General features: G+C 72.3%; 53 protein-coding genes and 1 pseudogene. 47 read left to right on the forward strand and 7 right to left on the reverse strand.

Annotation, left to right across the window (positions count from 1 at the left end):
- The 5 genes and pseudogenes from HDR73_RS13845 to HDR73_RS13865 all read left to right on the forward strand — a co-directional run.
- A pseudogene (locus HDR73_RS13845) lies at nucleotides 1-225 on the forward strand (hypothetical protein); the annotation flags it as partial.
- A gap of 63 nt (nucleotides 226-288) precedes the next feature.
- Nucleotides 289-1,644 carry a M16 family metallopeptidase gene (locus HDR73_RS13850; RefSeq protein ID WP_041464463.1) on the forward strand — a complete coding sequence of 452 codons (1,356 nt, stop codon included), beginning with the start codon at nucleotides 289-291 and terminating at the stop codon, nucleotides 1,642-1,644.
- Nucleotides 1,645-1,652: 8 nt separating this feature from the next.
- Complete coding sequence (locus HDR73_RS13855; protein ID WP_012298587.1) at nucleotides 1,653-2,255, forward strand: histidine phosphatase family protein; 603 nt, start codon at nucleotides 1,653-1,655, stop codon at nucleotides 2,253-2,255.
- A gap of 58 nt (nucleotides 2,256-2,313) precedes the next feature.
- A complete protein-coding gene (gene dapB, locus HDR73_RS13860) occupies nucleotides 2,314-3,147 on the forward strand; it encodes a 4-hydroxy-tetrahydrodipicolinate reductase (RefSeq protein WP_012298588.1) in 834 nt (277 codons plus the stop codon).
- A complete protein-coding gene (locus tag HDR73_RS13865) occupies nucleotides 3,147-3,596 on the forward strand; it encodes a hypothetical protein (RefSeq protein WP_012298589.1) in 450 nt (149 codons plus the stop codon). The genes dapB and HDR73_RS13865 overlap by 1 nt, the downstream gene beginning before the upstream one ends.
- A 49-nt stretch (nucleotides 3,597-3,645) precedes the next feature.
- On the opposite strand, the gene HDR73_RS13870 is transcribed toward HDR73_RS13865, so the two are convergent.
- Entirely contained in the window at nucleotides 3,646-4,566 is a 921-nt protein-coding gene (locus HDR73_RS13870) for a TIGR01777 family oxidoreductase (protein WP_012298590.1), read from the reverse strand.
- 96 nt (nucleotides 4,567-4,662) lie between these two features.
- Between HDR73_RS13870 and thyX the strand changes: the two genes are divergently transcribed.
- From thyX to HDR73_RS13885, 3 genes are read left to right on the forward strand one after another with little or no spacing between them, the layout of a single operon-like run.
- The gene (thyX, locus tag HDR73_RS13875; protein ID WP_012298591.1) at nucleotides 4,663-5,454 is read left to right on the forward strand and encodes an FAD-dependent thymidylate synthase; all 792 of its coding nucleotides are present in this window, start codon (nucleotides 4,663-4,665) and stop codon (nucleotides 5,452-5,454) included.
- A gap of 34 nt (nucleotides 5,455-5,488) precedes the next feature.
- Entirely contained in the window at nucleotides 5,489-6,472 is a 984-nt protein-coding gene (dapA, locus tag HDR73_RS13880) for a 4-hydroxy-tetrahydrodipicolinate synthase (protein WP_012298592.1), read from the forward strand.
- Between the two features lie 59 nt (nucleotides 6,473-6,531).
- The gene (locus HDR73_RS13885; protein WP_012298593.1) at nucleotides 6,532-8,214 is read left to right on the forward strand and encodes a ribonuclease J; all 1,683 of its coding nucleotides are present in this window, start codon (nucleotides 6,532-6,534) and stop codon (nucleotides 8,212-8,214) included.
- Between the two features lie 148 nt (nucleotides 8,215-8,362).
- Here HDR73_RS13885 and HDR73_RS13890 read toward each other — a convergent pair whose 3' ends face one another.
- Entirely contained in the window at nucleotides 8,363-8,812 is a 450-nt protein-coding gene (locus HDR73_RS13890; protein ID WP_246865596.1) for a hypothetical protein, read from the reverse strand.
- 102 nt (nucleotides 8,813-8,914) lie between these two features.
- Between HDR73_RS13890 and HDR73_RS13895 the strand changes: the two genes are divergently transcribed.
- The 13 genes from HDR73_RS13895 (at nucleotide 8,915) to dapF (ending at nucleotide 22,187) form a co-directional block, all read left to right on the forward strand.
- Complete coding sequence (locus HDR73_RS13895; protein WP_223842739.1) at nucleotides 8,915-9,454, forward strand: permuted SH3 domain-containing protein; 540 nt, start codon at nucleotides 8,915-8,917, stop codon at nucleotides 9,452-9,454.
- Complete coding sequence (locus tag HDR73_RS13900) at nucleotides 9,451-10,158, forward strand: ABC transporter ATP-binding protein (protein WP_012298594.1); 708 nt, start codon at nucleotides 9,451-9,453, stop codon at nucleotides 10,156-10,158. Before HDR73_RS13895 ends, HDR73_RS13900 begins: the two co-directional genes overlap by 4 nt.
- Entirely contained in the window at nucleotides 10,155-11,387 is a 1,233-nt protein-coding gene (locus HDR73_RS13905) for an ABC transporter permease (protein WP_012298595.1), read from the forward strand. Before HDR73_RS13900 ends, HDR73_RS13905 begins: the two co-directional genes overlap by 4 nt.
- 77 nt (nucleotides 11,388-11,464) lie before the next feature.
- Nucleotides 11,465-14,302, forward strand: coding sequence for an FtsK/SpoIIIE family DNA translocase (locus HDR73_RS13910; RefSeq protein ID WP_094169892.1), 2,838 nt, complete (start codon nucleotides 11,465-11,467; stop codon nucleotides 14,300-14,302).
- A 3-nt stretch (nucleotides 14,303-14,305) separates the two neighbouring features.
- Nucleotides 14,306-14,935, forward strand: a complete 630-nt coding sequence (gene pgsA / locus HDR73_RS13915; protein WP_012298597.1) for a CDP-diacylglycerol--glycerol-3-phosphate 3-phosphatidyltransferase — start codon at nucleotides 14,306-14,308, stop codon at nucleotides 14,933-14,935.
- Nucleotides 14,932-15,453, forward strand: coding sequence for a CinA family protein (locus tag HDR73_RS13920; protein WP_012298598.1), 522 nt, complete (start codon nucleotides 14,932-14,934; stop codon nucleotides 15,451-15,453). Before pgsA ends, HDR73_RS13920 begins: the two co-directional genes overlap by 4 nt.
- A gap of 139 nt (nucleotides 15,454-15,592) precedes the next feature.
- A complete protein-coding gene (locus HDR73_RS13925; RefSeq protein ID WP_012298599.1) occupies nucleotides 15,593-15,901 on the forward strand; it encodes a helix-turn-helix domain-containing protein in 309 nt (102 codons plus the stop codon).
- An 85-nt stretch (nucleotides 15,902-15,986) separates the two neighbouring features.
- Nucleotides 15,987-16,211, forward strand: coding sequence for a DUF3046 domain-containing protein (locus HDR73_RS13930; RefSeq protein ID WP_041464906.1), 225 nt, complete (start codon nucleotides 15,987-15,989; stop codon nucleotides 16,209-16,211).
- 266 nt (nucleotides 16,212-16,477) lie between these two features.
- The gene (gene recA, locus HDR73_RS13935; protein ID WP_041464465.1) at nucleotides 16,478-17,566 is read left to right on the forward strand and encodes a recombinase RecA; all 1,089 of its coding nucleotides are present in this window, start codon (nucleotides 16,478-16,480) and stop codon (nucleotides 17,564-17,566) included.
- Between the two features lie 120 nt (nucleotides 17,567-17,686).
- Nucleotides 17,687-18,736 carry a regulatory protein RecX gene (locus HDR73_RS13940; protein ID WP_223842740.1) on the forward strand — a complete coding sequence of 350 codons (1,050 nt, stop codon included), beginning with the start codon at nucleotides 17,687-17,689 and terminating at the stop codon, nucleotides 18,734-18,736.
- A gap of 50 nt (nucleotides 18,737-18,786) precedes the next feature.
- Nucleotides 18,787-20,379, forward strand: a complete 1,593-nt coding sequence (miaB, locus tag HDR73_RS13945) for a tRNA (N6-isopentenyl adenosine(37)-C2)-methylthiotransferase MiaB (RefSeq protein ID WP_012298603.1) — start codon at nucleotides 18,787-18,789, stop codon at nucleotides 20,377-20,379.
- The gene (gene miaA, locus HDR73_RS13950) at nucleotides 20,376-21,299 is read left to right on the forward strand and encodes a tRNA (adenosine(37)-N6)-dimethylallyltransferase MiaA (RefSeq protein WP_012298604.1); all 924 of its coding nucleotides are present in this window, start codon (nucleotides 20,376-20,378) and stop codon (nucleotides 21,297-21,299) included. Before miaB ends, miaA begins: the two co-directional genes overlap by 4 nt.
- Nucleotides 21,300-21,308: 9 nt before the next feature.
- The gene (gene dapF / locus HDR73_RS13955; RefSeq protein ID WP_012298605.1) at nucleotides 21,309-22,187 is read left to right on the forward strand and encodes a diaminopimelate epimerase; all 879 of its coding nucleotides are present in this window, start codon (nucleotides 21,309-21,311) and stop codon (nucleotides 22,185-22,187) included.
- Nucleotides 22,188-22,260: 73 nt separating this feature from the next.
- Here the strand turns inward: dapF and HDR73_RS13960 are convergent, their stop codons facing one another.
- On the reverse strand, nucleotides 22,261-22,878 hold the full coding sequence (locus tag HDR73_RS13960) for a class I SAM-dependent methyltransferase (protein ID WP_012298606.1): 618 nt from the start codon (nucleotides 22,876-22,878) through the stop codon (nucleotides 22,261-22,263).
- Nucleotides 22,879-22,919: 41 nt separating this feature from the next.
- On the opposite strand from HDR73_RS13960, the gene hflX reads away from it, so the two are divergent.
- Nucleotides 22,920-24,485, forward strand: a complete 1,566-nt coding sequence (hflX, locus tag HDR73_RS13965; protein ID WP_012298607.1) for a GTPase HflX — start codon at nucleotides 22,920-22,922, stop codon at nucleotides 24,483-24,485.
- Nucleotides 24,486-24,558: 73 nt separating this feature from the next.
- Here hflX and lexA read toward each other — a convergent pair whose 3' ends face one another.
- Complete coding sequence (lexA, locus tag HDR73_RS13970; RefSeq protein ID WP_012298608.1) at nucleotides 24,559-25,239, reverse strand: transcriptional repressor LexA; 681 nt, start codon at nucleotides 25,237-25,239, stop codon at nucleotides 24,559-24,561.
- 360 nt (nucleotides 25,240-25,599) lie between these two features.
- On the opposite strand from lexA, the gene HDR73_RS13975 reads away from it, so the two are divergent.
- From HDR73_RS13975 to HDR73_RS13995, 5 genes are all read left to right on the forward strand, one after another.
- Nucleotides 25,600-26,004 (forward strand): hypothetical protein, encoded by a 405-nt coding sequence (locus HDR73_RS13975; protein ID WP_041464466.1) that lies wholly within the window; start codon nucleotides 25,600-25,602, stop codon nucleotides 26,002-26,004.
- A 101-nt stretch (nucleotides 26,005-26,105) separates the two neighbouring features.
- Nucleotides 26,106-26,714, forward strand: coding sequence for an imidazoleglycerol-phosphate dehydratase HisB (hisB, locus tag HDR73_RS13980; protein ID WP_012298610.1), 609 nt, complete (start codon nucleotides 26,106-26,108; stop codon nucleotides 26,712-26,714).
- Nucleotides 26,711-27,352 (forward strand): imidazole glycerol phosphate synthase subunit HisH, encoded by a 642-nt coding sequence (gene hisH / locus HDR73_RS13985; RefSeq protein WP_012298611.1) that lies wholly within the window; start codon nucleotides 26,711-26,713, stop codon nucleotides 27,350-27,352. The genes hisB and hisH overlap by 4 nt, the downstream gene beginning before the upstream one ends.
- 64 nt (nucleotides 27,353-27,416) lie before the next feature.
- Entirely contained in the window at nucleotides 27,417-28,166 is a 750-nt protein-coding gene (gene priA / locus HDR73_RS13990; protein ID WP_012298612.1) for a bifunctional 1-(5-phosphoribosyl)-5-((5-phosphoribosylamino)methylideneamino)imidazole-4-carboxamide isomerase/phosphoribosylanthranilate isomerase PriA, read from the forward strand.
- Nucleotides 28,163-28,930 carry an SseB family protein gene (locus HDR73_RS13995; protein WP_012298613.1) on the forward strand — a complete coding sequence of 256 codons (768 nt, stop codon included), beginning with the start codon at nucleotides 28,163-28,165 and terminating at the stop codon, nucleotides 28,928-28,930. The genes priA and HDR73_RS13995 overlap by 4 nt, the downstream gene beginning before the upstream one ends.
- A 93-nt stretch (nucleotides 28,931-29,023) precedes the next feature.
- Here the strand turns inward: HDR73_RS13995 and HDR73_RS14000 are convergent, their stop codons facing one another.
- Nucleotides 29,024-29,482, reverse strand: a complete 459-nt coding sequence (locus HDR73_RS14000; protein WP_012298614.1) for a DUF1844 domain-containing protein — start codon at nucleotides 29,480-29,482, stop codon at nucleotides 29,024-29,026.
- 393 nt (nucleotides 29,483-29,875) lie between these two features.
- Here HDR73_RS14000 and infC point away from each other — a divergent pair, with 393 nt between their 5' ends.
- The 19 genes from infC to HDR73_RS14095 all read left to right on the forward strand — a co-directional run bounded on the left by infC (nucleotide 29,876) and on the right by HDR73_RS14095 (nucleotide 48,306).
- On the forward strand, nucleotides 29,876-30,469 hold the full coding sequence (gene infC, locus HDR73_RS14005) for a translation initiation factor IF-3 (RefSeq protein ID WP_015490649.1): 594 nt from the start codon (nucleotides 29,876-29,878) through the stop codon (nucleotides 30,467-30,469).
- The gene (rpmI, locus tag HDR73_RS14010) at nucleotides 30,462-30,656 is read left to right on the forward strand and encodes a 50S ribosomal protein L35 (RefSeq protein ID WP_012298616.1); all 195 of its coding nucleotides are present in this window, start codon (nucleotides 30,462-30,464) and stop codon (nucleotides 30,654-30,656) included. Before infC ends, rpmI begins: the two co-directional genes overlap by 8 nt.
- A gap of 46 nt (nucleotides 30,657-30,702) precedes the next feature.
- Entirely contained in the window at nucleotides 30,703-31,095 is a 393-nt protein-coding gene (gene rplT / locus HDR73_RS14015) for a 50S ribosomal protein L20 (protein WP_012298617.1), read from the forward strand.
- Nucleotides 31,096-31,158: 63 nt separating this feature from the next.
- The gene (locus HDR73_RS14020) at nucleotides 31,159-31,959 is read left to right on the forward strand and encodes a TrmH family RNA methyltransferase (RefSeq protein ID WP_012298618.1); all 801 of its coding nucleotides are present in this window, start codon (nucleotides 31,159-31,161) and stop codon (nucleotides 31,957-31,959) included.
- A 151-nt stretch (nucleotides 31,960-32,110) separates the two neighbouring features.
- On the forward strand, nucleotides 32,111-32,899 hold the full coding sequence (locus tag HDR73_RS14025) for an amino acid ABC transporter ATP-binding protein (protein ID WP_012298619.1): 789 nt from the start codon (nucleotides 32,111-32,113) through the stop codon (nucleotides 32,897-32,899).
- A 160-nt stretch (nucleotides 32,900-33,059) separates the two neighbouring features.
- A complete protein-coding gene (locus tag HDR73_RS14030; RefSeq protein ID WP_041464468.1) occupies nucleotides 33,060-33,983 on the forward strand; it encodes a glutamate ABC transporter substrate-binding protein in 924 nt (307 codons plus the stop codon).
- 115 nt (nucleotides 33,984-34,098) lie between these two features.
- Nucleotides 34,099-34,746, forward strand: coding sequence for an amino acid ABC transporter permease (locus tag HDR73_RS14035; RefSeq protein ID WP_012298621.1), 648 nt, complete (start codon nucleotides 34,099-34,101; stop codon nucleotides 34,744-34,746).
- Nucleotides 34,743-35,567, forward strand: coding sequence for an amino acid ABC transporter permease (locus tag HDR73_RS14040; protein WP_012298622.1), 825 nt, complete (start codon nucleotides 34,743-34,745; stop codon nucleotides 35,565-35,567). The genes HDR73_RS14035 and HDR73_RS14040 overlap by 4 nt, the downstream gene beginning before the upstream one ends.
- A gap of 74 nt (nucleotides 35,568-35,641) precedes the next feature.
- Nucleotides 35,642-36,679 carry a phenylalanine--tRNA ligase subunit alpha gene (gene pheS, locus HDR73_RS14045; protein WP_012298623.1) on the forward strand — a complete coding sequence of 346 codons (1,038 nt, stop codon included), beginning with the start codon at nucleotides 35,642-35,644 and terminating at the stop codon, nucleotides 36,677-36,679.
- 2 nt (nucleotides 36,680-36,681) lie between these two features.
- Nucleotides 36,682-39,225 carry a phenylalanine--tRNA ligase subunit beta gene (gene pheT / locus HDR73_RS14050; RefSeq protein WP_012298624.1) on the forward strand — a complete coding sequence of 848 codons (2,544 nt, stop codon included), beginning with the start codon at nucleotides 36,682-36,684 and terminating at the stop codon, nucleotides 39,223-39,225.
- A 116-nt stretch (nucleotides 39,226-39,341) separates the two neighbouring features.
- Nucleotides 39,342-40,391, forward strand: a complete 1,050-nt coding sequence (gene argC, locus HDR73_RS14055; RefSeq protein WP_012298625.1) for an N-acetyl-gamma-glutamyl-phosphate reductase — start codon at nucleotides 39,342-39,344, stop codon at nucleotides 40,389-40,391.
- On the forward strand, nucleotides 40,388-41,542 hold the full coding sequence (gene argJ / locus HDR73_RS14060) for a bifunctional glutamate N-acetyltransferase/amino-acid acetyltransferase ArgJ (RefSeq protein WP_012298626.1): 1,155 nt from the start codon (nucleotides 40,388-40,390) through the stop codon (nucleotides 41,540-41,542). Before argC ends, argJ begins: the two co-directional genes overlap by 4 nt.
- A 23-nt stretch (nucleotides 41,543-41,565) precedes the next feature.
- Nucleotides 41,566-42,477: an acetylglutamate kinase gene (gene argB / locus HDR73_RS14065; protein ID WP_041464908.1), complete on the forward strand. Its 912-nt coding sequence runs from the start codon at nucleotides 41,566-41,568 to the stop codon at nucleotides 42,475-42,477.
- Nucleotides 42,474-43,691 carry an acetylornithine transaminase gene (locus tag HDR73_RS14070; RefSeq protein WP_012298628.1) on the forward strand — a complete coding sequence of 406 codons (1,218 nt, stop codon included), beginning with the start codon at nucleotides 42,474-42,476 and terminating at the stop codon, nucleotides 43,689-43,691. Before argB ends, HDR73_RS14070 begins: the two co-directional genes overlap by 4 nt.
- A gap of 147 nt (nucleotides 43,692-43,838) precedes the next feature.
- Nucleotides 43,839-44,762, forward strand: a complete 924-nt coding sequence (argF, locus tag HDR73_RS14075) for an ornithine carbamoyltransferase (RefSeq protein ID WP_012298629.1) — start codon at nucleotides 43,839-43,841, stop codon at nucleotides 44,760-44,762.
- Nucleotides 44,763-44,810: 48 nt separating this feature from the next.
- On the forward strand, nucleotides 44,811-46,064 hold the full coding sequence (locus HDR73_RS14080; RefSeq protein WP_012298630.1) for an argininosuccinate synthase: 1,254 nt from the start codon (nucleotides 44,811-44,813) through the stop codon (nucleotides 46,062-46,064).
- A gap of 4 nt (nucleotides 46,065-46,068) precedes the next feature.
- Nucleotides 46,069-47,550 carry an argininosuccinate lyase gene (gene argH / locus HDR73_RS14085; RefSeq protein WP_012298631.1) on the forward strand — a complete coding sequence of 494 codons (1,482 nt, stop codon included), beginning with the start codon at nucleotides 46,069-46,071 and terminating at the stop codon, nucleotides 47,548-47,550.
- On the forward strand, nucleotides 47,547-47,684 hold the full coding sequence (locus HDR73_RS14090; RefSeq protein ID WP_012038681.1) for a hypothetical protein: 138 nt from the start codon (nucleotides 47,547-47,549) through the stop codon (nucleotides 47,682-47,684). Before argH ends, HDR73_RS14090 begins: the two co-directional genes overlap by 4 nt.
- Before the next feature lie 7 nt (nucleotides 47,685-47,691).
- Nucleotides 47,692-48,306 (forward strand): DNA-3-methyladenine glycosylase, encoded by a 615-nt coding sequence (locus HDR73_RS14095; protein WP_012298632.1) that lies wholly within the window; start codon nucleotides 47,692-47,694, stop codon nucleotides 48,304-48,306.
- An 18-nt stretch (nucleotides 48,307-48,324) separates the two neighbouring features.
- On the opposite strand, the gene HDR73_RS14100 is transcribed toward HDR73_RS14095, so the two are convergent.
- Both HDR73_RS14100 and HDR73_RS14105 read right to left on the reverse strand, forming a co-directional pair.
- Nucleotides 48,325-48,924, reverse strand: coding sequence for a hypothetical protein (locus tag HDR73_RS14100; protein ID WP_012298633.1), 600 nt, complete (start codon nucleotides 48,922-48,924; stop codon nucleotides 48,325-48,327).
- A complete protein-coding gene (locus HDR73_RS14105; RefSeq protein WP_012298634.1) occupies nucleotides 48,921-49,592 on the reverse strand; it encodes a hypothetical protein in 672 nt (223 codons plus the stop codon). The genes HDR73_RS14100 and HDR73_RS14105 overlap by 4 nt, the downstream gene beginning before the upstream one ends.
- 218 nt (nucleotides 49,593-49,810) lie before the next feature.
- Between HDR73_RS14105 and tyrS the strand changes: the two genes are divergently transcribed.
- Nucleotides 49,811-51,139 carry a tyrosine--tRNA ligase gene (gene tyrS / locus HDR73_RS14110; protein WP_012298635.1) on the forward strand — a complete coding sequence of 443 codons (1,329 nt, stop codon included), beginning with the start codon at nucleotides 49,811-49,813 and terminating at the stop codon, nucleotides 51,137-51,139.
- The last annotated feature ends 347 nt before the right edge of the window (nucleotides 51,140-51,486 follow it).

Raw genomic sequence — 51,486 nt, forward strand, 5'->3', positions numbered from 1 at the left:
ACGGCGACGGACACGAGTCACGTGTATCCGAGCGTCGGTGTCCGGCAGGTGACGTTGACGATCGCGTACTCGCCCAGCTACCGCTTCGACGGCGGTGGGTGGCAGCAGATCCCGGGCACCCTCCCGGTCCAGGTCGGTCCGGTCACCATCCGTGTCCTCCAGGGGTCGACGGTGCTGGTCGGGGGCGCGTGCGGGACCCGCGACGCCGGACCCGGATGTCCGTGAGCGGCCCCTCGCCGTACGGCAGCGCCCGGGCTCGCGCCGGGCCCGTGGCGTAGGGTGACGCTGATGTCCCGCGCCGTAGAACTCCCTCTCGACCTCCCTGAGCTCACCGTGCAGTCGACGGGCGGCGCCCGTGTCCGGCGCTCCGTGCTCCCGTCCGGCGTGCGCATCCTCAGCGAGGACGTGCCCGGCAGCCGCAGCGCCACGATCGGCATGTGGGTCGCGGTCGGCTCGCGCGACGAGCAGCCGGGCGACCTGGGATCCACGCACTTCCTCGAGCACCTCCTCTTCAAGGGCACTCCGTCGCGCACGGCGCTCGACATCGCCGTGTCCTTCGACGCGGTCGGCGGCGAGCACAACGCCGTCACCGCCAAGGAGTACACCTGCTACTACGCCAAGGTGCAGGATCGCGATCTCAGCATGGCCGTCGACGTGCTGGCCGACATGGTCACCTCCAGCCTCATCGACGCCGAGGAGTTCGAGACCGAGCGCGGGGTCATCCTCGAGGAGCTCGCCATGGCGGACGATGACCCGGGCGACATCGTCAGCGAGCGCTTCTTCGAGGCCGTGCTGGGGGATCACCCTCTCGGCCGCCCCATCGGCGGCAGCCCCGCGGACATCGAGGCCGCCGAGCGTGACGCCGTCGTCGCGCACTACCGCCGCAACTACCGCCCGCAGGACCTCGTCATCACCGCGGCGGGCGCCGTCGATCACGACGCCCTCGTCGCGCGCGTCACCGCCGGGCTCGAGCGCGCCGGCTGGGACCTCTCGATCGCGGCGGTCCCGGTCGCGCGTCGCACGGGTGCCGCGCCGATGATCACGCGCCGCAGCGACCTCGTCGTCGTCGACCGCCCCATCGAGCAGACCAACATCCTGCTCGGCGTGCCGGGCCTCGCCGCATCCGACGACCGTCGGCCCGCCCTCGCGATGCTCAACTCGGTGCTCGGCGGCGGCATGTCCTCGCGCCTGTTCCAGGAGGTGCGCGAGAAGCGCGGCCTCGCGTACTCCGTCTACTCGTTCAGCGCCTCCTACTCGGACGCGGGCGTCTTCGGCCTCTACGCCGGATGCACGGCCGCGAAGACCGCCCAGGTGTCGCGCCTCATGGTCGACGAGTTCCAGAAGCTCGCCGAGCAGCACGTCACCGAGGAGGAGCTGTCGCGCGCGTTCGGCCAGCTCTCCGGCCAGTCCGCCCTCGCTCTCGAGGATTCGGACACGCGCATGTCGCGGCTCGGCCGGTCGGAGATCACCACCGGCGAGTACGTCGACCTGGACGAGACGCTCGTGCGCCTGTCCCGCGTCACCGCCGAGGACGTCCGCGCCCTCGCATCCGACCTGATCTCACGACCGCTGTCGATCGCCGCCGTGGGGACCGTCGGAGCCGACGCGTTCGCCCCGCTGCTCGACACCCCCGCGCTCCTGTAGGAGGAACCGTGTCCCACTACATCTACCTCGTGCGCCACGGCGAGCAGCAGGACGCCGAGCACGGCCTGCCCGACGGTCCGCTGTCGGGTCGCGGCAAGCGCCAGGCCCACTGCATCGCCGACCGGCTGAGCGGCGTCCCGTTCACCTCCGTGCGGCACTCGCCGCTCGCGCGGGCGGAGGAGACGGCCGCGATCATGGCGGAGCACATGCCGGCCATCGAGCCGGAGCCGTCGTCGCTGCTGTTCGACTGCATCCCCTCGGGACCGGTGCCGGACATGCCGCACGCGTTCATGTCGTTCTTCGGCGGCGTCACCGAGGAGGAGATCGACGCGGGGAGCGCCCAGATGGCGGACGCGGTGAGCGAGTTCCTCGCACCCGCCCGCGAGGACCGGCACGACCTCCTCATCACCCACAACTTCGTCATCGCGTGGTTCGTGCGGCACGTGTTCGACGCGCCGGAATGGCGGTGGATGGGCATCAACCAGGCCAACTGCGGCCTCACCATCATCCGCGTTCGCTCCGCGAAGCCGCCTGTCCTCGTGGTGCACAACGACCTCGGCCACCTGCCGGTCGAGCTGCGCACCGGCCTCCCGGAGCAGCAGCCCTACTAGCGGCTCCGGCGCGCCTGCCGCCCAGTGTCCTGGCCACGCGCGCCGGTACGTTGGGCGGATGACAACCACGGTCGCCGTCGTCGGCGCAACGGGACGCATGGGCCAGCTCATCTCGCAGATCGTCGAGGCGAGCGACGAGTTCGAGCTCGTCGCCAGCCTCGACTCCAAGGGTGAGCTGTCGGACATGCTCGGCGCCGACATCGCGGTCGACGTGACGCTGCCGGCGGTCAGCCAGGGCGTCGTCGAGTACGCGGTCGCGCACGGCATGAACGTGCTCGTGGGCACGAGCGGCTGGACGGGCGAGCGGATCACCGAGCTCGAGCGGCGCATCACCGGCAACCTCGCCGTGGGCGTCGTCATCATCCCGAACTTCTCCGTCGGCAGCGTGCTCGCGACCTCGTTCGCGCAGATGGCGGCCCGCTTCTACGACTCCATCGAGATCGTCGAGGCGCACGGCGCGTCCAAGATCGACTCGCCGTCGGGCACGGCCGTCCGCACCGCCGAGCTGATGTCCCAGGCGCGCGGCTCGCGGGGGCCCGTGCAGGCGCCGCACACGGACCAGCGGGCGCGCGGCCAGCAGGTGGCGAGCATCCCGGTGCACAGCCTCCGCATGCAGGGGGTCGTCGCCAAGCAGGACGTCGTCTTCGGCGGCAACGGCGAGGTGCTCACCATCAGCCACGACACGCTCGCGCCGAGCGCCTACGAGGCCGGGATCCTGCTCGCCCTCCGGGCCACCCGCACCGCGCGCGGCGTCGTCGTCGGGCTCGACCGCCTCATCGACATGGACGGCTCGCGCGAGCGCGCGACGCAGACGGCGCCCACCGGCGCCGCGTCGGGACCCGTGGACGACGGCGGGCCGAGCGGCCAGGCCGCCACCGTCACGAGCGCCTGATGGGGACGCGCATCGGCGTCGCCGTCATGGCGGTGCTCATGGTGCTGTACCTCACGCTGGCCGGCCAGATCGCCGTGCTGCTGCTGATCTCGGGCGAGCCCGTCGGCGTCGTGTTCGGGCTCGCGCTCCTGATCCTCCCGCTCGTCGGCGTGTGGGCGCTCGTGCGCGAGCTGTCCTTCGGCGTGCGGAGCGCGCGCCTGGCGCGGATCCTCGACGGGGAGGGCGGCCTGCCCGTCGCCGACCTGCCCACCCGCGCGAGCGGTCGTCCGATCCGGGACGCCGCCGACGAGGCGTTCCCCGCGTACCAGGCCGAGGTGGAGCAGGATCCCGCCAGCTGGCGCGCGTGGTTCCGTCTCGGCCTCGCGTACGACGCGAGCGGCGACCGTCGCCGGGCGCGCGGCGCGATCCGCCGCGCCATCGCGCTGCATCGCGCCGAGCCTGCCGCCTGACCGACCGGGCTTGCGGCGACGAGCCGCGCCGCAGGTCGCCCGGCCCTGCTCAGCTCTTCGCGAGCAGCCGGTCGATGGCGAGCTCCACCGTGGGGTCGCGGAAGGCGAATCTGTCGGCGAGCAGCTTCTCGGGTCGTGCCGGCTGGCTGGAGAGCAGCAGCTCCTGCCCCGCCTCCTGCAGCGCGAGGCGGATGAGGAACTCGGGCGCCGGCACCAGGTAGGGGCGGTGCATGCGCTTCGCCAGGTACCGCATGAGCCGGTCGGCCATGACGGGCTCGGGGCCGGTGAGGTTCACGGGTCCGGAGACGGACGACGTCAGCAGGTGCACGATGGCGGCGGCCTCGTCGCGGAGGCTGATCCACGGCCAGACCTGGCCGCCGGTGCCGAGCCTGCCGGCGAGCCCGATGTTGGTGAGCAGGCGCAACGGCGCGAGCGCTCCCGCCTGCGCGAGCACGAGCCCGGTGCGCAGGGTGGCGGCGCGGACGTCGGCTGGCGCGTGGAAGGCCTCGGCCTCCCACGCCTCCACGACCTCCGCGAGGAACCCCGCACCGCGCGGCGAGTCCTCCGTGAGGCGCTCGGCAGGGCGGTCGCCGTAGAAGCCCACGGCGGATCCGTTCAGCAGCACCCGGGGCGGGTTCGACGAGGACGCGATCGCGTCGACGATCGTCCGCGTGGCGGAGACGCGCGACGCGCGGATCTCCTCCTGGTACGCCTTCGTCCAGGGCAGCCGGCTGATGGAGGCGCCCGAGAGGTTCACGACGGCGTCCACGTCGTCGAGCACCGCGGGATCCAGGCGCCCATCGGCGGGCTGCCACTCGTGCTCGTCGGGCGAGGACGGTGCGTGGCGCACGAGCGTCTGCACGCGATGGCCGGCGGCGTGCAGCTGGGCCTGCAGCTCGGTGCCGATCGTGCCACCGGCACCCGAGATGAGGACGGTGAGCGGAGCGGGGGATGCGGTGCTGTCGGACATGGTCGAGCCCTTCGTCGGTGCCCACCAGCCTAGGACGCGGCCCCGCGCGGCAGCCGGGAGGAGCCGCGCGCGGGCGCGGTCGGGCCGTCGCGTACAGTGACGGTCGTGCCCCACGATGACATCGCCTTCCGCTCAGACATGACCGTGGAGCTCGTCCGCTCCAGCGCCCACGACTCCGACGTGATCTTCGCCGCGCGCGTCTCCACCGCCGGCGAGAAGACGCTCGAACGCGCGCTCGACGAGCCCGACGGCCTGGACCGCGCCCTCGAGGGCGACGTCGACACCGAGGCCGAGGAGAAGCGGGTCAAGCGCGACCGCGGCCTCATCAACTACCTCATGCGCGACCGCCACGGATCGCCCTTCGAGCACAACTCCATGACCTTCTACGTGCAGGCGCCGATCTTCGTGTTCCGCGAGTTCATGCGGCACCGCATGGCCTCCTACAACGAGGAGTCGGGCCGCTACAAGGAGCTCGACGCCGTGTTCTACGTGCCCGGTCCCGAGCGCAACCTCGTGCAGGTCGGCAAGCCCGGCGCCTACGAGTTCCACGCGGGCACCCCCGAGCAGACCGCGCTCGTGCAGGAGGAGACCCGCCGCACGTCCGCCGAGGCGTACGCCTCCTACCAGCGGATGCTCGAGCAGGGCGTGGCACGCGAGGTCGCCCGCATCGTGCTGCCGCTCAACATCTACTCGTCGATGTACGTCACGCTCAACGCCCGCGCGCTGATGAACTTCCTGTCGCTGCGCACCAAGCACGAGGACTCGACGTTCCCGAGCTTCCCGCAGCGGGAGATCGAGATGTGCGCCGAGAAGATGGAGACCGAGTTCGAGCGGCTCATGCCCCTGACGCACGCCGCCTTCCAGAAGAACGGCCGCGTCGCCCCGTAGCGAAGCCGGGATTGGGCGTCCGTCGCCCGTTACGATGGTGCCCGTGTCCACAGAGAACCCGTTCGGCCAGGTCCTGGTGGCGCTCGTCACCCCGTTCACCGCCGATGGCGAGGTCGACTGGGCGGGCGTCGAGAAGCACATGGACGACGTCATCGTCGCGGGCGCCGACGGCATCGTCGTCACCGGCACCACGGGCGAGACCAGCACCCTCACCGACCCCGAGAAGATCAAGCTCGTCGAGGTCGGCCGGTCCGTGAGCGCGGGCCGCGCGAAGATCATCACGGGCGGCGGATCCAACGAGACCGCCCACGCCATGCAGCTCGCGCGCCAGAGCGAGAAGGCGGGCGCCGACGGCAACATGATCGTCACGCCGTACTACAACAAGCCCACGCAGGCCGGCGTGCTCACGCACTTCCGCATGATCGCCGACGCGACCGACCTCCCCGTCATCCTCTACGACATCCCCGGCCGCACGGGCATCCCGATCCAGTACGAGACGATCCTCCGCGCCGCCAAGCACCCGAACATCCTCGCCGTGAAGGACGCCAAGGGCGACCTCGCGCAGGCCAGTCGCGTGCTCAACCAGACCGGCCTCATGTACTTCGCGGGCGACGACGCGAACGCGCTGCCGACCCTCGCCATCGGCGGCACGGGCCTCATCGGCGTCACCGCCAACATCACCGCGACCCCGTACCGCACCATGGTCGACGCCGTGAACGCGGGCGACCTGGCCGCCGCCACCCACGCGCACCAGCAGCTCGAGCCGCTCGTCCGCGCCGTCATGACGCACGTGCCCGGCACGGTCGCGGCGAAGTACATCCTCCACGGACTCGGCCGCATCGGCAGCCCGCGCGTGCGCCTGCCTCTGGTGGGCCCCGAGGAGTGGGAGGCGGCGCAGATCGAGGACGAGATCGATCCTCTGCGCGACGTCCCCGGCGTCGATTTCCGCAACTTCCGCCCCGACCGCAATGCCGCGGCGGGTGGAGCGCTGCCGCAGGTCGCTGGCACCACGCGCTGACGCGCCCCGAGCATCCCATCGCCGGTCCCCTCGGGCCGCACCGTCACCAGAGGAGCCCCATGCCCCAGGCCGTCTACGATCCGCCGGAGCTCAAGCCCGGCATCCTGCGCATCACGCCGATCGGCGGTCTCGGCGAGATCGGCCGCAACATGACGACGTTCGAGATCGACGGCAAGATCCTCGTCGTCGACTGCGGCGTGCTCTTCCCCGAGGAGCACCAGCCGGGCGTCGACCTGATCCTCCCGGACTTCTCCTCCATCGCGGACCGCCTCGACGACGTCGTCGGCATCGTCCTCACGCACGGCCACGAGGACCACATCGGCGCCGTCCCGTACCTCCTCAAGCTGAAGCAGGACATCCCGCTGATCGGCTCCGGCCTCACGCTCGCCCTCATCGAGGCGAAGCTCAAGGAGCACCGGATCACGCCGTACACGTTCCAGGTGAAGGAGGGCGACCGCGAGCGCCTCGGCCCGTTCGAGCTCGAGTTCGTCGCCGTCAACCACTCCATCCCGGACGCGCTGGCCGTCGCCATCACGACCGAGGCGGGCAGCGTGCTGCACACCGGCGACTTCAAGATGGACCAGCTCCCGCTCGACGACCGGATCACCGACCTCCGCGCCTTCGCGCGCCTCGGCGAGGCCGGCATCGACCTCTTCATGTCGGACTCCACCAACGCGGACGTCCCCGGCTTCACGCCCACCGAGCGGTCCATCGGCCCCGTGCTCGAGGCCGTCATCTCGAAGGCGCCGCGACGCGTCATCGTCGCGAGCTTCTCCAGCCACGTGCACCGCGTGCAGCAGGTGCTCGACGCCGCGCACGCGAACGGCCGGCGCGTCGCGTTCATCGGCCGCTCGATGATCCGCAACATGACCATCGCAGCCGAGCTCGGCTACCTGAAGGTGCCGGAGGGGGTCCTCATCGACTCCAAGAAGGCCGTCAACCTGCCCGACGACCAGATCGTCTACATGAGCACGGGATCGCAGGGCGAGCCGATGGCCGTGCTGAGCCGCATGGCGAACCTCGAGCACCAGATCGAGATCGGGCAGGACGACACCGTCATCCTCGCGTCGAGCCTCATCCCGGGCAACGAGAACGCCGTCTACCGCGTGATCAACGGGCTCACGAAGCTCGGCGCGAACGTGGTGCACAAGGCCAACGCGAAGGTCCACGTCTCGGGCCACGCGGCCGCCGGCGAGCTGCTCTACTGCTACAACATCCTCAAGCCGCGCAACGTCCTGCCGGTGCACGGCGAGTACCGCCACCTGGTCGCGAACCAGCAGCTGGCCATCCAGACCGGCGTGCCGGAGCGCAACACGTTCCTCGCGGAGCACGGCACCGTCCTCGACATGAAGGACGGGCACGTGCGCGTCACGGGCCAGCTCGACGTCGGCTACGTCTACGTCTACGTCGACGGCTCGACGGTGGGAGAGATCACCGACGCCGACCTCAAGGACCGCCGCATCCTCTCGGAAGAGGGGTTCGTCACGATCTTCGTGGTGGTCGAGCCGCAGACGGGCAAGGCCATCATCGGCCCCGAGATCGAGGCCCGCGGGTTCGCCGAGGACTCCAAGGTCTTCGACAGCGTCAAGCCGCTCGTCGTCAAGGCGCTCGCGGAGGCCGCGGCCAACGGCACGCGCGACACGCACGCGTACTCGCAGGTCGTGCGGCGCACGGTCGGGCGCTGGGTCAACTCGTCGCACCGCCGCCGCCCGATGATCATCCCGGTGGTCATCGAGGCGTAGGCCGCACGCCGGGAGGCCGGAGCGGATCCAGGAGGGGGCGGGGGAGACCCCGCCCCCTCCTGACGTACCGGCGGGACGGTCCGCGCGGCCCCCGCTCGGGGGTGGGCATGTCATCCCCGTAGGCGAAGCGCCGCGCACGGCGCCGCCCCTAGCGTCGGAGGTGACCGGACGGGCCGCTGGGGACCGCCGGGGAAGGAGCGGCCGTGGGCATCTGGCGGAGATGGATCCTCCCGATCACGAGGCTCGTCGTGCTGGCCGCCATCGCGGTGGCCCTCGTGCGCATGGCGTTCTTCGGGACGACGACCGAGGAGGTCGCCCAGGCGCCGACGGGCTCGGTCGTGGAGTCGCAGGTGCCGGCGTCGATCGCGACCGTGGTCAACGACGTCACGGTGAAGGGCAGCATCCAGCCGGATCCCGACGTGGCCGTGAAGGCGACGCTGCAGGGGAAGGTCTCGAAGCTCGTCGCCGGCCGGGGCGCGACGCTCGCGGCCGGCGACCCGATCCTCGTCATCCGCCAGGAGACGCCGGTGGATCCGGTGATCGCCGCCGACGGCACTGTCACGCAGCCGAAGCCCAAGGTCGTCACCGAGACCGTCACCGCATCCGCCGCCGGGTCGCTCGCGGAGCTCGGCGTGCTCGTCGGCCAGGAGGTCGCCGTGGGCGACGCGGTCGGCCGGATCGCACCCCCACCTTCCGTGCGATGGCCCCGCTCACCGCGGAGGAGCAGTACCGGCTCGTCATGCAGCCGACGACGGCACGGGTCGCGATCACGTCGGGCCCCGCGCCCTTCGAGTGCGCGGACCTGCGCATCGGGCAGCAGGCGGCGGGCGGCGCCGGAGGTGCCGGCTCGACGGGCGACGCGGGTGGCGCGGGTGGCACCGGATCCACCGGTGGCACCGAGTCGGCCTCCACCGGCGCGACCGTCTCCTGCGCCGTGCCGGCCGGCACGCGCGTCTTCCCGGGGCTCGCGGCCGACATCACGATCCCCGCGGGCGAGGCGCCCGACGTGCTGACGCTCCCGACGACCGCGGTCGAGGGCCTCGCCGACACCGGCAACGTCTGGCTCGCCTCGGACACCGGCGAGCCGGAGGAGCGCGCCGTCGGCCTGGGCATCAGCGACGGCGAGATGGTGCAGATCACCTCGGGCCTCGCGGAGGGCGACATGGTGCTCGAGTTCGTGCCCGGCGCGCCCGTCCCCGAGGACGAGGCGATGATGATGCAGGGCGGGTACGGCGGATGAGCCTGATCCGCCTGGAGCAGGTGACCCGAACGGTCGAGCGGCCGGACGACGAGCCGCTGACGATCCTGCACGGCGTCGACCTCGACGTGTCCGTCGGCGACCACGTCTCGATCGTGGGCCGGTCGGGATCGGGCAAGTCGACGCTGCTGAACATCCTGGGTCTGCTCGACACCCCCACCACCGGCGAGGTCTTCCTCGACGACGTGCCCATGGCCCGCGTCTCCGGATCCCGGCGTGACCGGGCCCGCGGCGGCGACATCGGCTTCATCTTCCAGCAGTTCAACCTGCTGCAGGGACGCACGGCCCGCGAGAACGTGATGACACCGCTGCTCTACTCGACCGGCCGCACGTTCTGGCGGCGCGCGTCGATCGCGGCCGACATGCTCGAGCGGGTCGGCCTCGGCCACCGCATCGACTCCATGCCGGAGACCATGTCCGGCGGCGAGCAGCAGCGCGTCGCCATCGCCCGTGCCCTCGTGCGCTCGCCGCGGCTGATCCTCGCGGACGAGCCGACCGGCGCCCTCGACATCGAGACCGGCGCCACCGTGATGACCCTGCTCGCCGAGGTCGCGCACGCGTCCGGCGCGGCGCTGGTGACCATCACGCACGACCCGACCGTCGCGGCCCGCGCGGATCGGCACCACCGCCTCGAGGCGGGTGTCCTCGCGCCCGCCGAGGCCCTCACCCGCGGGGTGCTCGCATGAGTGGCTGGCTGTCGCGCACGGCGACCGGTCTCGTGGGCGCGGTCGTGGAGGCATGGGCCGAGCTGCGGATCCACCGCACGCGCGTGATGCTGTCGCTCATCGGCGTCGCGGTCGCGGTGGCGGCGATCACCTCGGTCGTCGGCCTCGGCGCGGTGGTGCAGCAGTCGCAGACCGAGCAGATGGAGCGCCAGTCGGGCCGACCCGCCGCGCTGTCGGTGTCCGCGTACTCCGCGACCGGGTCAGGCCTGTCCTACGCCGAGCAGCGCACGCTCCTCGCGGACGTCGCCGACCGGTACGGCATCACCTGGTCGACGATCATCGGCTCCACGACGGTGCCGGTCGACTTCGCGCGCGGCCGGGTGCAGGTCCAGACGGTCGTGGTCGACCGGGACTACGGCCAGATGCGTCGCGTCGACGTGACGGATGGCCGTTGGTTCGTCGAGCGTGACGGCGAGCGCCTCGCGCCCGCGCTCGTGGTCAACCCGGCGTTCCTGGCGGAGCTCGGGTCGCCCGAGATCGCCGCGCACCCCTCCGCCGTGCTGCACGGCGAGCGGTCCGACCTCGTGGGCGTCGTCGTGGGCACCGTGCCCGCGCTGTACGCGGAGGAGCCGCCGACCGTGTACCTGCAGGCGTCCGACGCCGAGCGCCTGATGTCCGACGACGCGCTCGACGCGATGGCGCCGCAGTCCGAGTTCTGGGTGCCCGAGGCGGAGGCCGACGCGCTGACCGCGGCCATCACCTCTCAGGTGGCGGCGACCGCGCCCGAGGGGTGGGAGGTCAGCGTCGGCCGCAGCGACTGGGGGACCTACGACTACGACCCGCTGCTGGCCGTCAAGATCCTCGTCGGGGGAGTGGCGGGCCTCGTGCTCCTCCTCGGCGCGCTCGGCCTCGTGAACATCTCGCTCGTGACCGTGAAGCAGCGGATCCGCGAGATCGGCGTCCGCCGCAGCTTCGGCGCGAGCGCGGGGCGCGTGTTCTTCGCGGTGATGATGGAGAGCGTCGTGGCGACCGTGGCGGCCGGGGTCGTCGGGGTCATGGCCGCGGTGGCGATCGTGAAGAACCCGTGGATCCTCTCGTTCGTCGCCTCGGGTGTCACCGAGTTCCCGCCGTTCCCGCTCTCGGCGGCGCTCCTCGGGCTCGGCGCGTCCCTGGTCGTGGGCGCGATCGCGGGTCTGCTGCCCGCGCTCGTGGCGGTGCGCGTGTCCGTCATCGATGCGATCCGCTACTGATGCCGCGGCCGGGCGGGGAGCGTCGCGCCCGGCCAGGCGTCCCGTCGGCGACGGCGGTGCGGGATAACGTGGGTCGCATGGCTACGAGCACCAGGTCGACCAGCCGCGCCGGGAAGACTTCCTCGGGCGCGCCGCGCGCAACGCCCCCGCGCAAGGGCCGTGCCGCCGAGACGAAGCAGCAGACCGTCGCCTACCCCGTGCAGTCGGAGCGGCGCGGCCCGCTCGTCGCCGCGTGGATGGGCCTCGCCCACGCCACAGGCGCCCTCTTCCGCGCCCTCGGTCCCGAGAAGCTCGCGAAGGAGGAGCGCCGCGACGGCATCCCCTTCCTCCTGGTGGTGCTCGCGATCGCGGGCGTCGTCGTCGAGTGGTTCAACCCGCTCAACGACGTGGCCATGGCCTTCGACGCGTACACGTTCGGGGGGCTCTTCGGCCGGGTGGCCTTCGCGTTGCCCATCGTCATGGTGCTCCTCGCCCTCTGGCTCTTCCGCCACCCGTCGTCCGTGAGCGACAACGGCCGGATCGGCGTGGGCGTCTCGCTCTTCCTGGTCTCCATCGCCGCGCTCTGCCACATCTTCAACGGGGCGCCGGATCCGCGCGACGGCATGCTCGCTCTGGCCCGCGCCGGCGGCGTCCTCGGCTGGGTGCTCGCCGCGCCGCTGTCCCTGCTCATCACGTCGATCGGCGCGGGCGTCGTGGCGGGGATCCTCCTGGTGCTCTCCCTCTTCATCATCACCCGCACGCCGCCGAACCGCGTCGGCATGCGGCTGCGCGAGCTGTACTCGTACCTCTTCGGCGCGCCGCCGGTGGACGAGGAGCAGCGCGCCGCCGACCGCGCGGCCCGCAAGGCGCAGGCGACCGAGCAGGTCGAGCTCGAGGGGCTGGACGACGACGGCCCGGTCGACACCGACAGCCTCCCGTGGTGGCGCCGCAACCGCAGCCAGCGCGAGGACGCGCCCGCGTTCGACAGCCCGGTGCTCGCGCCGCACGCCGGATCCGACGACGAGGTCGTCCGGGGTGCCGCCGCCGAGGCGCCCACGACCGTGATCGACCGCACCGTGGATCCCGACGCCTCCCGCCCGGAGCCCGGCGCCTTCGCGGGAGACGACGCCGCGACCCGCCGCATCGACCTCGACGCACCCGTCGACGCCACGGCCACCGCGATCCTGCCCTCCGTCCCCGTGCACCCCACCGGCATCCGCGACGACGACGAGCCCGCCGTCCTCCCCGGCTTCGAGGACGACGGATCCGACGCCCCGATCGTGTCGGGGGAGTCCGACACCCCGCAGGCGCCCTACCGCCTGCCCGCCGCGAGCACCCTCGCGCCCGGCACGCCCGCGAAGTCGCGCTCGTCCGTCAACGACGAGGTGGTGCGTGCGCTCACCGAGGTGCTCACGAACTTCCAGGTCGACGCGACGGTCACGGGCTTCTCGCGCGGCCCGACGGTCACGCGCTACGAGCTGGAGCTCGCGCCCGGCGTCAAGGTGGAGCGCGTCACGGCGCTCGCGAAGAACATCAGCTACGCGGTCGCCTCCAACGAGGTCCGCATCCTCTCGCCCATCCCGGGCCGCAGCGCCATCGGCGTGGAGATCCCGAACACCGACCGCGAGATCGTCTCGCTCGGCGACGTGCTCCGCTCGTCCGCCGCGACGAACAGCGCGCATCCGATGACCATCGGCGTCGGCAAGGACGTCGAGGGCGGCTACGTCATCGCCAACCTCGCGAAGATGCCCCACCTCCTGGTGGCGGGATCCACGGGCTCCGGCAAGTCGAGCTTCGTCAACTCCATGATCACGTCGCTCCTCATGCGCGCGAAGCCGAGCGATGTGCGCATGGTGCTCATCGACCCGAAGCGCGTGGAGCTCACCATCTACGCGGGCGTGCCGCACCTCATCACCCCCATCATCACCAACCCGAAGAAGGCGGCCGAGGCGCTGCAGTGGGTGGTGAAGGAGATGGACATGAGGTACGACGACCTCGCCAGCTTCGGGTTCCGCCACATCGACGACTTCAACAAGGCCGTCACGAGCGGATCCATCGTGCTGCCGGAGGGCAGCGAGCGGACGCTCCGTCCCTACCCGTACCTCCTCGTGGTGGTCGACGAGCTGGCGGACCTCATGATGGTCGCGCCCCGCGACGTCGAGGACTCCATCGTCCGCATCACGCAGCTCGCACGCGCCGCCGGCATCCACCTCGTGCTCGCCACGCAGCGCCCGTCGGTCGACGTCGTCACCGGCCTCATCAAGGCCAACGTGCCCTCGCGCCTCGCGTTCGCGGTGTCGAGCATGACCGACTCCCGCGTGATCCTCGACCAGCCCGGCGCCGACAAGCTCATCGGCCAGGGCGACGGCCTCTTCCTCCCCATGGGCGCCAACAAGGCCGTCCGCGTGCAGGGCGCGTGGGTGCAGGAGGCGGAGATCGCCAAGGTCGTCGAGCACGTGACGCGCCAGGCGCGACCCGAGTACCGGCAGGACGTCGCGGTCGCCGCGGAGCGCAAGGAGATCGACGCGGACATCGGCGACGACCTCGAAGTGCTGCTCGCGGCCGCCGAGCTCGTCGTCAGCACGCAGTTCGGATCCACGTCGATGCTGCAGCGGAAGCTCCGCGTCGGGTTCGCCAAGGCCGGACGCCTCATGGACCTGCTCGAGGCGCGCGAGATCGTCGGCCCGTCCGAGGGATCGAAGGCGCGCGACGTGCTCGTCTCGGCCGAGCAGCTCCCGGGCGTGCTCGCGACGCTCCGCTGGGAGACGCCCGCGGCCGCACCGGCGCCCGCGGCTGCCCCGGCTCCGGCGCCCGTCCCGGACGCGGACGACGGGAACCGCTACCCGTCGGATCCGCTGCACAAGGACCTGGACGCGTACGAGCAGGTGGAGGCCGAGGGCGACGACGACGCCTGGGGCCTCACGGGGAGGGACTGACCCGTGGCCGATCGGAGCGCATCGAGCGTGCCGGGCACCGGGGCACCGCGCGTGTGGCGCGCGGGCGACTCGCCGGCGAGCCCGTGGAACGTCGCCAACGTCCTCACGATCGTCCGGATCCTGCTGGCCCCCGTCTTCGTCGTCCTGCTCGCGGCCGACGACGGTGCCGACGGCCCGCTCCGCTACGCGGCGGCCACGCTCTTCATCCTCGCGATCGCGACCGACGGGGTCGACGGGCACATCGCCCGCAGCCGCAACCTCGTGACCGACCTCGGCAAGCTGCTCGACCCCATCGCCGACAAGGTGCTCACGGGTGCCGCGCTCGTGATGCTCTCGGTGCTCGGCGAGTTGCCCTGGTGGGTGACCATCGTGATCCTCGTGCGCGAGCTCGGGATCACGGCGTACCGCTTCGCCGTGCTCCGCGATCGCGTCGTCGCGGCGTCGCGCGGCGGCAAGCTGAAGACGGTCGCGCAGGCCGTGGCGATCAGCGTCGCGCTGCTGCCGCTCTGGGATGTCGTCGGGGACGGCATGCACGTCGTGAACACGGTGCTCATGTCGATCGCGTTCGTCCTCACGGTCCTCTCCGGCCTCGACTACATGCGCCAGGCGCTGCGGGCGGAGCGCGCCTCATGAGCTCGCCCGATGACCTGACCGACGAGCAGCTCGCCGAGCGCGTCATCGCCGCCCTCGTGGCGAGCGGCCGTCGCATCGCCGTCGCGGAGTCGCTGACGGGCGGCCTCCTCACCGCCGCCCTCGTCGGCGTCCCGGGGGCCTCGCGCGCGCTCCTCGGCGGCATCGTCTCCTACGACACGGCCCTCAAGCGCACGATCCTCGGGGTCGACTCGTCGATCCTCGCGGTCCACGGCGCGGTCCACCCGGACGTGGCCCGGCAGATGGCCCGCGGCGTGCGCCAGACGTGTGCGATCGACGGACGCCCCGCCGACGTCGGCGTGTCCACGACCGGCGCCGCGGGACCTGATCCCCAGGACGGCCAGCCCCCGGGCACCGCCTTCGTCGGCCTCTCCATCGACGGCGACTCGCGCGCCATCGCGCTCCACCTCGACGGCGACCGCCAGGCGGTCCGCGCGGGCGTCGTCCGCGCGGCCCTCGCGACCCTCGTGGACGCGCTGGGATCTGGCGGGAACAACTGATGCGGCTCCCGCGTTGTCGTAATCACGTTCACAAGCAATGCCCAGTGCCCCTGCTTAGCCTGAGTCCTCGGCCAGATGCTCACCCATCAGCCCCGGACCTCCGGTTCGATCAGGCACCAGGCGCAACGAGGAGGCTCCCGTGGTACTAGTCCGTCAGGAGATCGGCGACGTCCTTCGGGACTTCCGCCTGCAGAAGGGGCGCACGCTCCGCCAGGTGGCCAGCAAGGCCAGCGTCGCGCTCGGCTACCTCAGCGAGGTCGAGCGGGGACAGAAGGAGGCGTCGAGCGAGATCCTCGCATCCGTCGCCGACGCACTCGACACCCCCATCTCCGTCATCATGCGCGAGGTGGGCGATCGCCTCGCCGTCATCGAGGGCCTCAACCCCATCCCGGACACCATCCCCGACGACCTCGTCGCCGGTTTCGACAGCGATCTCGTCGCGCGCTGATCCCCTCCTCACGACCTCCCGCCCCGCCCGTCCTCGCGACGGGCGGGGCGTCGTCGTCGAGACGGCAGCGGGTAGCGTGGTCGGCATGCGACTGAGCGAGTTCCAGCGGGCCGTCTCCGACGAGTTCGGCTCCGGCTACGGGCCGGTGCTCGTCTCTGATCTCGTGCTCGGCGAGCTCGGCGGCCGCACGAGCGCGCAGGCGCTGAAGGACGGGACGCCCGCCCGTGAGGTGTGGCTCGCCCTCTGCCGTGCGCAGGACGTGCCGCGCTCGCGCTGGAACGGCGCAGGGGTGCCCGAGCCGCGGGCCTGACGCCTCCCGCCCCCTGATCGCACCGGATCCGCCCCCGACGCGCGGCGCGCCGTTCGAATATTCCTTCGAACGCGCGTAGTCTCCCCACAGGAGCGATTCGAAGCGCGGACTGCACAGGTCCGGCCCCTCCGGCAGCGATGTCGGCGGCGCCGCATAACGTGCACCTCGCGGAGATCACCCGTCGCCTTGTCGGCACCGGACCCCGCGGCCAGCGGGAGCGGAGCGACAGCCTGCAGGCAACCCACCTTCGACACGAGGAGCACCCCATGGCATCATCGGCAGACCGCGAGAAGTCACTCGAGACCGCGCTCGCACAGATCGACCGGCAGTTCGGCAAGGGCTCGGTCATGCGACTGGGCAGCGACGAGCGTGCGCCTGTCGCCGTCATCCCCACCGGCTCCGTCGCGCTGGACGTGGCGCTCGGCATCGGTGGGCTCCCGCGCGGACGCATCGTCGAGATCTACGGCCCGGAGTCCTCGGGAAAGACCACGCTCACGCTGCACGCCATCGCCAACGCGCAGCGCGCCGGCGGCATCGCGGCGTTCATCGACGCGGAGCACGCGCTCGACCCGGAGTACGCGAAGAAGCTCGGCGTCGACATCGACGCGCTCCTCGTCTCCCAGCCGGACACGGGTGAGCAGGCGCTGGAGATCGCCGACATGCTCGTGCGCTCCGGCTCCATCGACCTCGTCGTCATCGACTCCGTCGCGGCGCTCGTGCCGCGTGCCGAGATCGAGGGCGAGATGGGCGACTCGCACGTGGGCCTCCAGGCGCGCCTCATGTCGCAGGCGCTCCGCAAGCTCACCGGTGGGCTCAACCAGACGCAGACCACCATGATCTTCATCAACCAGCTCCGCGAGAAGATCGGCGTGTTCTTCGGCAGCCCCGAGACCACCGCGGGCGGCAAGGCGCTCAAGTTCTACGCGTCGGTCCGCCTCGACATCCGCCGCATCGAGACCCTCAAGGACGGCACCGACGCGGTCGGCAACCGCACCCGCGTCAAGGTCGTCAAGAACAAGATGGCGCCGCCCTTCAAGCAGGCGGAGTTCGACATCCTCTACGGCACGGGCATCTCCCGCGAGGGCAGCCTCATCGACTTCGGCGTCGAGCACGAGATCGTCCGCAAGTCGGGCGCCTGGTACACGTACGATGGCGACCAGCTGGGCCAGGGCAAGGAGAATTCGCGCAAGCACCTCCTGAACAACCCGGAGATCGCGGCGGAGATCGAGCAGAAGATTAAGGTCAAGCTCGGCCTCGTGAAGGACCCGAACGCCGACGCAGCTGCCGCGGCCGACGCCGCGCCGGCTCCCGTCGTGGCCGTGGCGCCCAAGGCGTCCGCACGCAAGAGCGCCTGACCCGGCGCTCCCTCGGCGGGGTGCGTCCCACGACGCACCCCGCCCCCGCACGACACCGGCCCGACAGTGCCGTCTCGCTCCGCGTGACGCACGTCCGGGCCTCCTGAGGACGGAAGCACCATGGTCAGATTCCCCTCCGAGGGCGAGCAGGGCACGGGCCCCGGGCCCGATGAGATCGCGCCCGTCGCGTCGCTCGCCGACCGGCGTTCGCGTCGAGCGGCCGCCCGACCGCTCGTGGCGTCCACGCCGCCCGTGGACGAGCCACCCGCGCCGCACGTCGAGCCGACGCATCCGTCACGGGGACGCTCGGTCACGGAGGTCGACGGCATCGTGACGATCGGCGCGGCCGTCGACGCGTCGGAGGCCGGTCGCGCCCTCGCCGCCCAGGAGCGCATCGCGGAGGCGCGGCGCGTCCTCGCGGAGGCCGAGGCGCAGGCGGCACGAGGCAGCGGTGACGCGGTCGGCGCGTTCCCGGAGGTGCCTCCGGCCGAGGATGGGCCTGCGGACGACCCGACCCCCGCCGCGTGGCGTGCCGAGCAGGAGCGTGCCGAGCGTGCGCGCGCCAAGGCCGAGCAGGACGAGGCGTACCGGCAGGACATGCTCCGGCTCGAGGAGGACCGCGTCGAGGACGAGCGCCGCGAGGCGGAGGCCGAGGAGGAGCGCGCAGCGGAACGCACGCCCGAGCGCCAGCGGCGGCGGGCGGACAACGTCCTCGCCAACCGCCTGCGCGGTCGCGGGCTCTCTCTCGCCGAGGCGCGTGAGGTGCTCGACGGCGCGGAGATCGATCCGGACATCGCGGAGGAGACGCTCGCCAGGTACGTGTCCCTGCAGTACATCGACGAGGCCGCGCTCGCGGAGCAGATCCTGCACACGCACCTCGACCGCAAGGGCCTCGGTCGGCGCTCGGTCGAGATGGAGATGCGCCGACGCAAGCTCGATCCCCTGGTCATCGAGGAGGCCATGGCGGAGCAGCCGGACGATGAGCTCGCGCGTGCCACCGAGGTCGCGATGAAGCGCGTCGGGCAGCTCTCCTCCTACGACGACGAGACGGCCGAGCGGCGCCTGACCTCGTTCCTCATGCGTCGCGGCTACGGGGGTGGCGTCGTGCGCGACGCCGCGAAGGCAGCGCTCGCCACGCGACGCGGCTCGTCCCGCGTGCGGTTCCGCTGACCCTCCCCACGGGCGGTGTCGGACGGCTCCGCACGTAGGATCGAGTCATCATGAGCACCGTCGCCGAGCACGTCCGCGCCGCCCCGTCCTCCGTCGACCGGCCCCGGACGTACGAGGTCCGCACCTACGGCTGCCAGATGAACGTCCACGACTCGGAGCGGCTCACCGGCTCGCTCGAGGCCGCCGGCTATGTGTCGGCCGAGGGCGCCGAGGCCGACATCGTCGTCATCAACACGTGCGCCGTCCGCGAGAACGCGGACAACAAGCTCTACGGGAACCTCGGTCACCTCGCCGGTGTCAAGCGCCGGCACGAGGGCATGCAGATCGCGGTGGGCGGCTGCCTCGCGCAGAAGGACCGGGCGACCGTCCTCGAGAAGGCTCCGTGGGTGGATGTCGTCTTCGGCACCCACAACATGGGCGCCCTGCCGACCCTGCTCGAGCGCGCACGACATAACGGCGAGGCGCAGCTGGAGATCCTGGAGAGCCTCGAGACGTTCCCCTCCACGCTTCCCACCAAGCGCGACGAGATCGCGAGCGGGTGGGTGTCCATCTCGGTGGGGTGCAACAACACGTGCACGTTCTGCATCGTGCCCGCCCTCCGCGGCAAGGAGAAGGACCGCCGACCGGGCGACATCCTCGCCGAGATCCAGGCGCTCGTCGACGACGGCGCGGTGGAGGTCACGCTGCTCGGCCAGAACGTCAACTCCTACGGCGTCGAGTTCGGCGACCGGCAGGCGTTCGGCAAGCTGCTGCGGGCCGCGGGCGCCATCGAGGGGCTGGAGCGCATCCGCTTCACGAGCCCCCACCCCGCCGCCTTCACCGACGACGTGATCGACGCGATGGCCGAGACGCCGGCGGTCATGCCGCAGCTGCACATGCCGCTGCAGTCCGGGTCCGACCGGATCCTCAAGGCCATGCGCCGCTCCTACCGGTCCGAGCGGTTCCTCGGGATCCTCGACCGGGTGCGTACGCGCGTCCCGGACGCGGCGATCACGACCGACATCATCGTCGGCTTCCCGGGGGAGACGGAGGAGGACTTCCAGGAGACCCTCCGCGTCGTCGAGGCGGCCCGCTTCTCCTCCGCGTTCACGTTCCAGTACTCCATCCGCCCGGGCACCCCCGCGGCGACGATGGAGGAGCAGGTGCCCGCCGACGTCGTGAAGGAGCGGTACGGGCGCCTCACCGCTCTGCAGGAGCGCATCAGCCACGAGGAGAACCAGCGCGTGGTCGGCCGCACGGTCGAGGTCCTCGTGAGCGCGCACGAGGGACGCAAGGACGGCGACACGCGCCGCGTCACCGGACGCGCCCAGGACGGCCGCCTCGTGCACCTCGACGTGCCCGAGGGCAGCGCCGAGCCGCGGCCCGGCGACGCGGTCGACGTCGAGGTCACCCGTGCGGCGCCGTTCCACCTCATCGCGGACTCGGTGGACGGCGCCCCGCTGCGCATCCGCCGCACCCGCGCAGGCGACGCATGGGAGCGGGCACAGGCCGACTCCTGCGGCGTGCCGACTCCGGCGACGGGCGCGAGCGCTGGCGCTGCGCCGCGCGTGTCGCTCGGACTGCCGACGCTCCGCGTGCCGACGACAGCTTCGACGTCCGCGCCCGTGGGCGACGGGTCCGCGCACCCGCGACACCGCGCGTGACCCCGATCGTCGCGGTCGTCGGCGCCACCGGCACCGGCAAGTCCGCGCTGTCCCTCGACATCGCGGAGCGGCTGCGGGCGGAGGGCCGCGCCGCGGAGATCGTCAACGCCGACGCCATGCAGCTCTACCGGGGGATGGACATCGGCACGGCCAAGCTGCCCGAGGTCGGACGGCGCGGCGTGCCGCACCACATGCTCGACGTCCTCGACGTGACCGCGGAGGCCACGGTCGCCGCGTACCAGGAGGAGGCGCGGAGGGCGATCGGCGGCATCCTCGAGCGCGGGGCCGTCCCGATCCTCGTGGGTGGCTCCGGCCTCTACGTCTCGTCGGTGCTCTTCGACTACGACTTCCCGGGGACCGACCCCGAGATCCGGCAGCGCCTGGAGCGGGAGCTCGAGGCGACCGGGCCGGGCATGATCCACCGGCGCCTCCGCGAGCTCGACCCGGTGGCGGCCCAGCGGATCGGCGCGCACAACGGGCGGCGCCTCGTGCGGGCGCTCGAGGTCGTCGAGATCACCGGTCCGCAGCCGGAGCGCGCAACCGCCGAGCCTCGCCCGTGGCATCCCGCGCGGATCCTGGCGCTCACGCTGCCGCGCGAGGAGCTCGTGCCGCGGCTCGACGCCCGCGTGTCCGGCATGTGGCGTGACGGCCTCGTCGACGAGGTCGCCGGGCTGCTGTCCGCCGGGCTGGCCGACGGGGTGACCGCCTCCCGCGCCATCGGCTACGCGCAGGCGGCACGGCAGCTCGCAGGGGAGCTCAGCGAGGAGGAGGCGATGGAGGAGACGCGCGCGCTCACCCGTCGCTACGCGCGCCGGCAGGTGTCGTGGTTCGGCCGCTACGCCGACGCCGTGCGGCTCGACGCGCGCGACGACCGCCTGCTCGAGCACGCGCTCGACGCCCTCCCGGCGGCGCGCCCGTAGGCTGGCGGGATGGCAGACCTGCAGTTCACCAAGGGCCAGGGCACGGGCAACGACTTCGTGCTGTTCGCGGATCCCGCGGGCGAGATCGACCTGACCGACACGCAGGTCCAGGCGCTCTGCGACCGCCACTTCGGCATCGGCGCCGACGGGACGATCCGCGCGGTGCTCTCGAGCCGCATCCCCGAGGGCCGTGCCGCTCTCGACGAGGACCCGGACGCCGAGTGGTTCATGGACTACCGCAACGTCGACGGCAGCCCCGCCGAGATGTGCGGCAACGGCATCCGCGTCTTCACGCTCTTCCTCATCGAGAACGGGCTCATCGAGCTGCCCCCGGGACGCACGGTCCCCATCGGCACGCGCGCCGGCGTGCGCGACGTGCAGCGCAGTGGATCCGGCTTCCAGGTCGACCTCGGCCGCTGGGCGCTCGCGGGCGGCGAGCCGCTCGTGCGCGCCAAGGACCTGCAGGTCGCGCGTCCCGGCCTCGGCATCGACGTGGGCAACCCGCACGTGGTCGTCGCGCTGTCGAGCGAGGACGAGCTCGCGGAGGCCGACCTCGCGTTCGCGCCGCAGCTGGATCCCGAGCCCGCCGAGGGCGCGAACGTCGAGCTCGTGGTGCCCGCGGATCCGCTCATCGTGGACGGTGTGGGCCACATCACCATGCGCGTGCACGAGCGGGGGAGCGGCGAGACGCTGAGCTGCGGCACGGGCGCCGCGGCGGCCGCCCTGGCGATCCGGCACTGGGCCGGCGCCGCCGCGCCGCACCAGTGGCGCGTGCAGCTGCCGGGCGGCGTGCTGGGCGTGCGGATGTTCCCGACCGAGGACGGCGAGCACGTCGGACTCTCCGGTCCCGCCGAGCTCGTCTTCGACGGGGTCGTGGCGCTGGCCTGATCCGATCGTCGTGTCGGCTGGCACGTCGGGAGATCCCGGGCATGCTCGCCGCGGTGGGGCTGGCGGGGTCGGGCTAGGAGTCCGCGCTGCGGTGCACCCGCAGCACCCGGAACCCCTTGTTGGACGCGGCGCGCGTCGTCTCGAGGCCCGCGGGCAGGGCGTCGACCAGCCAGCGCTGCAGCGAGTCGGATCCGAGGTTCCGCTGCACGACCAGCCACGCGTCGGCGTCCGGCGCGAGCCGCGGCATCCAGTCGAGCAGGATCTGGTGCAGCACCTCCTTGCCGACGCGGATCGGCGGGTTCGACCACACGGTCGCGAAGGAGAGGCCCTCGGGAACATCCCCGGGGAGCACGGCGTTGACGTTGTCGAGACCGAGGGACCGGGCGTTCGCCCGCGTCAGCTCGAGCGCCCGCTCGTTCACGTCGACCGCCCACACGGTGGCCGACGGCGCTCTGATCGCCAGATCGAGCGCCACGGGACCCCAGCCGCAGCCCACGTCCAGCAGATGCCCCTCGGCAGGGGGCGCGGGGACGTTGCGCAGCAGCACCAGGGTGCCCTGGTCGACGTGCTCGGGGCTGAAGACACCGCCCGCGGTCTCGACGTCGACCATCCGTCCGCCCAGCTCGACCGTGATCGTGCGGGTGCGCAGGGGCCCGGCCGGCGACGAGGAGAAGTAATGCGCGTCGGCCATGCACGGGACGATACCGGACGCCGACGCTACGATGGGAGCACATGACAACGCACGACGGGCACGACCACGAGCCCGCGGACACGACGACGACGTCCACCGAGAACATCGACCGGGACGACGTCGTCGCGCGCGTCCTCGGCCGAGCGGAGAACCGCTCGGCCGGATACGCCCTCTTCCGCGGATCCGGCGCGCAGGCGCTGTCCGCGGCACCCGACACGGAGCAGGGGTCGGACGGCGACCAGAGCGAGCGCGCCGATCGGCAGGCGCTCCGCCGCGTCCCGGGTCTCTCCACCGAGCTCGAGGACGTCACCGAGGTCGAGTACCGGCAGCTGCGGCTCGAGAACGTCGTGCTCATCGGCGTGTACTCGCAGGGATCCGTCGACGACGCCGAGAACAGCATGCGCGAGCTCGCCGCCCTGGCGGAGACCGCGGGTGCCGTCGTGCTCGACGGACTGCTGCAGCGCCGCCCCACGCCGGACCCCAGCACCTACTTCGGCCGCGGCAAGGCCGAGGAGCTGCGGGCCCTGGTGGCCGCGGTCGGCGCCGACACGGTGATCGCCGACACCGAGCTCGCCCCGAGCCAGCGGCGCGCGCTGGAGGACGTGGTGAAGGTCAAGGTCATCGACCGCACCGCTGTGATCCTCGACATCTTCAGCCAGCACGCCAAGAGCCGTGAGGGCAAGGCGCAGGTCGAGCTGGCGCAGCTCCAGTACCTCCTCCCGCGTCTGCGCGGCTGGGGCGACTCGATGTCGCGCCAGGCCGGTGGACAGGTGGGCGGCGCGGGCGCGGGCATGGGATCGCGCGGACCGGGTGAGACGAAGATCGAGCTCGACCGCCGGCGCATCAACACGCGCATGGCGCGTCTCCGCAAGCAGATTGCGGCGATGAAGCCCGCGCGCGACACCAAGCGCGCGAACCGCGACCGGCACTCCGTGCCGTCCGTGGCGATCGTCGGGTACACGAACGCCGGCAAGTCGTCGCTCCTCAACCGGGTGACGAAGGCGGGCGTGCTCGTCGAGAACGCGCTCTTCGCGACCCTCGACGCGACCGTCCGCAAGACCGAGACCGACCAGGGGCAGCTCTACACGCTGGCCGACACCGTCGGCTTCGTGCGGAACCTCCCGCACCAGCTCGTCGAGGCGTTCCGCTCGACGCTCGAGGAGCTCGCGGACTCCGACGTGCTCGTGCACGTCGTCGACGCGTCGCACCCGGATCCCGGAGCGCAGCTCGCGACCGTGCACGAGGTCATCGCCGAGGTGAACGCGTCGGCCATCCCGGAGATCGTCGTCTTCAACAAGAGCGACCTGGCGTCGGCGGACGACCGCGTCGTCCTCCGGGGCCTCGCGCCGCAGGGCGTGTTCGTCTCCGCGCGCACCGGCGAGGGCGTCGAGGAGCTGCGTCGGCGCATCGCCGAGCTGCTGCCGCAGCCGACCATCGAGGTCGACCTCCTGGTGCCGTTCGAGCACGGCGAGGTCGTCGCCATGCTGCACGACGGCGCCAAGGTGCTCGAGACCTCGTACGTGGAGGAGGGCACGCGCGTGCGGGCGCTCGTGACGGCCGAGCAGCAGGCCCAGGTCCAGGCGTACGCGGTGGCGCCCGCGGCCTGATCCGCGACACCGCACGCAGCAGAGCGGCCGATCCCCTCGGGGACCGGCCGCTTTCGTACGTCGTGCGCGGGGATCAGACGGAGCGCATGACCGCGACGACCTTGCCGACGACCTCCGCGAAGTCGCCGAGGATGGGCTCGAACGCGCTGTTGCGCGCCAGCAGCCAGGTGTGGCCGTCGCGCTGGCGGAACACCTTGACCGTGGCCTCGTCGTCGAGCATGGCCGCGACGATGTCGCCGTTCTCCGCGGTCTTCTGCTGCCGGACGACGACCCAGTCGCCGTCGCAGATGGCCGCGTCGATCATGGAGTCGCCCACGACACGGAGCATAAAGAGGTCGCCCTTGCCGACGAGCTGGCGGGGGAGGGGGAAGACCTCCTCGACCATCTGCTCGGCGGTGATGGGGATGCCGGCGGCGATGCGTCCGACCATGGGCACCATGGCCGCGTCGCCCACCGGGGTCGACGGCTCGCCGCTCTCCGCGGTACCGGTGCCGGGCAGGTCGATGAGGACCTCGAGGGCGCGCGGCCGGTTCGGGTCGCGCCGGAGGTAGCCGGAGAGCTCGAGCTGGTTGAGCTGGTGCGTGACGCTGGAGAGCGACGCGAGGCCGACGGCGTCGCCGATCTCGCGCATGCTCGGCGGGTAGCCCTGGCCGGCGATGGTGCGCTGGATGAACTCCAGGATCGAGATCTGCTTCTCGCTGAGGCTCTTGCGACGCCTCGTCGCGCCGCCTCCCGCTGCTCGCTCGTCCGTCATGCCACGGCCCGCCTCTCGTCGCCGACGCCTCCGCGGCACGGTCGACCCGGCGGGCCGACGCCCTCGCGGGGCGATGTCGGTGGTGCCCGATGGAATGGACACCAGGCACTCGAAACTGTATCCAGTCGACGCACCTCGGACAAACACCTGTTCGAGCGTGTCGTGGGCTCGGCGGCCGGATCGAGGCGATGAGGGCTTGCGGAGGGCTCGTTTCGAATGTATGTTCGGAACACAGCTTCGCACCCGGCTCTCCCGGCCGAGAGCCGGGTGCGAGCTGCCGGACCCGCATCGCATGCCGCACCGCACTGCACCGCCGGGTGCGTCGCATCGACGCCCCACCGTCTTGCACGAGAGGTCACCATGAACACCGCAGCCACCACCCCCGCCGTCACGTCCCCCGCCGTCACGTCCTCCGCATCCGACGCCGCCGTCGCGGAGGCCGCCGTCGTGCCCCGCACGCGCCTGCGCATCACGCGTCGAGGGCGCTTCGTCCTCACCGCACTGGTCGCAGCCCCGCTCGCGCTCGGTGCCGGCCTCGTCGCCCTCAACGGCGGCGCGGCCGTCGCGTCGAAGGACGCCGCGGGCACGACGTTCGAGTACGTCACCGTCTCGAGCGGCCAGTCCCTGTGGGACCTCGCCGAGGAGATCGCGCCGTCGGCCGACCCGCGGGACGTCATCGCCTCGGTCGTCGACCTCAACCGGCTGCCTACCTCGGACGTCGCGGCCGGCCAGCAGCTCGCCGTCCCCGCCCAGTACGCGCACTGATCCTCGGGCGTCGTCGCACGCCCGGCGCGGTCCGTCGTCGCGCTCCCGGTGGCGGCCGGGAGCGCGGCGGCCGGGGTCAACCGATCGGTAGCATAGAAGCCATGAGCACCCTCGCGCGCACCGCGCACGTCACGCGGCAGACCAGCGAGTCCAGCATCGACCTCCGGCTCGACCTCGACGGCACCGGTGCCTCCGAGATCAGCACGTCGGTGCCGTTCTACGACCACATGCTCACCGCGTTCGCGAAGCACTCGCTCACCGACCTCACGGTCACCGCCACGGGCGACACGCACATCGACGTGCACCACACCGTGGAGGACATCGGGATCGTCCTCGGTCAGGCCATCCGCGAGGCGCTCGGCGACAAGTCCGGCATCGCGCGCTTCGGCGACGCGCTCGTGCCGCTCGACGAGGCGCTGGTGCAGTCGGTCGTCGACATCTCCGGCCGTCCGTTCCTCGTCCACTCGGGCGAGCCCGCCGGGTTCGAGATGCACCTCATCGGCGGTCACTTCACCGGATCCATGGTCCGGCACGTCTTCGAGGCCATCACCTTCCACGCCGGGCTCACCGTCCACGTCACCGTGCTCGGCGGCCGCGACCCGCATCACATCGCCGAGGCGGAGTTCAAGTCGTTCGCGCGCGCCTTCCGCCAGGCGAAGGAGCTCGACCCGCGCGTGTCCGGCATCCCGTCCACGAAGGGCGCGCTGTGACGCGCCCCTCGGTCGTCGTCCTCGACTACGGGAGCGGCAACGTGCACTCCGCCGTCAAGGCGCTCGAGCTGGCCGGCGCCGACGTCGAGCTGACGGGAGACCCCAGGCGGGCGCATGAGGCCGACGGACTCCTCGTCCCGGGTGTCGGGGCGTTCTCCGCCGTCATGGCCGCGTTGCGCGCTGCCGGAGGCGACCGCGTGGTCGACCGCCGTCTCGCCGGCGGACGTCCCGTCCTCGGCATCTGCGTCGGAATGCAGGTCATGTTCGACCGCGGGGTCGAGCGCGACGTCGACGTCGCGGGCCTGGGGGAGTGGCCCGGCACGGTCGACCGGATCCAGTCCGACGTGCTCCCGCACATGGGCTGGAACAGCGTCGAGGTCCCCGAGGGATCCGCGCTGTTCGCCGGCCTCGAGGAGGAGCGCTTCTACTTCGTGCACTCGTACGCCGCACGCGCCTGGGGCATCGACCCGCTCCCGCCGCTGCCCGCGCCCCGCGTCACGTGGGCTACGCACGGCGAGCGGTTCGTCGCCGCCGTCGAGAACGGCCCGCTCACCGCCACGCAGTTCCACCCCGAGAAGTCGGGCGCAGCGGGGATCCGGCTGCTCGCGAATTGGCTCGGCACCCTCCGCGCCGCCTGACCCGCCCGACCCGCCGTCCCCGCGCGGCATCCCGCACGTCCGAGCCCATCGATGGAAGGCCCCCATGAGCGAGTTCACCAGCACCCCCCGTCTGACCCTGCTGCCCGCCGTTGACGTGGCGGGCGGCCAGGCCGTGCGGCTCACGCAGGGCGCGGCCGGAACCGAGACCGGCTACGGCGATCCCGTCGACGCCGCCCGCGACTGGGCGGAGCAGGGTGCCAAGTGGCTCCACCTGGTGGACCTCGACGCCGCGTTCGGCCGCGGCGACAACCTGTCGGTCATCTCCCGCGTGATCCGCGCCATCGACGGCGTGCAGATCGAGCTGTCCGGCGGCATCCGCGACGACCGCTCTCTCGACGTCGCGCTCGAGAGCGGCGCGACGCGCATCAACCTCGGCACCGCGGCGCTGGAGAACCCCGAGTGGGCCGCGAGCGTCATCGCGCAGCACGGCGAGGCCGTGGCGGTCGGGCTCGACGTCCGCGGCCGCACGCTCTCCGCGCGCGGCTGGACGCAGGACGGCGGGGACATCTGGGAGGTGCTCGAGCGCCTCGAGGACGCCGGGTGCGCTCGTTACGTGGTCACCGACGTCACCAAGGACGGCACGCTCCAGGGCCCGAACCTCCAGCTGCTCCGCGACGTGCTCGAGCGCACCGAGCGCCCCGTGGTCGCGTCCGGCGGCGTCTCGAGCCTCGACGACATCCAGGCGCTGCGCGAGCTCGTGCCGCTCGGCCTCGAGGGCGCCATCGTCGGCAAGGCCCTCTACGCCGGTGCGTTCACGCTCGGCGAGGCGCTCGACGTCGCCGGGGAGCGATGACCGGATCCACTCCGCACGCCGACTCGGCCGGGACCCCCTGGGCGGGCCGGTCGTTCGAGCCGACCCCGTTCCCGGATGACGACGGCTCCGCGCCGCCCGCGGTCGCCGAGGCGCTCGCGCGGCACGGTCGCGGCGAGGCCGGGCAGGCGGAGGTCGTGGACGCCCTCCGCGACGCGCGCCTGCTGATCCCGCTGGTCGCCCGGTTGGGCGACGAGGGCGAGGGCGCGCACGGGCTGAGGGCCGACAAGAGCGCCGAGCTGTCGATCATCACGGTCGCCGGTCCCGACGGTCGCACGGTCATGCCCGTCTTCACGTCCGTCGCCGCGATGGGCAGGTGGAACGCGAAGGCGCGTCCGGTGCCGGCCGACGCCGTCCGCATGGCGCTGGCCGCCGCGAGCGAGGAGACCGACCTCGTGGTCGTCGACCCGATGTCGGACACCGAGTTCGTGCTGCGCCGGCCGGCGGTGTGGGCCGTCGCGCGGTCGCTGCCGTGGATCCCCAGCCCCGAGGATCCCGACGTCGCCGCGGCGCTCCAGGCGAGCGTCGTCGAGGAGCCCGCGGTCGTGTCCCTGCGCACGGCGCCGGGTGATCCCCGGGCGCGCCTCGAGGGGCCTGAGCTGATGATCGTGCTCGAGCTCGTGGACGGGCTCGACCGCACGGCGCTCGATGCGCTGCTCGCGCGGCTGCAGGGGGAGTGGTCGCGGAGCGCGGTGCTAGCCGACCGCGTCGACAGCATGGGGCTCCGGATCACGTCGGCCGGCTGAGCCGCGCATCGCGCTCCGCCGCCGAGGCCGCCAGGAACCGGAGCGGCGAGGAGCCGGAGCCGCGTACAGCCGGCGCCGTCCGGCGCCGTCCGCCTAGGAGACGGGCCCCGTGTACTTCTCGCCCGGGCCCTTGCCGACGGCGTCGGGGTACGGGGACGCCTCGCGGAAGGCGAGCTGCAGGGAGCGCAGCCCGTCGCGGAGGCTGCGCGCGTGCTGGTCGCCGAGCTCCGGCGATGCGGCGGTGACGAGACCCGCGAGCGAGATGATGAGCTTCCGCGCCTCGGCCAGGTCGGTCTGCGTCGCGGGGTCGTCGGCGAGCCCGCACTTGACGGCGGCGGCGCTCATGAGGTGGACGGCCGTGGTCGTGATGACCTCGACGGCCGAGACCTCCGCGATGTCGCGCGCGTACTGGTCGGCGACGAAGTCGGCGGTGTCGTCGTCGGCGGCGCCCGCGGCGGGGGCGGGCGAGCCGGTCGCGACGTCGGGCTCCTCGAAGCGGTGGACGTGCGCGTCGGTCGGGGTCGTCGCGGGGTCGGGGGTCGGATCGGTCATTTCAGTCCTCGTGCTCGGGGCGGCAGGATGGCGGCGGACGGCGGCGGGACCCGGTCGGCGCCCGCCCTTCCGGGGCGGGCTCGGCGTCTGCTATGCTGATCGACGGCTCCGGGGCTGTCACAGTCCCGGTTCGAAAGAGGATTGATCTCCCACCCGCGCTTGACCGCCTCCTTAGGTTACCGGGTCGATTTCGCTCCCCCGTCCGAACGGCTCCCCTCACCGGGACCGCACGACGGGAGCCCCGCTCAGGCGGGGGCCCCACGGAAGTGCGGGCAAAGGGCGTGTTGCCGAGTACGACGGATCCGTCGCACCCTGGTGAAGAACTCTCCTCGTCTCGAATCCGAGCGGCTCACGAGCCGCCGGGCCACCCGAAGACACGAATAGGAGCAGTCCATCAGCGATCCCCGTACCAACGATCGAATCCGAGTTCCCGAGGTTCGCCTCGTTGGCCCAGCAGGCGAGCAGGTCGGCGTCGTATCCATCGACGTCGCACTCCGGCTCGCGCAGGAAGCCGACCTCGACCTCGTCGAGGTCGCGCCCAATTCCAAGCCCCCCGTGGCGAAGATCATGGACTACGGCAAGTTCAAGTACGAGGCCGCGCAGAAGGCCAAGGAAGCGCGTCGCAACCAGGCGAACACCATCCTCAAGGAGGTGCGCTTCCGCCTGAAGATCGACAAGCACGACTACGAGACCAAGCGCAAGCGCGCCGAGGGCTTCCTGCAGGACGGCGACAAGGTCAAGGCCATGATCCTGTTCCGCGGGCGCGAGCAGTCGCGTCCGGACCAGGGCGTGCGACTGCTCAAGATGTTCGCGGAGGACGTCGCCGAGTTCGGCAGCGTCGAGTCCACCCCCACGATCGACGGCCGCAACATGGTCATGGTCATCGGACCGCACAAGAACAAGTCCGAGGCCAAGGCCGAGGCCAACGCGAAGCGCGACGCCACCAAGGCGAGCGCACGAGAAGCGAGAGAAGAGAACAATGCCTAAGCAGAAGACGCACTCAGGTGCCAAGAAGCGTTTCAAGGTCACCGGCAGCGGCAAGATCATGAAGCAGCAGGCGGGCATGCGACACAACCTCGAGGTCAAGTCCTCCAAGCGCAAGGCGCGACTCAACCAGGACCAGCCCCTGGCCAAGGCCGACATGAAGGTCGCCAAGAAGCTCCTCGGCCGCTAGGCCCCTCGTCGTCCGCGACACCTGAACTCGAATAGGAATCACTGAAATGGCAAGAGTCAAGAGGGCCGTCAACGCCCACAAGAAGCGTCGGGTCATCCTCGAGCGCGCCGCCGGCTACCGCGGGCAGCGCTCGCGCCTGTACCGCAAGGCCAAGGAGCAGGTCACCCACTCCCTCGTCTACGCGTACCGCGACCGCCGTGCGAAGAAGGGCGAGTTCCGCCGCCTCTGGATTCAGCGCATCAACGCCGCCGCTCGTGCGAACGGCCTCACGTACAACCGCCTCATCCAGGGCCTCTCGCTGGCCGGCGTCCAGGTCGACCGTCGCATCCTCGCGGAGCTCGCGGTCCACGAGCCCGCCACCTTCGCGTCGCTCGTGCAGACGGCCAAGACCGCCCTGCCCGCGAACACCTCGGCCCCCAAGGTCGCGGCGAACGCTTAGCACGTCCCACTCCACCGCCGACGGCGCGTCCCCATCAGGGGGCGCGCCGTTAGTGTTGCAGGCATGCTCGACTACCCCCGCTCTCCGCGTGTCCGTGGCGTCGCCAAGCTCGCGAAGCGGGATGCGCGCGCCGACACGGGCCTGTTCCTCCTCGAGGGGCCGCAGGCCGTCTCGGAGGCGCTCGCCTTCCGACCTGACCTCGTCCAGGAGCTGTTCGCGACGCCCACGGCCCTCGACCGCTACCCGGACCTCGCGCGCGCCGTCCGCGAGTCGGGCATCGAGGTCGAGTTCGTCACCGAGGACGTCATCGCGTCCATGGCCGACACCGTCACCCCGCAGGGCGTCGTCGGCGTGTGCCGCCAGTTCCCGACGTCGCTCAAGCAGATCCTCGGCGACGAGCCGCTCCTCATCGCGATCCTCGAGGAGGTGCGCGACCCCGGCAACGCGGGCACCATCATCCGCGCGGCCGACGCCGCGGGAGCCGACGCGGTGATCCTCACGGGCCGCTCCGTCGACCTCTACAACCCCAAGGTCGTGCGCGCCACGACGGGCTCGCTCTTCCACCTGCCGGTGGCGATCATGCCCGAGCTCGACGCCGTGCTCGAGCGGGTCAGGGCCGCTGGGCTGCAGGTCCTCGCCGCGGACGTGAAGGGCGACGACCTCCTCGCGGAGCGCACGTCGGGCGGCCTCGCGGGCCCCACCGCGTGGCTCTTCGGCAACGAGGCCCGCGGCCTCCAGGACGAGCACCTCGCCCTCGCCGACCGCGCCGTCGTCGTGCCGATCTACGGCCAGGCCGAGTCGATGAACCTCGCGACGGCCGCCTCCGTCTGTCTCTACGAGTCCGCGTTCGCCCAGCGCGCCTGACCATCCCGCGTCGGACACCACTCACGCGTCAGCCGTGGCGACCCGCGTCGACACCGCCTCTGATCTGCGCAAACGCGGCCACCGCGTCACGATGGGGTGACGATGCCCCGCGGAAACGCGGACGAAACACCGTCATGGATATGGTGTTCGCATGGAGCAGAGCCCGACGGCGGACCCCGCCTCGCCCGCCGCAGCAGCGGTCGGCGAGCCCCTGGTCGTCGTATCCCACGTCAACAAGCACTTCGGGGACCTGCACGTCCTCAAGGACATCTCGACCACGGTCAACCGCGGCGAGGTCGTCGTCGTCATCGGCCCCAGCGGGTCGGGCAAGTCGACGCTGTGCCGCGCGATCAACCGGCTCGAGACCATCGACGACGGCACCATCACGATCGACGGCCAGGACCTCCCGTCCGAGGGCGCCGAGCTCGCGCGCCTCCGCGCGGACGTCGGCATGGTCTTCCAGTCCTTCAACCTCTTCGTGCACAAGACCGTGCTCGAGAACGTGACGCTCGGGCCCATCAAGGTGCGCAAGCAGGGCAAGGCCGAGGCGGAGAAGCGGGCGATGGAGCTCCTCGACCGCGTCGGCGTCGCCAACCAGGCGCAGAAGATGCCGGCCCAGCTCTCCGGCGGCCAGCAGCAGCGCGTCGCGATCGCCCGCGCGCTGGCGATGGACCCGAAGCTGATCCTGCTCGACGAGCCGACATCGGCCCTCGACCCGGAGATGATCACCGAGGTCCTCGACGTCATGGTCGGCCTCGCGAAGGACGGCATGACGATGATGGTCGTCACCCACGAGATGGGCTTCGCCCGCAAGGCCGCGGACCGCGTGATCTTCATGGCCGACGGCGCCATCGAGGAGGACACGACGCCCAGCGCGTTCTTCGACGACCCGCAGAGCCCGCGCGCGAAGGACTTCCTCTCGAAGATCCTCGCCCACTGACGCGCGGAGGGCACGCGCCCTCCCGCACCCGCATCCGGACGCCGCCGAGGCAGGCGCGTCCGGGCGCCGCACCACCGGCACGACCCGCACCATGCACCTCGCACCACGAGCGATCCCCATCGCGTCCGTCATCCACCTCACCACCCAAGGAACGGGAACCATGAAGAACAGGAAACTGACCATCGCCGCAGCCGCTGCGATCGTCGTCGTCGCCCTCACCGGCTGCGGCGCCGCGGGCAGCGCGTCGAACAGCGGCATCGACGCCGGCACGAACGCTCCCGAGAACGGCGACGGCCCCTACAAGCTCGAGCTCACCGAGAACCCCACCTTCGACGAGGGCACCACGATGGCGCGCCTCGCGGCGGCGGGCGAGATGAAGGTCGGCACCAAGTACGACCAGCCGCTCTTCGGCCTCGCGGGCCTCGACGGCAAGCCCGCGGGCTTCGACGTCGCGATCGCGGCGCTCATCGCCAGCAAGATGGGCATCCCGTTCGACGGCATCACGTTCACGGAGACGGTGTCCGCGAACCGCGAGCCCTTCATCCAGAACGGCTCGGTCGACGCGGTCGTCGCGACCTACACGATCAACGACAAGCGCAAGGAGGTCGTGGGCTTCGCGGGACCGTACTACGTCGCCGGCCAGGCGCTCATGGTCCTCGCGGACGACACCACGATCAACACGCCCGAGGACGTGCGCGGCAAGCAGGTCTGCTCCGTGGCCGGATCCACCCCCGCCGCGAACATCGAGGCCACCTTCGGCGCCGTCGTCGTGCCGACCGACGTGTATAGCAAGTGCCTCGACCCGCTGCGCAACGGCCAGGTGTCCGCGGTCACGACCGACAACGTGATCCTCTCCGGCTTCATCGACCAGAACGAGGGCGAGTTCAAGCTCGTCGGCGGCGGCGAGACCTTCACCCAGGAGCCCTACGGCATCGGCATCGCCAAGGGCGACGAGGCGTTCCGCACGTTCATCAACGACACGCTGCAGGAGGCCTACGACGACGGCACCTGGGCGCGCCTGTTCGAGGCGACGGCCGGCACGGTCATCGACACCCCGGAGCCCCCGGCGATCGACCGCTACTAGCCCCACCGGGTCCCGCGTGCGCCGATGCGCGCGCGGGACCCTCCCTCGTCCGGGCGCCCGACCCGGATCCGACCATCGCCCGGCCGCGCCGGGTGCAGACCATAGGAGGTGCGCCGTGGATGTGATCCTCGACAATCTCGACGTGTTCCTGCGGGGGTTCGGCGGCACGCTGCGCCTCCTCCTCACCACGGTGCTGTTCGCGCTCCCGCTGGGGGTCGTGATCGCCGCGATGAGGATCTCGCCCGTCGCGAGCCTCCGCGCCACCTCCACGATCTACGTCGAGCTGCTGCGGAACACCCCGCTGCTGCTCGTCTTCACCTTCTTCAGCGTCGTGATCACCTCGATCTCGGGCGCGCTGCCGTTCATGACGGCCGCGGTGCTCGCGCTCACGCTCTACACGGCGCCGTTCTTCGCCGAGGCGATCCGCTCGGGCATCAACAGCGTGCCCGTCGGCCAGGCCGAGGCCGCGCGCAGCATCGGGCTGACGTTCTCGCAGACGCTCGGGTCGGTGATCCTGCCGCAGGCCGTCCGCACCGTCATCCCGCCGCTGATCAACGTCGTCATCGCCCTCACCAAGAACACGTCGATCGCGGGCGCCTACTTCATCTACGAGCTGTTCAACGTGGGCCGCGACGTCGCGAACGCGAACGGGGACGCGGTCGTCTGGGTGTTCGTGGGCGTCGCGTTCTTCTACCTCATCATCACGGTCCCGCTCGGTCAGCTGGCGGACCACCTCGAGAAGCGAGTGGCGGTCTCCCGATGAGCCAGGTCCTCTACGACGTGCCCGGCCCGAGGGCCCGCCGTCGCTCCCGCGTCCTCTCCGTCGTCACGGGTGCCATCGTCGTGGCCGTGCTCGCCTTCGCCGCCGTGAAGCTGCAGCAGGCCGGGCAGTTCAGCCCCGACATCTGGCTCGTGCTCAACGACCCGCTCGTCTGGCAGCTCCTCCTGCGCGGCCTCGTCGTGGTGCTGCAGTCGGCCGCGGTGGCCGCCGTCCTCGCGATCCTCCTCGGCATGGTGCTCGCGCTCCTGCGCATGAGCGAGCACCGCGTGATCCGCTACGCCGTCACCGTCGTGCTCGAGTTCTTCCGCGGCATGCCCGTGCTGCTGATGATGCTGTTCATCTACCTGATCTTCCCGATCGGGCCGTACTGGTCGGTCGTCACGGCGCTCACGCTCTACAACGGCGCGATCATCGGCGAGGCCCTCCGTTCCGGCATCCTCGGCCTGCCGCGCGGACAGCGCGAGGCGGGGCTGGCGATCGGGCTCCGGCCGCTGCAGAACCGGCTGCTGGTGGAGTTCCCGCAGGCGTTCCGGACGATGCTGCCGATCATCGTCGCCCAGCTCGTGGTGCTCATCAAGGACACCGCGCTCGGCACCATCGTCAGCCTCGTCGGACTCACCAAGCAGGGCGAGCTGATCCTCGAGGCCACGAGCCGGGCCAACTCGCTGCCGATCTTCGTGGTCATGGTGGGCATGTACCTGGTGCTCAACCTCTCGGTGTCGACCATCGCGCGGCGGCTCGCCAGGAAGCGCGGACCGCGCGTCGCGAAGACCGTCGCGGCCGGGACCTCGCAGGGCGCGTAGCCGCGTCGCGTAGCCGCGTCGCGAGGCCGGTCGCGGGCGGGGAGCGCGACCCCCGCTCGGTAGACTCGGGCCTCATGTCCGAATCCCAGATCTCCGAGGAGACCGTCGGCGCCGCCGTGGAGCAGGCGATGGCCGCGCTCGCCGCGACCACCGACTCCGCGTCGCTCGCCCAGGCGCGCTCCGCCCACATCGGCGAGGCGTCGCCGCTCGCCCGGCTGAACGGATCGCTCCGCTCGCTGCCGCCCGAACAGCGCAAGGACGCGGGCAAGCTCGTCGGCCAGTCGCGCGCCCGCGTGACGCAGGCGTTCCAGGCCCGCGAGGCGGAGATCCAGGAGCAGGAGGCCGCCGAGAGGCTCGTCGCCGAGGCCGTCGACGTCACCGCGCTGCCGAGCCGCTGGCGCGCCGGCGCCCGCCACCCGCTCACCATGCTCGAGGAGCGCATCGCCGACATCTTCGTCGGCATGGGCTGGCAGGTGAACGAGGGCCCCGAGCTCGAGAGCGAGTGGTTCAACTTCGACGCGCTCAACTTCCCGCCGGATCACCCGGCGCGCGCCATGCAGGACTCCTTCTACGTGGATCCGACCGACGCGCACCTGGTGCTCCGCACGCACACCTCGCCCGTGCAGATCCGCACGCTGCTCGCCGACGAGCTGCCCGTCTACACGATCGCCCAGGGCCGCACCTTCCGCAGCGACGAGCTCGACGCGACGCACACGCCCGCGTTCCGCCAGATCGAGGGCATCGCGATCGACCGCGGCCTCACCATGGCGCACCTGCGCGGCACGCTCGAGCACTTCGCGCGCTCGATGTTCGGACGCGAAGCGCGCGTCCGCCTGCGCCCCAACTACTTCCCCTTCACCGAGCCGAGCGCCGAGATGGACGTCTGGCACCCGGCCGCCGCGGGCGGACCCCGCTGGATCGAGTGGGGCGGCTGCGGGATGGTGAACCCGAACGTGCTGCGCTCCGCGGGGATCGACCCGGACGAGTACCAGGGCTTCGCGTTCGGCATGGGCACCGAGCGCACCCTCATGTTCCGCAACGACCTCTCCGACATGCGCGACATCGTCGAGGGCGACATCCGATTCGGCGCGCAGTTCGGGATGGTGGTGTAGTCGTGAGGATCCCGATCAGCTGGCTCGGCGAGCACGTCGAGCTCCCCGCGGGGGTCACCCCCGAGGACGTCCACGCGTCGCTCGTGAAGGTGGGTCTGGAAGAAGAGGACGTGCACGCGTTCTCGATCTCCGGCCCCGTCGTCGTCGGGCAGGTGCTCGAGGCGAGCCCCGAGCCCCAGACCAACGGCAAGACCATCAACTGGTGCTCCGTCCGCGTCGCGCCCGAGGGCGCCACGGCCGCCGACGGCGGCGAGGACGTGCGCGGCATCGTCTGCGGCGCGCACAACTTCGTCGTCGGCGACAAGGTCGTGGTGAGCCTGCCCGGTGCGGTGCTGCCCGGCCCGTTCCCCATCAGCGCGCGGAAGACCTACGGCCACGTGTCCGACGGCATGATCGCGTCGTCGCGGGAGCTGGGTCTCGGGGAGGAGCACGACGGGATCCTCGTCCTCTCCACGCTCGGGCTCGACCCCGAGGTCGGCACGGACGCGCTCGCGCTCCTGCACCTCGACGACCAGGCGGTCGAGGTCAACGTCACGCCCGACCGCGGCTACGCGTTCTCGATCCGCGGCATCGCCCGGGAGTACGCGCACGCCACGGGCGCCGCGTTCACCGACCCCGCCGACGCGCTCGCGCTGCTCGCGGCCGACGCACCGGTCCAGGGGGTCGAGGTGCGCGTCGACGACGCCGCCCCGATCCGCGGCCGCGTCGGCGCCGACGTGTTCGTCACGCGCGTGGTCTCCGGCCTCGACCTCTCCCGGCCCACCCCGCCGTGGATGGTCTCGCGGCTCACGCTCGCGGGCGTCCGGTCGATCTCCCTGGCCGTCGACATCACGAACTACGTCATGCTCGAGCTCGGCCAGCCGCTGCACGCCTACGACCTCGATCGGCTGCAGGGCGGCATCGTCGTCCGCCGCGCCGCTGAGGGCGAGACGCTCGTCACGCTCGACGGACGCGAGCGCGCGCTGCACGTCGAGGACCTCGTCATCGCCGACGGCTCGGGACCGGTGGGGCTCGCGGGCGTCATGGGCGGCGCGGCCACCGAGATCGGCGCGGGCACGAGCCGCGTGCTGATCGAGGCGGCGGGCTTCGACCCGGTCTCCATCGCGCGCACCGCTCGCCGGCACAAGCTGCCGAGCGAGGCGTCCAAGCGCTTCGAGCGGGGCGTGGATCCCCGCATCGCCCCCGCCGCCGCCGCACGCGCGGTGCAGCTCCTCGAGGAGCTGGCCGGCGGCCACGCGGAGGGCCTCGGCTCGATCCTCGACACGACCGCCCCGCGCGAGGCCGTCGAGCTGTCGCTGGCGTACCCGGCGTCGCTCGTCGGCGTCGACTACACCGCGGACGAGGTGCGCCACGCGCTCGTCGACGTTGGCTGCGCGCTCGAGGAGCGCGACGGTGTGCTCGTCGTCACGCCGCCGACGTGGCGTCCGGACCTGCGCCACCGCGCCGACCTCGTGGAGGAGGTCGCGCGCATCGTCGGCTACGACCGGATCCCCGCCGTGCTGCCCGTCGCACCCCCCGGCCGCGGGCTCACCGCCGCGCAGCGCCTCCGTCGTCAGGCCTCGATCGCGCTTGCCGCGGGCGGGCTCACCGAGGTGATGGGCTCGCCGTTCGCGTCCGAGGCGCAGAACGCGCGCTTCGGCGCGGCCGATCGCGACGACGCCCCTGCGGTGCGCCTCGCGAACCCGCTCGACGTCGCGTTCCCGTTCCTCCGCCGCTCGCTGCTGCCGGGGCTCGTCGACATCGCGCGGCGGAACCTCTCGCGCGGATCCACCGACCTCGCGATCTTCGAGACCGGCACCGTCTTCCTGCCCCGCGCCGGCGTCGCCTACGGCTCTCCCGAGATGCCGCCGGGTGCCGCGCGCCCCGACGCGGACGCGCTGCGGGCGCTCGACGCGGGCATCCCGCCGCAGCCGCGCCACGTCGGCGTGCTGATCCTCGGCGACGCCGTCCCGAAGCAGCCGGGCACCCCCGCGCAGCGCGCGGGCCTCGTCGACGCGCTCGACGCGGTGCGGCAGCTCGCGCACGCGGTGGGCGTGGAGATCCGCTTCGAGCAGGGCGCCCACATCGCCCTGCACCCGGGTCGCACGGCCGCGGTCGAGGCCGTGACCGCCGACGGCCCCGTCATCGTGGGATTCGCGGGCGAGCTCCTGCCCGCGCTCGCCGCCGAGCTCGACCTGCCCGAGCGCGTGGCGCTGGCCGAGGTCGACCTCGACCGGCTCGTCGAGCTCGCGGGCGGCGCCGTCGAGGTGCGCACGCTCACCTCGATGCCCGTCGCCACGCAGGACCTCAGCCTCGTGGTGCCGCTCGACGTCCCGGCCGGGGAGCTGCTCCGCACGGTGGTCGAGGGCGCGGGCGAGCTCCTCGAGACCGCCCGGCTCGTCGACGACTACCGCGGCCCCGGAGTCGCGGACGGCACCCGCTCGCTCACGCTCGCGCTCCGCTTCCGCGCGCCCGACCGCACGCTGACCGCGGCGGAGGCGAGCGCGGCCCGCGACGGATCCGTGCGGCTCGCCGCCGAGCGCTTCGGCGCGGCGCTGCGCGAGTAGCCCGGCGCGCACCTGGCGCGACGCGCGGGCGGGCCCCTCCCGGGAGGGGCCGCCCGCGCTGTCGTCCGGCCTGCCGCCCGGCGGGGCCCCTCCGGCACCGGCACTAGATTTGAGGCATGTCATTCTCAGTCGCCGTCGCGGGCGCCAGCGGCTATGCCGGCGGGGAGCTCCTCCGCCTGCTCGCCGACCACCCGCGCCTCGAGGTCCAGACGCTCACCGCATTCCAGAACGCGGGCGAGCGTCTGCGTGAGGTGCACCCGCACCTCACCTCGTACGCCGACCGCACCTTCGTCGAGACGACGGCCGAGCAGCTGGCCGGCCACGACGTGGTCTTCCTCGCGCTGCCGCACGGCAAGTCGGGCGCCATCACGGCCGAGCTCGACGACCAGACGCTCGTGGTCGACTGCGGCGCCGACCACCGGCTCGTCGACGAGGCCGCGTGGGACGCGTTCTACGGCGGCGACTTCGCGGGCGCCTGGCCGTACGGCCTGCCCGAGCTGCTGCACGCGGAGGAGGGTGGCACCCAGCGCACGCGCCTGTCGGGCGTGAAGCGGATCGCCGTCCCCGGCTGCAACGTCACCGCCATCACGCTCGGGCTCCAGCCCGGGATCCGCGCGGGGGTCATCGAGCCGGAGGACGTGGTCGCCGTGCTCGCCGTCGGCCCGTCCGGCGCCGGACGGTCCCTCCGCACCAACCTGCTGGCGAGCGAGATCCTCGGATCCGCCAGCGCCTACGCGGTCGGGGGCACCCACCGCCACACGCCGGAGATCCGGCAGAACCTCGAGACGGCGGGCGGCGGGCACGTGAGCGTCTCGTTCACGCCCGTACTCGTGCCGATGGCCCGGGGGATCCTCGCCACGGCCACCGCGCGCCTCGCCCCCGGCTTCTCCGCGCACGACGTCCGTGCGGCGTGGGAGCTCGCCTACGCCGACGAGCCCTTCGTGCACCTCCTGCCGGAGGGGACGTTCCCGAACGTGTCCGACGTCACGGGATCCAACACCGCGCTCGTGGGCCTCGCCATCGACGAGGCCGCCGGGCGCGTCGTCACGGTCACGGCCATCGACAACCTGGTCAAGGGCACGGCGGGCGCGGCGATCCAGTCGGCCAACATCGCGCTCGGGCTGCCCGAGGCCATGGGCCTCCCGGTGAACGGGGTGGCCCCGTGAGCGTCACCGCCGCGCGCGGCTTCGTCGCCGGAGGCGTCGCCGCCGGCCTCAAGTCCACGGGCGCGCTCGACGTCGCCCTCGTCCGCAACACCGGGCCGTCGCAGGCCGCCGCGGCGGTCTTCACCAGCAACCGCTGCCAGGCGAACCCCATCCTCTGGTCGCGCCAGGTCATCGGCGACGGCCGGGTGAGCGCCGTCGTCCTCAACTCGGGCGGCGCCAACTGCTACACGGGATCCCGCGGGTTCCAGGTCACGCACGCCACCGCCGAGGCGGTCGGCCGCGCGCTCGACGTCTCCAGCGGCGACGTGCTCGTCTGCAGCACCGGCCTCATCGGCGAGCAGCTCCCGCTCGAGAAGCTCGAGGACGGGGTCGCCCGCGTGGCCGTCGCGCTCGCCGAGGACGGCGGGGACGACGCGGCACGCGCCATCATGACCACCGACACGAAGCCCAAGCAGTCCGTCCGCGCGTCCGACGCCGGCTGGACGGTCGGCGGCATGGCCAAGGGCGCGGGCATGCTCGCGCCGGGCCTCGCCACCATGCTCGTGGTCATCACCACCGACGCCGACCTCGACAGCGCCGCGCTCGACGCGGCCCTCCGCGAGTCCACGCGCGTCACCTTCGACCGCCTCGACTCCGACGGCTGCATGTCGACCAACGACCAGGTCACGCTCCTGGCGTCGGCCGCATCGGGCGTCGTGCCCGACGCCGACGCGTTCCAGGCCGCGCTCACCGCGGTGTGCGCCGACCTCGCCGAGCAGCTCCAGGCCGACGCCGAGGGCGCCGCGCACGACATCGCCATCGAGGTCGTGCACGCCGCATCCGACGCCGACGCCGTCGAGGTGGGACGGGCGGTCGCCCGCAGCAACCTCTTCAAGGCCGCCGTCTTCGGCAACGACCCCAACTGGGGTCGCGTGCTCGCGGCCGTCGGCACCACGGGCGCAGCCTTCGACCCCTACGGCATCGACGTCGCCATCAACGGCGTCGAGGTGTGCCGCGCCGGCGAGCCGCACGAGAGCCGCGACCTGGTGGACCTCCACCCGCGCGCCGTGCACGTCCTCATCGACCTGCACGCGGGCGACGCGACCGCGACGATCCTCACCAACGACCTCACGCACGACTACGTGCACGAGAACAGCGCGTACGCCAGCTGATGGGCGACGCAGACGGGACGGACGTGACCGCCATCGCGCAGCAGGCCGCCGACCGCGACCAGGCGCAGGCGGAGTCGAAGGCCGCGATCCTCATCGAGTCGCTCTCGTGGCTCCAGCGCTTCCACGACCGCATCGTGGTCGTGAAGTTCGGCGGCAACGCCATGGTCGACGAGGAGCTCACGCGCACCTTCGCCGAGGACGTCGTGTACCTCCGCTACGCCGGCCTCCGACCGGTCGTCGTGCACGGCGGCGGCCCGCAGATCAGCGCGATGCTCACGCGCCTCGGCATCGATAGCGAGTTCCGCGGGGGATACCGCGTCACCACGCCCGAGGTCCTCGAGGTCGTGCGCATGGTGCTCACCGGGCAGGTCAGCCGCGACGTCGTGCGCGGCATCAACGCGCACGGGCCCCTCGCGGCCGCCGTCTCGGGCGAGGACGCCGGGCTCTTCACCGGCCGCCGCCGCGGTGCCGTGGTCGACGGCGTCGAGGTCGACCTCGGCCTCGTCGGCGACGTCGTGTCGGTGGATCCCACGGCCGTGCTCGCGCAGCTCGACGCCGGCCGCATCCCGGTGGTCTCCTCCATCGCGCCGGACGAGTCCGATCCCGCCGTGTCGCTCAACGTCAACGCGGACGCCGCGGCTGCCGCGCTCGCCGTGGCCCTCGGCGCCGAGAAGCTCGTGATCCTCACCGACGTCGCCGGCCTGTACCGCGACTGGCCCGACCGCGGATCGCTCGTCTCCGACATCCGCGCCGACGAGCTCCGCGCCCTGCTGCCGTCGCTCGAGTCGGGCATGATCCCCAAGATGGCGGCGTGCCTCGAGGCCGTCGACGGGGGAGTGCCCAAAGCCGCGATCATCGACGGCCGCATCCCGCACTCGATGCTCCTCGAGATCTTCACCACGAACGGAATCGGAACGGAGGTCGTGCCCGCATGACCACGACCCAGCCAGAGCGCCGCACCACCCAGACCGAGAGCGAGTGGTCCGACCGCTTCCAGGCCGCGATGATGCGCTCATCGCCGCCGCCGCTCGCCATGCTCGTCCGCGGCGAGGGCTGCCGCGTGTGGGACTCGACCGGCCGCGAGTACCTCGACTTCCTCGCGGGCATCGCCGTCAACTCCCTCGGGCACGCGCACCCGGCGCTCATCCGGGCGGTCACCGAGCAGGTGTCCACGCTCGCGCACGTGTCCAACTACTTCGCGACGCCGCCGCAGATCGCGCTCGCCGAGCGCCTCCGCCGCATCACGGGCGCCGGCGACACCGGCCGCGTCTACTTCGGCAACTCCGGCGCCGAGGCGAACGAGGCGGCCTTCAAGCTCGCCCGCCGCAACGGATCCGACAGGCGCACGCGCGTCATCACGCTGCAGGGCTCCTTCCACGGCCGCACGATGGGCGCGCTCGCGCTCACCGGGCAGCCCGCGCTGCAGACGCCGTTCCTCCCGCTCCCCGGCGGCGTCGAGCACATCGCGCCGACCCTCGAGGCGCTCGAGGCGGCGATCGACGACACCGTCCAGGCGCTCATCCTCGAGCCGATCCAGGGCGAGGCCGGCGTCGTCGACCTGCCCGCCGGGTTCCTCCGCCGCGCCCGCGAGCTCACGCGGCAGCACGGCGCGCTGCTCATCCTCGACGAGATCCAGACGGGCGTCGGCCGCACGGGCCGCTGGTTCGCCTACGAGCACGAGGGCGTGCGGCCGGATGCGGTCACCATCGCCAAGGGCATCGCGGGCGGCGTGCCGATCGGCGCGCTCGTGGCCTTCGACGCCGCGGCCGACCTCCTGCAGAAGGGCCAGCACGGATCCACGTTCGGCGGCAACCCGCTCGCGACGGCGGCCGGGAACGCCGTGCTCACGGAGATCGAGGACGCCGGGCTCGTGGAGAACGCGCGTGTGCGCGGCGAGGAGATCCGCGCGTCCATCACCGGCCTCGACTCCCCGCTCGTCGCCGAGGTCCGCGGGCGCGGCCTCCTCATCGGCGTGGGCCTCCACCACGAGGACGGCGGACGCATCGCGGCCGCCGCGCTCGGCGAGGGGCTCATCATCAACGCGCCGAACGCCCGCAGCCTCCGCATCGCGCCGCCGCTCATCGTGGGTGACGCCGAGGTGCGCGACTTCCGCGGGCGGTTCGCGCGGGCGCTGGCGCACCTGCGCTGACCCGGGCGGGGAGCCGGCCGATGCGACCGCGCGCGCTCCCCGCCGACCCGTCGGCGCACCCCCGCGCGGGGGTGCCCGCGGACGGATCCGCCCCCGCACGTCCCCTAGGCTTGAGCGATCCCGAGTCCCCCGAGAGCGAGCGATGCGATGACCCGCCACTTCCTGCGCGACGACGACCTGAGCCCGGCCGAGCAGGCCGAGGTGCTCGATCTGGCGGTGCAGCTGAAGCGCGAGCGCTGGTCCGAGCGCCCCCTCGCGGGTCCGCAGACCGTCGCCGTCATCTTCGACAAGTCCTCCACCCGCACGCGCGTCTCGTTCGCCGTCGGCATCGCGGACCTCGGCGGCGTCCCGCTCGTCATCAGCACCGCCAACAGCCAGCTCGGCGGCAAGGAGACCGCGAGTGACACCGCGCGCGTGCTCGAGCGCCAGGTCGCGGCCATCGTGTGGCGCACGTACGCGCAGTCGGGCCTCGAGGAGATGGCCGCGGGAACCACGGTCCCCGTCGTCAACGCCCTCTCGGACGACTTCCACCCGTGCCAGATCCTCGCCGACCTGCTCACCATCCGCGAGCACCGCGGCGACCTCGCCGGCCAGACCCTCGTCTTCCTCGGCGACGGAGCGAGCAACATGGCGCACTCCTACCTCCTCGGCGGCGTCACGGCCGGCATGCACGTGCGCATCGCCGCCCCCGCGGGCTACGTGCCCGCCGCGGTCGTCGTGGCCGACGCCGAGCGCATCGCCGCGACCACCGGCGGCTCGGTCCGGATCCTCGCCGACCCCGTCGAGGCCGTCACCGGCGCCGACGTCGTCATCACCGACACCTGGGTGTCGATGGGCCGCGAGGAGGAGAAGGCCCAGCGCCTGGCCGAGCTCGGCGCCTACCAGGTCACGACCGAGCTCATGGCGCACGCGGTTGACGACGCCATCTTCCTGCACTGCCTTCCCGCCGACCGCGAGTACGAGGTGGCCGCCGAGGTCATCGACGGCCCGCAGTCGGTGGTCTGGGACGAGGCGGAGAACCGCCTGCACGCCCAGAAGGCGCTGCTCGTCTGGCTCCTGCGCCAGTCCTGACGCAGCCCGCACACCCCGAGACACCTCAGCAACGAAACGGAGAACGGCATGGCCGAACGCGTGGTACTGGCATATTCCGGCGGACTCGACACCTCGGTCGGCATCGGCTGGCTCAAGGACGCGACGGGCAAGGAGGTCGTGGCCCTCGCCGTCGACGTCGGCCAGGGCGGCGAGGACATGGAGGTCATCCGGCAGCGCGCGCTCGACTGCGGCGCGGTCGAGGCCGTCGTGGTGGATGCGAAGGACGAGTTCGCGGACGACTACATCGTCCCCGCGCTCAAGGCCAACGCCCTCTACCAGAAGCGCTACCCGCTGGTCTCGGGCCTCAGCCGCCCGCTGATCGCGAAGCACCTCGCGCGCGTCGCCCACGAGCTCGGCGCGAACAGCGTCGCGCACGGCTGCACCGGCAAGGGCAACGACCAGGTGCGCTTCGAGGCCGCCGTCGCCGCGCTCGCACCCGACCTCACCTCCATCGCGCCCGTCCGCGACCTCGCGCTCACGCGCGACAAGGCCATCGTCTACGCCAACGAGCACGACCTGCCCATCGAGCAGAGCAAGAAGAGCCCGTACTCGATCGACAAGAACGTGTGGGGCCGCGCGGTCGAGACCGGCTTCCTGGAGGACCCGTGGAACGGGCCGATCGAGGACCTCTACGAGTACACGCAGGACCCCGACGTGCTGCGCGAGGCCACGGAGGTCACCATCACGTTCGAGGCGGGCGTCCCCGTCGCCATCGACGGCATCCGCTACTCGCCGCTCCGCATCGTCCAGGAGCTGAACGCCGCCGCCGGCGCGCACGGCATCGGCCGCATCGACGTCGTCGAGGACCGCCTCGTCGGCATCAAGAGCCGCGAGGTCTACGAGGCCCCCGCCGCGATGACCCTCATCGAGGCGCACGAGGAGCTCGAGGCCCTCACCATCGAGCGCGACCTCGGCCGCTACAAGCGCGGCGTCGAGAAGGACTGGGCGAACCTCGTCTACGACGGACTCTGGTTCTCCGGCCTCAAGCGCTCGCTCGACGCGTTCATCGAGGACTCGCAGCGGCACGTCTCCGGCGACATCCGCATGACGCTGCGTGGAGGACGCGCGGTCGTCACCGGCCGCCGCAGCGAGACGAGCCTCTACGACTTCGACCTCGCGACCTACGACACCGGCGACACGTTCGACCAGTCCCTGTCCAAGGGCTTCATCGAGCTGTGGTCGCTGCCGAGCAAGATCTCGGCGCGCCGCGACCTCGCCGTGGAGCAGGCCGCGCTCGCGGCCGACGACGCGACGCCCGCGGCCGCGCCCGCCGCGGAGTAGCCAAATGACCGAGAGCACGGATCCGTCCTCCCGGGCCGGCGAGGCGGGCGCCCTCTGGGGCGGCCGCTTCGCCGGCGGCCCGTCGCCGGAGCTCGTGGCGCTCAGCCGCTCGACGCACTTCGACTGGCAGCTGGCGCCGTACGACATCGCCGGATCCCGGGCGCACGCCCGTGCTCTCGCGGCGGCCGGCTACCTGTCGGACGCCGAGCGACAGGCCATGCTGCAGGCCCTCGACACCCTGGAGGACCGCGTGCGCTCGGGCGCGCTCGTCGCGTCCGAGGCCGACGAGGACGTGCACGGCGCCCTCGAGCGCGGCCTCATGGATATCGCGGGTCCGGATCTCGGCGGCAAGCTCCGCGCGGGCCGCAGCCGCAACGACCAGATCGCGACGCTGGTGCGCATGTACCTGCGCGACCACGCCGCCGTCATCCACGCGATGCTCGTGCAGCTCGTCGACGCGCTGGCCGCGCAGGCCGAGGCGGCGGGCGGCGCGATCATGCCGGGTCGCACGCACCTGCAGCACGCGCAGCCCGTGCTCCTCGCGCACCACCTGCTCGCGCACTGCTGGCCGCTGGTCCGCGACCTCGAGCGCCTCGCCGACTGGGACGCGCGTGCGGACGTCTCACCGTACGGATCCGGCGCGCTCGCGGGCTCGACCCTCGGCCTCGACGCGAGTGCGGTCGCCCGCGACCTCGGCTTCGCGCGCAGCTCCGAGAACTCTATCGACGGCACGGCGGCGCGCGATGTCGTGGCCGAGTTCGCCTTCGTGCTCGCCCAGGTCGGCATCGACCTGTCGCGGCTGAGCGAGGAGATCATCCTCTGGAACACGCGCGAGTTCGGGTTCGTCACGCTGAGCGACTCCTTTTCGACCGGGTCGTCGATCATGCCGCAGAAGAAGAACCCGGACATCGCGGAGCTCGCGCGCGGCAAGTCGGGCCGGCTCATCGGCAACCTGTCAGGCCTGCTCGCGACCCTCAAAGGCCTGCCGCTGGCGTACAACCGCGATCTGCAGGAGGACAAGGAGCCCGTCTTCGACTCGGTGCAGACCCTCGAGGTGCTGCTCCCAGCGTTCACCGGGATGATCGCGACCCTCCGCTTCGACGTCGATCGCATGGCCGAGCTCGCGCCGCAGGGCTTCTCGCTCGCGACCGACGTAGCCGAGTGGCTGGTCAAGCACCGCGTGGCCTTCCGCGACGCGCACGAGATCACGGGGGAGCTCGTGAAGCTCGCGGAGTCCCGAGGCGTGGGCCTGGAGGACCTCTCCGACGACGACCTCCGCGCCGTGTCGCCGCACCTGGTGCCCGAGGTCCGCGAGGTGCTGAGCATCGACGGATCCGTGGCGAGCCGCGACGGCGTCGGCGGCACCGCCCGCGTCCGGGTCGACGAGCAGCGCGCCGAGTTGGTGCGCCGCGTGGCCGAGCTGCGGGCGCGGGCCGATGCCGCGGCCGAGCGCCGGGCGGCCGCGTCCGCGGCGGCGTCGGCGTGACGCTCTCGAACGGCCGCCGTCCCGAGCGGCCCGAGCCCCGGCATCGCTGGCTCCTGCCGCTCGTGATCGGCGTGGCCGTCGCCGTGCTGGTCTTCGTGGTGGTCGTCGCGAGCCTCAACGGCGAGCTGATCTGATCCCCGCGTGATCGACGCGGCGTTCTTCGCGCGCGACGCCGTCGAGGTGGCGCCCGCCCTCCTCGGCGCGATCCTGTCGCGGGACTCCGAGGAGGGCAGGGTCGCCGTCCGCCTCACCGAGGTGGAGGCGTATCGCGGGGTCGGCGAGGATCCCGGGTCGCACGCCTTCCGAGGGAAGCGGGCGCGCAACGCGACGATGTTCGGCCCGCCCGCGCATCTCTACGCGTACTTCACGTACGGCATGCACACGTGCGCGAACATCGTCTGCGGCCCCGAGGGCACGAGCGCCGGCGTGCTGCTGCGTGCCGGCGAGATCGTGGAGGGCGCGGATCTCGCCCGGTCCCGGCGCGGCGCGGCCGTCCGCGACCGCGATCTCGCCCGGGGACCGGCGCGGCTGGCCGTCGCCCTCGGGATCCCGCTCGCCGACGACGGCGCCGCGCTCGACGCGCCGCCGTACCGGCTGGTGCTCCCGGACGAGCCGCTCGCCCTGCCGGCCGCGGGTCCGCGCGCGGGCGTCTCGGGTCCGGGCGGCTCCGGTGAGCTCTTCCCCTGGCGCTTCTGGGTGCCGGGCGATCCGACCGTCTCGCCGTATCGCGCGCACGTCCCGCGCGTCCGCCGCTGAGCGATCAGGGCTGTCCTCTTACCGGACGACGAGGACGACCGCCGCGCACGTCGCGGCCCACAGCCAGCTCACGAGCGTCCCGATGATGAAGCGCTCGCGCGCCTCCGCCGCCTCGCCCAGCTCGCTGAAGCGGCCGACGCCCTTGATGGCGATGACCACCGCGAGCGCCTCGGGGTACCCGGCGAGGATGACGGCCACGACGGCCAGCCGCTCGAGCATGCCGATCGTCGCGCCGCCCCGCAGGACCTCGCGGGTCGGCCGTCGCAGCGCCGACGGGTCGTCCTCGTGCCCGCGCGGCGCCACCAGGATCCCGCCGTACGCGCCGGGCGGCACCGAGCCCCGCGTCGCGAGGGCGAGGACGACGGTGGATGCGGATCCTCCGCCCAGCACCGCGAGCACGACCGCGACGAGTCCGAGGTACCCGACGACCAGCGGGGACGCGACGCCCCGGAGCGCGAGGCCCAGCACGACCGCCGCGGCGAGAGCGGCCGCGGCCCCGGCGACCAGGCCGGTGCGCGGTGCGCGCGCGGTGAGCAGCGCGAGCACGAGGGCCGCGGTGGCGAGCACGCAGAGGATTACCCAGGCCGCGACCTCCGCGGGGGTGCCGGCGGGGATCACGAGCGGCCACCTTCCCGGGCCGCGCGCGGTGCGTGCGAGGCACCTGCATCCAGGTGCGCCAGCAGCGCCTCGAGCCCGGGGATCGCGGCGCGCTCCGCGCGCCATCCGCTCGTGCGCAGACGCGTGCTCACGGCCTGCGGCGTGACCCCGAGCTCGGCGGCCACCTCCCGTTGCGTCCCGCCGCCCGCCATGCGGTCGACGACGTCCCAGCCCTGCGGGGTGCGCCGGTCGCGTGCGAGCAGCAGCAGGGTGATGAGCGCCTCCACCTCCGCGGCACCGGGCAGCTCCGGTGCGTCACCGTCGCCGGAACGCGCGATCGGCGGATCGACCGCGAGCGCGAACCGCGTCGCGCTGCGCTTGGCCGCGGTGACCGCGTCCCGGGCGGCGATGAACGCGGGCCCCGTGGCCTCGCGCGTCGCCCGGGGGAGCGGGATCCGCACCGTGCCGATCCCGAGGCCGACGCTCCAGTGCCCCGCGCGCGTGAGCATCAGCACCATGTCGAGCGCGGTGGCGGCGTCGGCGACGAGCGCCTGCACCTCGTCGCCGGACGTGCGGTCGACCGGGAGCACCAGGCGTCCCTCGTAGCGGGCCGCGAGGTCGTCCCGTCCCGTCCCGGCGCGATCGATGTCGTGCCGGCTCGCCTTCTGGTCGGCCGTGATGACGAACATGCGCCCTCCTCAAGTCCCCGACATTGATGATGGCACATCAATGCCACGCACTTGTCTCTTCGCCATCAATCCCGGGCCGTTGACGCGCCGTCCTCCCGACGGACCCGAGCCTGCCGCCCACCACCGACACCCGGCACGCCGCCGGATCGCATCGCGACGCGGCTCCCGAGCGAGCCCGACGGGACGCCGCCTCACCGCCGTGCCCCACCGGCTCGGGGATGCCGCGCTGGTACCGTGACCGGGTGACGAACGCCGATCCCGACCGCCTCTCCTCCCAGCGCAACGACCCGTCCTTCGAGGACGTGTGGGAGGAGATCGTCTGGCGCGGGTACGTGCACGTCTCCACCGACCAGGACGCGCTGAAGGAGCTGCTGTCCGGTCCGCCGATCACGTACTACTGCGGCTTCGACCCCACCGCGCCGAGCCTGCACCTCGGCAACCTCGTGCAGCTCGTGCTGATGCGTCGCCTCCAGCTGGCGGGCCACCGACCGCTCGGCCTCGTGGGCGGGTCGACCGGCCTGATCGGCGACCCTCGGCCCACGGCGGAGCGGACCCTCAACACCCCGGAGGTCGTGGCGGAGTGGGTGGGCCGTCTGCAGGCGCAGGTGTCCGCCTTCCTCAGCCCCGAGGGCGACAACGCCGTCCGCATCGTGAACAACCTCGACTGGACGGCGCCGCTCAGCGCCATCGACTTCCTCCGCGAGGTGGGCAAGCACTTCCGTGTGGGCACCATGCTCAAGAAGGACGCGGTGAGCGCCCGCCTCAACTCGGACGAGGGCATCAGCTACACGGAGTTCAGCTACCAGATCCTGCAGGGCCTCGACTTCCGGGAGCTGCACCGCGCATACGGGTGCGTGCTCCAGACCGGCGGCAGCGACCAGTGGGGCAACCTCACCAGCGGCACCGACCTGATCCGGCGGAGCGAGCGGGCCACGGCGCACGCCATCGGCACGCCGCTGATCACCAACTCCGACGGCACCAAGTTCGGCAAGAGCGAGGGCAACGCCGTGTGGCTGGACCCGGAGCTTACGAGCCCGTACGCGTTCTACCAGTTCTGGCTCAACACCGATGACGGCGACGTGATCCACCGCCTGCGCGTCTTCACGTTCCTCGACCGGGCTCGCATCGAGGAGCTGGAGCGCGCCGTGGCGTCCGAGCCCTTCCGTCGCGAGGCCCAGCGGACGCTGGCGTGGGAGGTGACGTCACTGGTGCACGGGGTGGAGGCGACGGAGTCCGCGATCGCCGCGGCGCAGGCGCTGTTCGGCCAGGGCGAGCTCGCTGCATTGGACGAAGGCACGCTCGAGGCGGTCATCCGCGAGCTGCCGACCGCGGAGCTGGCTCCCGGCACCACGGTGATCCAGGCGCTCGTCGACACCGGGCTGGTCTCCAGCGCGGGGGAGGCTCGGCGCGCGATCACGCAGGGCGGGGTGTACGTGAACAACGCCGCGGTGACCGATGCGGCGGCCGTCGTGGACGAACTCCTGCACGGCCGATACGCGGTCCTGCGGCGCGGCAAGAAGACGCTCGCGGGGGTCACCGTCGGCTGAATCCGACTCCTACCAGCTATACACCACGACATCCCCGGCGACACGCCCGGGATGTCGTTGGTTTTGCGGGGGTGGGGTGGTCCGCGTAATGTCTCCTATTGTCGCCGGAACGGGCGGGGAGCTGAGAAGCTTCCGGAGCTGTTCTGGTGTTCTGGATCCTGGTGAAACAGAAGTTGCCGCGGCTTATGGGTTGCGTGTTTACCATCAACTGAGCTAGGGTCTGATTCCGCTTCCGACGTGAGTGCTGGGCCTGTGTGGTCTGGATCACTCCCACGGGGAGCGGTGGAGTGTGAGCTCCGATGGCTGGCTGTGATGGTCGGTGTCGGGAGCGTCCGTTCCTTGAGAAC

The sequence above is a fragment of the Clavibacter sp. genome, from assembly GCF_014802555.1.
Classification (GTDB): Bacteria; Actinomycetota; Actinomycetes; order Actinomycetales; family Microbacteriaceae; genus Clavibacter; species Clavibacter sepedonicus.

Coding starts and splice junctions, on each gene's coding strand:
- rplT (WP_012298617.1), top strand. CDS start 30,703: ATGGCAAGAGTCAAGAGGGCCGTCAACGCCCACAAGAAGCGTCGGGTC.
- HDR73_RS14105 (WP_012298634.1), bottom strand. CDS start 49,592: ATGTTCGTCATCACGGCCGACCAGAAGGCGAGCCGGCACGACATCGAT.
- HDR73_RS14030 (WP_041464468.1), top strand. CDS start 33,060: ATGAAGAACAGGAAACTGACCATCGCCGCAGCCGCTGCGATCGTCGTC.
- pheS (WP_012298623.1), top strand. CDS start 35,642: ATGTCCGAATCCCAGATCTCCGAGGAGACCGTCGGCGCCGCCGTGGAG.
- HDR73_RS14000 (WP_012298614.1), bottom strand. CDS start 29,482: ATGACCGATCCGACCCCCGACCCCGCGACGACCCCGACCGACGCGCAC.
- dapA (WP_012298592.1), top strand. CDS start 5,489: ATGGTGCCCGTGTCCACAGAGAACCCGTTCGGCCAGGTCCTGGTGGCG.
- hisB (WP_012298610.1), top strand. CDS start 26,106: ATGAGCACCCTCGCGCGCACCGCGCACGTCACGCGGCAGACCAGCGAG.
- HDR73_RS13905 (WP_012298595.1), top strand. CDS start 10,155: ATGAGTGGCTGGCTGTCGCGCACGGCGACCGGTCTCGTGGGCGCGGTC.
- HDR73_RS13885 (WP_012298593.1), top strand. CDS start 6,532: ATGCCCCAGGCCGTCTACGATCCGCCGGAGCTCAAGCCCGGCATCCTG.
- dapF (WP_012298605.1), top strand. CDS start 21,309: ATGGCAGACCTGCAGTTCACCAAGGGCCAGGGCACGGGCAACGACTTC.
- priA (WP_012298612.1), top strand. CDS start 27,417: ATGAGCGAGTTCACCAGCACCCCCCGTCTGACCCTGCTGCCCGCCGTT.
- HDR73_RS14020 (WP_012298618.1), top strand. CDS start 31,159: ATGCTCGACTACCCCCGCTCTCCGCGTGTCCGTGGCGTCGCCAAGCTC.
- argC (WP_012298625.1), top strand. CDS start 39,342: ATGTCATTCTCAGTCGCCGTCGCGGGCGCCAGCGGCTATGCCGGCGGG.
- HDR73_RS14080 (WP_012298630.1), top strand. CDS start 44,811: ATGGCCGAACGCGTGGTACTGGCATATTCCGGCGGACTCGACACCTCG.
- HDR73_RS14070 (WP_012298628.1), top strand. CDS start 42,474: ATGACCACGACCCAGCCAGAGCGCCGCACCACCCAGACCGAGAGCGAG.
- HDR73_RS13895 (WP_223842739.1), top strand. CDS start 8,915: ATGGCCCCGCTCACCGCGGAGGAGCAGTACCGGCTCGTCATGCAGCCG.
- rpmI (WP_012298616.1), top strand. CDS start 30,462: ATGCCTAAGCAGAAGACGCACTCAGGTGCCAAGAAGCGTTTCAAGGTC.
- HDR73_RS13850 (WP_041464463.1), top strand. CDS start 289: ATGTCCCGCGCCGTAGAACTCCCTCTCGACCTCCCTGAGCTCACCGTG.
- HDR73_RS13995 (WP_012298613.1), top strand. CDS start 28,163: ATGACCGGATCCACTCCGCACGCCGACTCGGCCGGGACCCCCTGGGCG.
- HDR73_RS13865 (WP_012298589.1), top strand. CDS start 3,147: ATGGGGACGCGCATCGGCGTCGCCGTCATGGCGGTGCTCATGGTGCTG.
- HDR73_RS14040 (WP_012298622.1), top strand. CDS start 34,743: ATGAGCCAGGTCCTCTACGACGTGCCCGGCCCGAGGGCCCGCCGTCGC.
- lexA (WP_012298608.1), bottom strand. CDS start 25,239: ATGACGGACGAGCGAGCAGCGGGAGGCGGCGCGACGAGGCGTCGCAAG.
- HDR73_RS13870 (WP_012298590.1), bottom strand. CDS start 4,566: ATGTCCGACAGCACCGCATCCCCCGCTCCGCTCACCGTCCTCATCTCG.
- HDR73_RS13960 (WP_012298606.1), bottom strand. CDS start 22,878: ATGGCCGACGCGCATTACTTCTCCTCGTCGCCGGCCGGGCCCCTGCGC.
- HDR73_RS13930 (WP_041464906.1), top strand. CDS start 15,987: ATGCGACTGAGCGAGTTCCAGCGGGCCGTCTCCGACGAGTTCGGCTCC.
- HDR73_RS13900 (WP_012298594.1), top strand. CDS start 9,451: ATGAGCCTGATCCGCCTGGAGCAGGTGACCCGAACGGTCGAGCGGCCG.
- dapB (WP_012298588.1), top strand. CDS start 2,314: ATGACAACCACGGTCGCCGTCGTCGGCGCAACGGGACGCATGGGCCAG.
- argF (WP_012298629.1), top strand. CDS start 43,839: ATGACCCGCCACTTCCTGCGCGACGACGACCTGAGCCCGGCCGAGCAG.
- HDR73_RS13920 (WP_012298598.1), top strand. CDS start 14,932: ATGAGCTCGCCCGATGACCTGACCGACGAGCAGCTCGCCGAGCGCGTC.
- argH (WP_012298631.1), top strand. CDS start 46,069: ATGACCGAGAGCACGGATCCGTCCTCCCGGGCCGGCGAGGCGGGCGCC.
- tyrS (WP_012298635.1), top strand. CDS start 49,811: ATGCCGCGCTGGTACCGTGACCGGGTGACGAACGCCGATCCCGACCGC.
- recA (WP_041464465.1), top strand. CDS start 16,478: ATGGCATCATCGGCAGACCGCGAGAAGTCACTCGAGACCGCGCTCGCA.
- HDR73_RS13940 (WP_223842740.1), top strand. CDS start 17,687: ATGGTCAGATTCCCCTCCGAGGGCGAGCAGGGCACGGGCCCCGGGCCC.
- hflX (WP_012298607.1), top strand. CDS start 22,920: ATGACAACGCACGACGGGCACGACCACGAGCCCGCGGACACGACGACG.
- miaB (WP_012298603.1), top strand. CDS start 18,787: ATGAGCACCGTCGCCGAGCACGTCCGCGCCGCCCCGTCCTCCGTCGAC.
- HDR73_RS13910 (WP_094169892.1), top strand. CDS start 11,465: ATGGCTACGAGCACCAGGTCGACCAGCCGCGCCGGGAAGACTTCCTCG.
- HDR73_RS13975 (WP_041464466.1), top strand. CDS start 25,600: ATGAACACCGCAGCCACCACCCCCGCCGTCACGTCCCCCGCCGTCACG.
- HDR73_RS14025 (WP_012298619.1), top strand. CDS start 32,111: ATGGAGCAGAGCCCGACGGCGGACCCCGCCTCGCCCGCCGCAGCAGCG.